This is a genomic window from Acinetobacter sp. YH01018 (assembly GCF_013420295.1).
Classification (GTDB): domain Bacteria; phylum Pseudomonadota; class Gammaproteobacteria; order Pseudomonadales; family Moraxellaceae; genus Acinetobacter.
The window spans coordinates 1-57,671 of record NZ_VOYL01000013.1; the positions used below are offsets into that span (position 1 = coordinate 1).

Sequence of the window (57,671 nt, forward strand, 5' to 3'; positions counted from 1 at the left end):
CCATCAATCAATGAAAATAATTTCGATCAACCAACCAGTAAAAATCCACACAAGTTGTTCTTCATAATCTCTTAATGATCTTCTTACTGGTTCGTCACCAGCAAGCTAGGTCGGCTATATTACACTAAATATCCTTAGTGTCAATCAGTAATTCAAATTATTTTAAACTTTCTTTCTAAAACCTAATCTTAACACTTCGTGCTAAGTTGCTGTTTTATCAGAAGTTTTAATCTTCATCACCGCCGATGGATGTGCATTCTACAGCATTTTAATGTGCTTGCAACTCCTTTTTAAAAGCAGTTGAATCGGGTGTCTATTTTATAAACCAGAAAATAAATAAGTATATGTTTTATATAATTAAATTATTTAAATAAAAATATTCATTATTTTATTTAGAAATGTAACTTCAACCTAAAACCATGAAAAATATAAATTTTATAAAATAAAAAACCAAAAAAGCAGGAGAATACTCCTGCTTTTTGCCTAATTTAAAGACAAATTAGAACTTCATACTCACCCGTGCCCAATAGTTACGTCCAATATTGTTAAACTGTTCATCACTATCAAAACCAAAGCCAGCACTGCCAGCTTTATTTAGATGCTCGGTATAGGTTTTATCAAGCACGTTATCAATACCGACTGACAAATCAACACCATCTCGTAAATGATAAGTTCCATTTAGGGATAAAGTGGCAAAACCTGCGCTTTCCTTAAAGTCCTTACCAACAATATTGCCTTGATTCTGGCTGACACGGCTTTGATCATCCACTATTCTCCATAATGCACCCAGAGTATAGTTGTCTTGAATATAACGTAAGTTGATACGTGCCTCTAAAGGTGCTATCTGTGGTAACGGTGTATTGTCTGTGGTATTTTCACCCCACGCATACATCGCACTCACATCCGCCTGAATTGCATCGGTAAACTGATAACCAATACCCGCTTCTGCACCGGCAATGGTTGCATCCACATTACGTGAATCTGCTGCATTGGCCATCATACTGGTCATCTTGGTTGGATCATAAGTCATCAAGATAAAATCATTGATTAGCCCGGCATAAGCTGAAGCCCAAGTATTTAATGCACCATGCTGATGCTGATAACCTAAGTCCAATTGTAAGGTTTTTTCAGTATCTAAGCGTTTGAAGGTATGCATCGTACCTTCATAATCAGTTCTAAAAAGTTCCCAATAATCCGGCATGCGTTCAACATAGCCAAGACCAAGATAGCTTTTGGCATTATGATCTGGATGCTGGCTTTCTAAGCGTAAAAAGGCACTTGGTATGGTCTCAGTCCGCTTCACCCCTTTTGCAAGTTTTTCCACACTAACATCATCAACGCGTGCACCACCGACCAACTTATGTTGTTCAGTCATCTGATAGCTTAGTTCACCAAATGCCCCATAGGAATTAAACTTCATATCTGTCTTCACTGGCATAGTCATCATGGCAGAGCTCATCCCACCAGCATGATGGTTTTGCTGTGAATCCACACCTGATACGAGTTGAAACTTGTCCCATTCACTGGTCATTGCAAGACGGGTATTCAGCGTACGGCGCGTAACATTCATGGATTTATCAGCAGCAGGAACGTCTCGTAAGCTATAGTTATCCATGACATGATCGTTAAAGTTGTAATTGATTTGCCCTTCAACTTTTTTAATCACATCATTGATATTCTTTTTCTCAAATCGCAAGCCTAGACTTTCCCTGGCAAATTTAGAGCCATCCATATCACGTCCTGCATACACCACTTCACCGTCGGCTTTTCCCCCACTCAGTTCGATCCATGTATTTTCGTCCGGTGTCCAACCCAATGCGACATCGGCATTCCAGCGTTCCCAGTCCGATGGAACAGTGGTACCATCACCATCTTTATAACTATCCGACACAGAACGATTGGTATTCAGGCGGATATATTTTTTTTCATCGCCGATTGCCGTTTCCACATTCTGATCCAGACGACCATAAGAACCGAGCAGCACACTGGCCTGACCACGATAATTTTTTTCAGCCGTTAATTCAGTTTCCGGACCACGCTCAAAAATAACCGTCGCAGCCGAACCGGTATTGGCATATTGCACCGTTTGTGGCCCTTTGATCACCGAAATCCGGTCATAACTTTCTGGGGAAATATAAGATGTCGGTGAATCCATACGACTTGGACATGCCCCGAGGTTTTCCGTACCATCGGTCAAAATTTTAATCCGTGAACCAAACATACCACGGAAGGTCACATCCCCATTGGTTCCGGCACCGCTATTGACTGAACTAAAACCGACAATACTTTGCAGATAATCTGCACCATCTGTCGCCGGAATCGGCTGGATCGGCTGTTTGGGATCGGCATGCACAATCAAACCATTGGCATCATTGCCCTGATGAGCAGTTACCACAATCGGCGCTAAGGTTTGAACAGTAGTCGTTTGTTGCTCGGCAAATACAGCCGCTGAATAACCGGCAACACAAATCGCAGCCGCAAGTGGCTGTAAAAAGAATTTTGGCTGAGCCATTTTCAATCTCACTAATACATAAATATGAGCTGCGGTTGAAGCAGCGCAAGGGCTAGAGTCAGTCAAGACCCGAAAATACCTTTTGATTTATGCAAATAGTGGTGGGGCTCGCCCTTGGGGCAGAAGAAAGAGTCGCTGTAAAACAAACCAGACATGACTAAAAGTCTTCTGGAATGCCAATAAGCGTACTTGAATACGGTCTAAAACTTCTTTGACCTCCAGTTCAGGAGGCAAAACCAAATTACCGTAGACAGTACAATACTGACATTGATGATCGGCATCTTGATGGCTATGTTCTACAGACTGCTGTTGATGATCTTGATGCAACTGATGATGTGCATGTGTGGATGCGGAAATGTACGGTAAAGCAGGTTTTTGCAATAATGCACGCGTAATGGTTTCACAGACCGGAGCAATCTGATATTGCTTCGGCAGCAAAGGCTGTAAAAACACAGCAATCTGTAAAAATACGGCTATACAAGATAGCAGTAGACCACTACGAAAAAGCACAGGCAAATCCTAAAATTTGTCGGCGGCCAGTATAACAAAGCCCAATTTAAATTGGGCTTTTTTTTAAACTATTTAATCCGGAAGTTGTATGGATTAGCGTTTCACCGCGACTTTTTCTTTTTGGCGCTGACGCACTACTTTTTCCACTTTTTCACGTGCACGTTGACGTTTTAAAGGCGATAAATAATCAACAAATAATTTACCATTTAAGTGATCCATTTCATGTTGAATACAAACAGCGAGAAGTTCGTCTGCTTCCAGCTCAAATGATTGACCCTCAAGGTTAATTGCCTCGATTTTTACACGTGACGGACGCTCAACTTTATCGTATATTTGGGGCACTGACAGACAGCCTTCTTCATAAGGCTGAGTTTCTTCAGTTAATGGCGTAACTTTGGGATTAATAAAGACCATGGGTTGATCTTTATTTTCAGATAAATCCATGACTATCAGCTGAATATGACGATCCACCTGTGTAGCAGCCAAACCGATACCTGGGGCTTCATACATGGTTTCAAGCATATCGGCTACGAGCTGACGAATTTCATCAGTAACTTCTTCGACTGGTTTAGCAATGGTACGCAGACGGGGATCCGGGAAACTTAAAATAGGTAATAAGGCCATACGGTGTCCTCACTTATGCCATTGATCAAAAAACAAAATGAAGGAATGCTTCATCAAAAAAATGTGTGTAATATCGTTATTATAACGCAACTACATACATAATTTTAGGAATTATGATAATGAAAAAGGTTTTGAAGGGCATGCCAACTTTTAGTGCCTTGGGGTTTAAAAAACAATTGTTGGCACTTGCCGTATGTGTAAGTGTTGGGGCCGGCATGGTCAGCATTGCTGAAGCAGCACCTGCTCGTAATATCAATCCACCTGCATTAAAAGCCGGAGCACCACAAGTTTATGTGGTGAAAAAAGGCGATACTTTATGGGATATTTCCAAAAGATTTTTGAAGAATCCAGTACGTTGGCCTGAAATCTGGGCCAGCAATAAACATGTGAAAAACCCACACTGGATTTTCCCGGGCGACCGCCTGCTCATGTGTACCTATAACGGCAAACCAATTATTGGTAAAGATGAAGGTGATGGCTGTGAAGGGATTATCCGTCGTTATACCGGTGGCACCAAGTTACAACCTCAGGTTCGGGTAGAATCATTAAACAATGCCATTCCAGTCATTCCGCTGGAACACATCAAGCAGTGGTTAGAACGCAGCACCATTGTTGCACCTGAATCCATCACAGGTACGCCATACATTTTAGGCACGGCGGACCAACGTGTTCTGGCGGCTCAAGGTCAAACAGTATATGCGCGCGGTAATGGTCTGGAAGTGGGCCAACGCTATGCCGTTTACCGTGAAGGTGAACCGTATATGTTTACCGATGCAAAAGGCAAAAAATACAATGCCGGTCTTGAATTGATTCAGGTGGCATCTGGCATTGCCATCCGTGGTGAAAATGACATTACTACGCTTGAACTGACAGATACCTATAATGCTGAAGTTCGTCGTGGCGACCGTGTATTGCCTGAATACGATCCAATGCTTCCAACCTTATTCTACCCAACCAATGCTGAAGATGTGGTTGCCGGTGGCCAAGTGGTTCGCGTGATGGGATCAATTGGCACTGCTGCGAAACACAGTGTAGTGACGATTGACCGTGGTAGTTTGCAAGGCGTTCAAGCTGGACAGGTATTGACGGTGAGCCAGAAAGGCGAAGTCGTGACTGACCCGAAAACCAAAGAGCGTATTCAACTCCCTGGACAGCACATTGGTAACATCATGGTATTCAAGAGCTTTGATAACCTGAGTTATGCCTATGTACTGGATAGCGAATTGCCAATTAAAGTCGGTGCTGGCATCCAGCCACCACTAATGGATGAATAATCCTTCAATCAAAATAAAATAAGGCTGAGATTCAGCCTTATTTTTTAAACAATAATTTAAACAATAAAAAGAAGATATCTTTAAAGGTCTCGTTATGCTCAATTCCTTAAGCGCCTTGCAGCTGGATTACATTCGTTTATGGTTTCTGGTACAGCACTCTCTGCCCAGCTTTTATAAAATCCAGGAATACTATACCCATCTGGCCGAAGCAACACAGCCTGACCAAATTGAAACATGGCAAAAACTTGGCATTCACAAAAATCATATTCAGCGGCTGCGAGATTTTCATCTTCCTGAATCACAGCGGCAATTTCAGCATTGTATTGATCTGATTCAAAAACAGAGTGATTTTGTACTGTTGCAGGATGATGCACACTACCCGCAGCAACTACTGCCCTATGCCGATAAGCCGCCGATCCTGTTTGGCCAGGGCAATGTCCAAACCCTGTTACAAGCACAAATTGCCATTGTCGGTAGCCGTAAACCCAGCAATCACGGACGCCAGGTGGCCTATGACTTTGCTTATTATCTCAGTGAAAAAGGCTTTTATATCAGCAGTGGCTTGGCACAAGGCATTGATGAAGCCGCCCATCAGGGTGCTTTGCAGCACAATCGCACCATTGCCGTGATGGGTACAGGCCTAGACCTGACCTATCCCAGTCAAAATCAGCCGTTGCGACAGCAGATTCTTGCTCAGGCCGGTACGGTAATCACCGAGTTCTTACCCGGAACCCCTCCTTTACAGCAGCATTTTCCGCGGCGCAACCGCATTGTCAGTGCCTTAAGCCTCGGCGTGATTGTGGCAGAAGCTGCACTGAAAAGTGGTTCTTTAATCACGGCGAAATGGGCAGCGGAACAAGGCAAATTGATCTTTGCCATTCCAGGACATATTTATAGCGAGCATCATCAAGGCTGCCATCAACTGATTCGTGAAGGTGCCATTTTAGTGGATCATCCTGAACAGGTGATTGAAGATCTGGCCCTGCCGACACAATGGCATACGCAACAGCACAGCGAACAGGCCAGCAAACTTGCCCCTTTGGATACCCAACCCGAACTGCCAGCGCATTTAAGCGTTTTGTACAATCAGCTAGACTGGATCGGACAACATCTGGATGAACTGGTCATTCAACTGCAGTTAGACATTGCCACCCTGACCAGTCAATTGATGGAACTGGAATTACTTGGCTTGTGCACCCAACAAGCTGGCATGTATCTACGTTGTCGTCCAGGCAAATAAGGTTCACAATAGCGCTTTAATCAATTTGAAGAGAAAGGTCTGATGATTAGCACCTCTGTTGCCGAAGCTGCTCAATGTTTAAAACAGGGACATGTTTTAGCATATCCCACAGAGGCAGTTTGGGGCTTAGGCTGTGATCCTTTTAACGAACAAGCGTTCCTGGAAATTCTACGTTTAAAGCAACGTCCCATTGAAAAAGGGGTAATTCTCCTGGCAGCACAAATTGCACAGGTAGAACATCTGTTAAAACCGCTGACTGCAGAAATGCGCCAACAGGTCATTGATTCATGGAGTCATCGCTCTCCGACCGAACGCGCAACCACCTGGCTGTTACCCGCAGGCAACCATATTCCGGCATGGATTAAAGGCAACCATGCCAAAGTAGCGGTGCGGGTCACTACCCACCCCTTATGTGTTGCACTGTGCAATGCCTTTAACGGTTTTATTGTCTCGACCAGTGCCAATCCTGCAGGAGAAAACCCTGCCCGCTCCCTTCAGGAAGCCAGCCAATATTTTTCCAGCCAGGTAGATTATTTAAATGGCGATTTAGGTTTAAGCAAAGAACCTAGCCGTATTGTGGATGCTGAAACAGGTGAAGTGATCCGCGCTTAATGCGGATCATTTTGATATAATACGGGCTGAATATTATTTTCAGGCAAAAAAAAGCTCAACCATATAGGGATGGTTGAGCATAAAAAGGATGTGCATAAATCACATCCAGAGGGTATGTAAATCTGGTTGCGAAAGTTTAAAGATTGTTAAGAATAACTTAAACATTCACGATATAAATATTATGTAATAATTAATTTCTTTATACAAATATATTATTTATCTTAAAAGACAGCTAAAAACTATCAAATATTTATCACTTTTTATTAATAATTTAAATTATCTCACTATTTTTTAATTATCTTTTAGCTAAATATCCATTTTAAATACTTTTTTAAAACCACGACTCAGACTTTATTTCCATAAAAATTAATGATAAAACCAGTTTATTTGTCTGTTTTTTAATCTGTTGTTTTTACATTTATGCATTTAATTTTGCTGTTGTTACCACCCGATCTTTCTTTTGAGCCAATAAAATACCCAATAAAATGATCAGACCACCGATGCTGTGATACATGGTCCATGCTTCACCTAACCACAGATTGGCAATAATGGCCGTACAGACTGGCATTAAATTCATAAAAATACTGGTTCGATTCGGTCCGATCATCTGTACCGCCAGCATCCAGACCAAGGGTGCAATCAAAGAGGGAAAAATACCGGCATACAGCACACTGCTTACATTGTTTTGATCAATTGCATCCAGCCCCAAATATAAAACGAAGGGAAAATGGTAAAGCAAGGCAAAAATAATCTGAACATAAAGACTGATCAGCAAGGGAATCTGCAGTTGCCATTTTTTCAGGAAAACGCCATAAAACGCATAAAAAAATACCGCCAGTACCATCATGATATCGCCCGGATGTCCACCAGATTGCAGCAGATGGGTAAAATTTCCCTGAGCCATGACATAAAGCAAACCGGCAAAAGACAGCATGCTGCCTACAACGGCAAAACGGTTAGGCATATCCTTCAGCATGAGCATGGACACAAAAATGGTAAATACCGGAATAAAGGCATTGATAATGCCCATGTTAGTCGCAGTGGTATAATGCGCTGCGCTATAGCCCAACCCTTGATACAGCACCATACCAAAAGCACCAAGAACGGCGAGCTGCTTCCAGTGTGTCAAAACCAGCTGATGTTCACGCCAGACCTTGCCCAGCATAAACGGGGTTAAGACGATAAAAGCTACCAGCCAGCGATAGAAACTGATGCTAACCGGAGAAATATAGTCCGCCACATAACGGGTTACAGTAATGTTCATCGACCAGATTAAAACTGCAAGTAATGGCAAAACAAATGCCCACCAGACTGTTTTGTGTTGCTGTGTCATGCCCTGTACCCTGCTTGAATGTTCAGTTTTTATTTTTACTGAAGTCTGAAATAATTAGAATATCGAATTTCAGACATTAATACTGCGCTCAGGACACTGAAGCATTGGGTTGTGACGATTGAAATGACACCCAAGATCTTTCAGGCATGAATAGACGCAGACATAAAAATCAAGGATATTCACATGCTCCAGCAGATTCAAAACTATATAGAAGTGGATGAATTCTTTTATCAGAAAGATGAAATTATTGCGCCACACAGTTCATTATGGGGTGATTTCAATTTTAGTCTGAATGGTATTTTGGAATATGAAATTGAAGGACAAATTTATCTGTCGCCACCGAATTATGGTCTCTGGCTCCCTCCACACACAGCACATACCTCTATCGCACTAGATGAACAAATCACCCACTATATCTGTATTCGAGTACATCCTTGCTTATGTCAGCATTTTGCAGCTTGTACCAAAACCTTAAGTATTCGCCCCTTTCTTCGGCATTTGGTACATGAAATCTTAGAGCAAAAACAACAGGGTAGAACCACACTACATTATCAGCATTTATTACTGGTACTGATGGATCAACTAAAAACTGCAGCGGCATATGATCACTATTTACCGCAAACCAACCATGTTTTGCTTAAGCCGCTATTACAGCAATTGGCCAATCCACAGCTATTTCACAAGAGCTTGCAGCAACTTCTCAGCGGCTCGCCTATGAGCGAACGACATTTACTGCGCTTGAGCCAGCAAGAATTACAATTGAGCTTATCCGAATGGCGCAATCGGGCCAAAATTTTATATGCGATTGCTCAAATTCGCCAAGGCAAGACAGTGAAAAAATTGGCCTATGAGCTGGGTTATCAACACAGTTCCAGCTTTATTGAGTTTTTTAAACGCTATACCGAACAAACACCTGCACAACTGCGTGATATCTAATACTTACATGAACTTAAATAACTGCTTTGCAATTTGCAGCAGCTTAACAACAAAAATGTCCTAGTTACGGGCTAAAGTCCTATGCCATTTTGATGGCAGCACTCTATTAAAGGGAGTCTCTAGCATATATTTCTTAACGTCTTTAATGTTTTAGGTCTGATGTTGTCATTGGATCTATAAGGATGCGATATGAAAACACTATTACTGGCTTCACTCTGTGTTGCAGCTCTGGCATTAACAGCCTGTGATAAAAAACCCAATGAAGCACCCACATCGTCAGCAGCTACAAGCGCTTCCCCTGCAAGTACACAACCTGCAACCGCAGTGCTAAGTACAAACAATATCAAAGATATTAAAAATGATTTAATTGAAATCCAGACCCTCTCCCAAAATCGCTCCAAAGAGGCTTTAGACTTGCAAAATAAAGCTAATCAGGCTGCGCAAAAAAATGATAAAGTCGCACTAAATACGATCGTTGCAGAAATGAAGACCTATATTGCGAACTTTAACCGGGATCTGGATGCTTTAGCCCTGAAAAGTACCGAGCTAGACAAAGTACGTAGCAAAATTAAAGAATCCAATAATCTGGGTATCGAACTTTCTGAAGAAAGTATTGCCGAAAAACCGGATATGAAAAAAATTGCTGAACTGCGAGACCGGGCAACGCAATTGCAAAAAGAACTGGTCGCCGACATGCAGGCTCTGGAAAACAAAGTCAAAACTGCACAATAAGGTATTGCATGATAAAAACAGGTCGATTGGCCTGTTTTTATTTACCCTGCATGAAAGATTACCATCCAGATCTCAATAAAGACTTGTCGATCGACACAATAAGCTTTAAAACAAAGCAGTCATTCAAATTCAAATATTCAAGGACTTTCTCATGAGCCAATCTGTTTATGATATTCCGGTCAAGACCATTGCCGGACAGGACATCACCTTAAATCAATATGCAGGCAAAGTATTGCTGTTGGTGAATGTCGCCTCTAAATGCGGTTTAACCCCGCAATATGAAGGCTTAGAAAAACTGTATAAAGAAAAGAAAGACCAAGGGCTGGAAATTTTAGGTTTTCCTGCCAATAATTTCCTGGCTCAGGAACCGGGTTCTGATGCAGAAATCCAGGAATTTTGTTCTTTGAATTATCAGGTGGATTTTCCGCTATTTTCTAAAATTTCCGTAGCAGGTGAAGATAAGCATCCACTTTATCAAACCCTGACTCAGGCCATTCTTGAACGTATTGGCGAAGGACCTTGGTGGAAAGATCTGGTCGATTATGGCCTGACTCCAAATGAGCCGCCTGAAGTGTTATGGAACTTTGAAAAATTCCTGATTAATAAAAAAGGGGAAGTGGTAGCCCGCTTTGCACCAGACATCACAGCGGATGATCAACGTATTGTCGATGCGATTAATGCTGAACTTGCCAAATAAAAGTATGCTCTAAACCGGCCGGCTCAACTTGTTTAATTCAGGCTGAAGTCGGCTTTATTTTTCTCTAATCATTTTAACTTTCAAAAAACTGTCCAGACATAAGTCTGTTGAACATGACCCAAAACTGAACGAACATCAGGCTATTTCTATCAGCAATTTTTATCATCATATCGGTGAAATAACCTGCCGCATGAATGAGATGCCAGGCAAAATCATCACCAGACAGAACACGCTACTGACGAATAATGAAAGCCGATTGCCCTAGCACTTTGAAAAATTTCCGATCAGCCAGCAAAGGGACATCGGAGCTGGTTGTCCCCAGAAATTAGCAGATTCAAATCAAGGAAGGAATTCAGAGAGTTGCATGCCATTCATGCTTCAGAGCAGGCAGCAAATTACATTTATACAATAGATTATTCACGTTTTCTCTTTAACTTAAAGGTGAAATAAAAATATTGGCTGACAGCTATTTTAAGCGTAGGTAAACCCATGAAAAAACTAGTACATGCTGGACTCTTTGCTTTAACCACTACCGTGCTGGCAGCACCTGCAGCAATCGCTGCGCCACCTGCTCATGCCCATGAAAATAACAACCATGCCCAAAATATGCATCCGGGTGACGCACATGGCCAACAGCACGCTGAACAGCGTCATCATGAAGTCATACAAAATCGGGTTTTAAAACCATCCCGCGACTGGAAGGCCGGTCAAGCCCTGCCTTCACATTATTATGGTAAAGGCTATGCAATTGATCATAAGCGTTATAAAAATCTGAGTAAACCGGGCAAAAACCAGCGCTGGATTCGCGTCAATGGCGACTATGTACTGATTAACACGCTCAATCACAGTATTGTGAAAATTATGACAAATTGAGCTTAGTCATTTATGTAAAGTTAAGAGCGCTGCAGCGCTCTTTTTAATAACTCAAGCGCTTATATTCAAAATATTCGTTATGACTTTGCAACAATTAGTTTTTTCTCCACATTCTGTCCCTATATTGTGAGGTATTGATTGAAGCTAAAATGAAAGAGATATGAAAAAATTCATCCAAAATGCGGTTTCTCCTTTTGTGATGTTTAGTGCGGGCCTTTTGCTGATTGGTTGTGAACAAGCCAGTACACCGGATTCAACAGAAAAAGAAACATCCAGCGAAGTATCCGAACAGGTCTCTACCCCGTCAGCTACAGAAGCCTCAATTAAAACCGAACTGAAAAGCGGAAACATGTTTTATATTGTCCGCGATGTTGCCGATATACAATTGAAAACCGGTGACTATATTGAACAGCTCAAACAGAGCCAATCGGATTTAGAAGCGGCTGTTTCCAATCATGATCAGCAGCAATTACAAAGCACTGCAGAATCCTTAAAAGCCCAGTTAAAAGGTTTTGATCAGGCACTCAGCAGCTTGAACCTGAAAAGTCAGGAAATTGATTCGATTCGTCAAAATGTGATGCAGGCCAATCAGCAAGTGCTAGCCACCCCGTTTTTAAATGGCGAGATCGACTTGACTCAGGTCGATTTCAAGAAAATTGAACAACAAATGGGTACGATCCAGACGGAAATGATTAAACTGGCCGGCATGATGATTCCTGAAGGTCAGCATGATTCAGGTCCAAGTAAATCCGATCAAGAAAGTTAATCCCCCTGTAGATAAAGCCTCTAAAAATAAAGACCAATTCAGCATCCTGCAGAATTGGTCTGTTTAAATTGAAGATTAAAGTCTCATATCAATCACGATACGGCCATCAATTTTACCCTGCTCCATACGCTCAAAAATATCGTTAATATTCTCAAGCGGTTCTACATGGATATGCGCCTTGACCTTGCCGCGCGCTGCAATATCCAGTGCTTCTTTCAAGTCCAGACGCGTTCCGACAATCGAGCCGCGCACGGTAATCCCTTCCAGCACCATATTAAAAATCGACAAGTCAAAGGTTCCCGCTGGCAAACCATTTAAAACCATAGTGCCACCACGACGAACAATCGCCACAGCCTGTTCAAATGCCTTTGGCGATACCGCGGTCACCAAAACACCGTGACAACCCTCACCCGTGGCTTTCATAACTTCTTCCTTGACATCCACTTTCAGGGCATTAATGGTCACATCAGCACCCAAGTTTTTGGCCAATTCCAGTTTAGAATCATCCACATCAATTGCCACCACATTAAAGCCCATGGTCTTGGCATACTGAATTGCCACATGACCTAGACCACCAATCCCAGAAATGGCGACCCAGTCCCCGGTTTTGGCTTCGGTCATTTTCAAACCTTTATAGACGGTCACGCCAGCACACAAAATCGGGGCAATTTCCAGCAAATTGACACCTTCAGGAATCACGCCGACGTAGTCACCATCTGCCAGGCAATATTCAGCAAAACTGCCATTCACTGAATAACCCGAATTTTGCTGTTTCTTGCACAAGGTTTCCCAGCCAGCATAGCAATGATCGCAATGACCACATGCAGAATACAGCCACGGAACACCGACAATATCACCCACCTTTAAATGCTCTACCCCCTCACCGACCTCAATGACTTCACCCACGCCTTCATGTCCGGGAACAAAAGGTAAAGTTGGTTTTACCGGCCAATCCCCATGCATGGCATGCAGATCGGTATGACAAACACCTGTTGCAATAATTTTCACCAGTACTTTACCCGGACTGATTTTCGGAATTTCCAGCTCTTGTATTTGCAGCGGCTGGTTAAATGCCTTAACCACCGCGGCTTTCATTGTATTCGCCATATTGATGTTCTCCATATTACGCATACTGAGAAGACTCTTGTTAGAGGAGCCACAGCTCTACTATATCGAACAATAAATCATCAAAATGAGTGGATTTGTATCGGATTTGATCACTTTAGATGTGCTTGCCGTTCAGCAGTACAAGAGGTGCCGGCTCTAAAATGATTGTTTCTTATTTTGAAGCTTGAAGCTGATTTGAAAAAAATCCCTGGTAAGACTATAAATAACAGCAAGGCATAGCCGATCTTGCTTGCTAAAGCCAGGATTCGGGCAACTGATAAGAACTAGAAATGTCGCGTTTAACTCAGATTTTTAATGAGATTTATAGAGAGTAAACATAATTATTAAGAGTAATTTTTCCATCTTAGCAACGAGGTTCATTCTTACCAACTCATGGATTTTACTGTACACGCCATTGTTTAAAAGCAGCCTGCATCGCTTGTTTTTCTTTAGATGAGGATAAACGGCTTTCCATAGCAGAAAAATCACCCTTATATGCAGAAGCAACCATGGATTTTGCCAGTTCCTCAATACTCTTCCGACCGTACTGTTTATAAGCCAGGATTTCATCTTGCGTTAAAAACAAGTCCCAGCAGGATACGACCGAACTCATATCCACTGCAATGCTGAGATAATAATGCTCAAAGTCTTGGTAAAGTTCCCAAAAGTGCGGTTCATGTTCGATAAGGTTCATCTAAAACTATAAGCGTTCAAAGTAGATACTTTTAATCTATACCCAATACCTGCTTATAAGATATGCAACTTTAGATATTATTTTTGCACTGTTGAAATGAAATAGAAATTGTTTGGCTTGAAATAACCCGGCAAAAGCCAATTTTCCTAAAGTAAAACATGGGCATGGGTAATCTAAAAAGGTAGAGATATAAGCTGGAAGTAAGATCGAATGAAATTTTAAGTTAAAAATAGAACTGCGCTCTGTGTTCTATTTTCCCTCTATACAATTGATGTTTTTATAAAAAAACATTATCCACTTCTCATTTTTCCTATAATATGTACAAATAGCAAACACACAAAATATTTTATAATATGAAAAAAATGATTCTTGTGGTGGTCTGTTTAGCAATCATGGCGTATGGCATGTTGCATTTCATCATGCCTGAAAAAGCTATGCCACGCTTAAATCAATTTTTTTCTCACCCTATAAAAGATGTTCAACTGATTCAAGACTGGCTCAAACATAATCAACAACAGCAGTTGTTATTGGTTGATGTCATCCAACCGGTCAGCCCAAAGCAAACTGGTCCTTATGTTGAATACATCAAACAACGAATTGAATTGAATCAACAAAATATTCAGCGTATTAAACTCAGTCACTACAAAAGCAAAGCATTTAAAGAAATTCAACAATTGGAAATTCATGCCTTGCAACAATGGAATAATCTCTATCAAAGCAATATTGTTGATGCTTTTGAACAGCAACAACGTTTTTTAGACTTGCCCATGAAAGAATTGCAACAACTGGAAACTGAAGCACGTTACGCACTTCAACAACAAGAAATGAGCGTATTGCAACGGCTACAACAATTGGTCCAACAGAACAGCGATTATGTTGCAAATATTGACCATAACCTGCTTGGTGACTGGCTTGACTACCATTTGATGCAACATGAAATTCACCCGATCATTGTCGAAGGGCAAAATCCCTCCTCCACTGACCCAGATGATCGTTTAGAATCATTACAAGATTTGCAACTGTATAAACGTTTTCAGCCAGATACGGATGAATATAAATACATCATGGCGCTTTCAACTCAGCTTTGGCATGTTGAATATCCCGCTTCATCCAATCTAGCCACAGCAAACCCGCGACCTATTTCATATGCTGACCAATCCGGAGAAGAAATTATCGTTCCGGAAGATATACCCAAAGCTGAAAAATTAAAGCAACTGATTAAGACACAAGATGACAAAGTGAGTGATATGTTGTTCGGTCAACTCAGACAGGCTTTCTTTAAAGAAAAATAGAATTAAATATAGAAAATTCACTCTGCTTTTTAAGCAGGAATAATCTCTTGGGGAAGTAAAAAGAATTTAAAAATAAAAAAACCACCCTTTCGGGTGGTTTTTCAATCTCGAACCGTGTCTTATTGAGCGCGGTTTTTGATTTTGCGGATGGTTTCCAGCTGAGCAGCAGTTTCTGCAAGAGCAGCAAGCGCAGCAGCAGAGTCCAAGTCGCTCTTTTGATTTGCTAGCAATTGTTCAGCTTGTTTACGAGCTTCAATAATTGCGGCTTCATCAAGGTTGTCAGCACGGACTGCAGTGTCTGCAAGTACAGTAACAACGTGCGGTTGAACTTCAAGTACACCACCAGATACATAGATTAACTCTTCTGTACCATTTTCAAGCAGAACGCGGATTGCACCCGGCTTGAGTAAAGTTACCAGCGGAGCATGGCCAGGCATAATACCCAACTCACCACCAGCACCTTTAGCAATTAGCATAGTTACAGTGCCTGAGTACAAAGACTCTTTAACACTTACAACGTCACATTGCATAGTCGCCATGAGAATCTCCTAAATTAGGTAGCTAATTAAAGTTTCTCGGCTTTAGCAATCACTTCGTCAATACCACCAACCATATAGAACGCTTGTTCTGGGATGTGATCGTATTCACCAGCTAGAAGACCTTTAAAGCCACGAATTGTTTCTTTAAGCGGTACAAGTTTACCAGGAGCACCAGTAAACACTTCAGCTACGTGGAACGGTTGAGAGAAGAAACGTTGGATCTTACGTGCACGGTATACAGTAAGTTTGTCTTCTTCAGCCAATTCGTCCATACCAAGAATCGCGATGATGTCTTTCAATTCTTTATAACGTTGAAGAACGTTTTGAACTGAACGAGCAATTTCGTAATGCTCAGCACCTACAACTAATGGATCTAACTGACGTGAAGTAGAGTCAAGTGGATCGATCGCTGGGTAAATACCAGAAGATGCGATATCACGACTCAATACTACAGTTGCGTCCAAGTGAGCGAAGGTAGTAGCAGGCGATGGATCTGTTAAGTCATCGGCAGGTACGTATACCGCTTGGATTGACGTAATAGAACCAGACTTAGTCGATGTAATACGTTCTTGAAGAACACCCATCTCTTCTGCAAGAGTCGGTTGGTAACCTACTGCAGATGGCATACGACCTAGAAGTGCTGATACTTCAGTACCTGCCAGTGTATAACGGTAGATGTTGTCTACGAACAATAGTACGTCACGGCCTTTACCGTTTTCGTCTTTCTCGTCACGGAAATACTCAGCCATAGTCAAACCAGTCAACGCTACGCGTAAACGGTTACCCGGTGGCTCGTTCATCTGACCGTAAACCATCGCTACTTTGTCAAGTACGTTAGAGTCTTTCATCTCGTGATAGAAGTCGTTACCTTCACGAGTACGCTCACCAACACCAGCAAACACAGATAAACCTGAGTGCGCTTTAGCGATGTTGTTGATCAACTCCATCATGTTTACAGTTTTACCAACACCGGCACCACCGAACAGACCAACTTTACCACCTTTAGCGAACGGGCAAAGTAAGTCGATGACTTTAATACCAGTTTCTAAAAGGTCAGTAGATGCTGCTTGTTCAGCATAAGAAGGTGCTTGACGGTGAATCGGCAAACGTTCTTCAGTGGCAACTGGACCAGCTTCGTCGATAGGGCGACCAAGAACGTCCATGATACGACCTAAACATGCAGTACCTACAGGTACAGAGATAGGCGCGCCAGTGTTAGTTACGTTCAAACCACGCTTAAGTCCTTCAGTAGAACCCATTGCAATAGTACGAACTACGCCATCACCAAGTTGTTGCTGAACTTCTAATGTAGTTTCAGTGCCATCAACGTGGAGAGCGTCATAGATCTTAGGAACGCTGTTACGTTCAAACTCGACGTCGATAACCGCGCCGATGATCTGAATGATACGACCGCTACTCATTGCTGTCTCCTCAATTCAAACTAATAATGTTAAACGGCAGCGGCACCACCAACGATCTCAGAAATTTCCTGAGTAATCGCGGCTTGACGCAGCTTGTTATAAATAAGTTGTAGGCTCTTGATCAGCTCACCCGCGTTATCAGTTGCAGCTTTCATTGCAACCATACGTGCAGACTGTTCACACGCGATGTTTTCAATCACGCCTTGATAAACCATAGACTCGATGTAACGAACCAATAAACCATTTAAAAGCTCTTCAGCTTCTGGTTCATAGATATAGTCCCAACCGTATTGACGGTTCAGACCTTCGCTTTCTTCAGCAGCTGCTAAAGGAACGAGCTGTTCGATTTTTTGGTTTTGAGTCATGGCATTGACAAAGCCGTTTGACACCAGATAAATACGATCTAACTCGCCTTTATCGTAAGCGTCCAACATCACCTGTACAGAACCAGTTAACTGTTCAAGACTTGGCGCATCACCTACGTTTGTAGTTGCACCAAGCACTTTACCGCCGTAGTTTTTAAAAAACGAAACCGCTTTTTGACCAATTAAAGCAAATTGAACTTCAATTGACTGCTCTTGTTGCTGTTGGACGTGTTTTACCACTTTCTTGAACAAGTTAATGTTCAAGCCACCAGCAAGGCCGCGATCTGATGACACAATGATATAGCCAACGCGCTTAACTGGGCGTTCAACCATATAACGGTGTTTGTATTCAGGATTCGCTTGGACCAAGTGAGCAATTACACGGTGCATATTTTCGGCATACGGACGGCCTTGAGCCATGCGCTCTTGCGCACGACGCATCTTAGAAGCTGCTACCATCTGCATCGCGCGAGTAATTTTCTGCGTGCTTTTGATACTAGCTACTTTGGCGCGAATTTCTTTTAAATTTGCCATACGCTTAACCTAGTATTCGAAGGCTCTTTCGAGCCCTCGAAGGTTGATTCCGTGAACCAAACCAACACTAATCTAGCAAGTTGCTAAATTAGTAAGTTTGAGTCGCTTTGAACTTTTCAATACCAGCTTTGAATTCAGCTTCGATATCTTTGTCCCAAGCACCAGTCTCGTCAATTTTTTGCATTACTGCAGCGTGTTCTGAACGGAAGTAAGCAATTAACGCAGCATCAAATGCAACGATTTTTTTCACTTCAACGTCAGCCATGTAGCCTTCGTTAGATGCATAAATTGAAACAGCCTGGTCAGCAATTGAGTAAGGAGCATATTGTTTTTGCTTCATTAACTCAGTTACACGTTGACCATGTTCAAGTTGCTTACGAGTTGCTTCGTCAAGGTCAGAAGCGAACTGAGCAAACGCTGCCAATTCACGATATTGCGCCAAAGCGGTACGGATACCACCAGACAATTTCTTGATGATCTTGGTTTGAGCAGAACCACCAACACGAGATACAGAGATACCCGCGTTCACAGCAGGACGGATACCTGCGTTGAACAATGATGTTTCAAGGAAGATCTGACCATCAGTAATCGAAATTACGTTGGTTGGTACGAATGCAGATACGTCACCGGCTTGAGTTTCAATAATCGGCAATGCAGTTAATGAACCAGTTTGGCCTTTAACTTCACCGTTAGTGAATTTCTCAACGTAGTCAGCAGATACACGAGAAGCACGTTCAAGTAAACGGCTGTGTAAATAGAATACGTCACCAGGATATGCTTCACGACCTGGTGGACGACGTAAAAGCAATGAAATTTGACGGTAAGCAACAGCTTGTTTAGACAAGTCATCATAAATGATAAGCGCGTCTTCACCGCGGTCACGGAAGTACTCACCCATTGTACAGCCAGCATAAGGAGCTAGATACTGCATTGCTGCAGGATCAGCTGCAGCTGCAGCTACAACAGTTGTGTACGCCATAGCGCCAGTTTCTTCAAGCTTGCGTACTACGTTAGCAATAGTCGATTGTTTTTGACCAATAGCTACGTATACACATTTAATGCCAGAGTTTTTCTGAGCGATGATCGCATCGATCGCCATTGCTGTTTTACCAGTTTGACGGTCACCAATGATCAACTCACGTTGACCACGGCCTACAGGGATCATTGTATCTACTGATTTATAACCAGTTTGTACAGGTTCATCCACTGATTGACGCCAAATTACACCTGGTGCTACTTTTTCAACAGCATCAGTAAGTTTTGCATCAATAGGGCCTTTACCATCAATCGGGTTACCCAGAGCATCTACTACACGGCCTAAAAGTTCTGGACCAACCGGAACTTCTAATACACGACCTGTGCAACGCGCTTTTTGACCTTCTTGAAGGCTTAAGTAGTTACCTAAGACAACGGCACCCACTGAATCCTGTTCTAGGTTCAGTGCCATACCAAATAAGCCGCCGTCGAATTCGATCATTTCACCGTACATTGCATCAGCAAGGCCGTGAATACGCACAATACCGTCGGAAACCATAACAATGGTCCCTTCGTTCTTAGCGGTCGCGCTGGTGTCCAGATCGCCGATACGCTGTTTAATGAGCGCACTGATCTCGGATGGATTCAGTTGTTGCATTGCGCTATACCTCAATCTTTTTAAAGTTCAGTCTTCTTTTACGCAGTAATTTTTTATAAATAATTACGCAAGAAGACGAGTCCGCATTTTTTCAAGCTTGTTAAGCGCAGAATCATCTATCACTTGGTCGCCTGCACGAATAACTACACCAGCAATTAATTCTGGTTTAACTTCTACAGAAACATTTACCGCAGCGTTAAAGCGTTTTTTCAACGCATCTGCAAGTAGCTGTTCTTGTGTAGAAGACAATGGGAATGCTGATTCAATCACAACATCCACAGTGTTGTTATTCTGTGATTTGAGCTGTTCGTATTCTGTTTCAATTTCAGGAAGAAGAGTCAAACGGTCATTTTCAGCAAGCAATGTCAAAAAGTTTGACACTGCTGCAGTTTGATCTTCACCTAAAACTTTAGCAAAAACGCTTACCTGCTCTGCAGGAGTAAGCTCAGGGCGATTTAAGTAAGCTGAAAATGCTTCATCTTGCACCGCAGCACTGAGCAAAGTTAATGCATTTGACCAAGCGTCAGTTGCACCTTGCTCAGAAGCGTAAGCAAATGCTGCTTTAGCGTATGGGCGTGCCAACGTCAAGAGTTCAGCCATAATCCGCCTCTCTTAAAGTTTAGCAGCCAGCTGAGTCAGCATGGCATTGTGAGCTTCTGCGTCAACTTGCTGGGTCAGAATTTTTTCTGCACCAATCACTGCAAGAGCAGCAACTTGTTGACGTAATTCTTCGCGAGCAGCATTGATTTCAGTATCAACAGCTTCTTTCGCTTGTTGACGAATACGCTCACCTTCAGCAGCTGCTTGAGTACGCGCTTCTTCTACCAATTGCGCACCGCGACGGTTCGCTTGTTCGATCAATTGAGCCGCTTGTGCTTTAGCTGCGTCTAATTCGGCTTTCACTTGAGCTTGCGCATCGGCAAGGTCAGCTTTCGCTTTTTCAGCAGCATTTAAGCCATCAGCGATTTTACGCTGACGCTCACTAATCGCATTGATTAGTGGTGGCCATACAAACTTCATGCAGAATGCGACGAAAATCGCAAATGCAATCGCTTGGCCAATCAATGTGAGGTTGATATTCATTGCTATTCCTCAATGGTTTAATTTAGGAATTAAGCTGATTAACCTACAAATGGATTAGCGAAGATGAAGAACAAGCCAATACCAACACCGATCATAGGCACAGCATCAAGAAGACCCGCGATTAAGAACATACGAGTTTGAAGTTGTGGAGCCAATTCTGGTTGACGAGCTACAGCTTCAAGGAAACGGCCGCCTAAAAGACCAAAACCAATCGCAGTACCTAAAGCACCAAAAGCGATCAAGATAGCAGATGCAATTGCAACTAGACCTAAAGTGAGTTCCATGATAATTCCTCAGAGGTTAGGTATATACCAAATTAAAGTAAAAAATTAAGCCCAACCATCCTTTGACAGTCAGGCAATACCATTAATGTTTTTCGCTAGCCATACTCAAGTATACGATAGTCAGCATCATGAAAATGAATGCTTGTAACGTAATAACAAGAATGTGGAAGATCGCCCAAGGCACAGACAACGCCCACTGGATCCAGAACGGTAATAATGCGATGAGGATAAAGATTAACTCACCTGCATACATGTTACCGAAAAGTCGTAGAGCCAATGAAACTGGACGTGCAAGGAATGTTACGAGTTCCAGAATCAAGTTCACTGGAATGAGCAACGCTTTTGCAACTGGGTTACTTGGGTTAAATGGGTTGAGTGCTAACTCGCCGACGAAACCGCCGATGCCCTTTTCACGAATGCTATAGAACAAGATAAGCACAAATACCGACAATGACATACCAAGGGTAACGTTAGGGTCAGTAGATGGAACAATCTTGAAGTAAACGTGATGCGGGTCCATACCAAATACGTTTGAACCAATAATTCCTGCAAGATGCGGGATGAAATCTACTGGAAGTAAATCCATCGCATTCATCAGGAAAATCCACACAAAAATTGTGAGGGCTAAAGGCGCAATTAAGCGTGATTTGCCATGGAAAGTGTCGCGGACACTTGAGTCAACAAACTCGATGATCATTTCGATTGCAGACTGGAACTTGGTAGGAACACCAGCGTTTGCAGCTTTCGCTACTAACCAGAACAACAAACAGAAAACCACACCGAGAGTGATAGACCAACCCATTGAATCCAAGTGAATAGCAGTGAACCCCATCTGTTGAGCTTCATCAGCAGTCTCAGCCAATTTCCAAGAACCATCAGGCATTTTGCCATAGGTTAAATTGGTCAAGTGATGCTTGATGTACTCGGTCGAAGTAAGGGCATGTTCTTCAGCAGCCATAAATCACACCTGGTCAATGTCAAATACTAAATAGAGGGAACGAACATCGCGTGCTGCCTGATATCTCGTTCATCTCCTAAAAAACTTTTCAATTTTTTGTTGTGTTTAAACTTATTTCCGGAGTCGTGACGCCCAAAAAGGTGCGACCCACGTCATCGTCTGAACAAGTATAAATCCACAAAACAATGCCACCGCTGACAACGGTTTGACAGTGCTTAAAATTAAAATGAAACCAACAATCACAATTGCAAACTTGCCCATCAAGCCTCTATACATGTTCGAAAGAACCTGTTTTGAAGCTCGCGCACCTGCGGCTCGAAACGATTGCCAAGAAAAATAACAACTTGCAAGCCAACACACCAACGCACCAAGTGCGGCACTGTAAGCTGCAGTTGAGTCTTTCACGACCCACGCTATCAAGGCTGAAACAGGAATCATGCATGCTTGTAAAATGACTAAAGCTTTCGCTAATCGTCGGTCAATCATGCGACTAGTTCGGCTCATTATTTATTCACTCACAGCAATCATGCTTGACAAGTTTAGCTGATGATCGTTTTTAATCGCAGGCATTATAGAGTTACACCCCTGAACATGCAATCTTTTCCCGACCTAAGTCGGATTTTTTAATTACATAAATCGCTTTTGAACTCATCCATTACTGTTTAATTTTTGCATTATTTTCGTGCATTTTGTACACACTTATGGGTTTGTTCGGCAAGTTTTTTCCATGCCAGCACAAAGTCCCCTTCCCTGCCCATACTTTCATCGACCGCCTGGAAGGTCACCGGATTCAACTTCTGGTACTGGTTCTTGCTGGCATGCCCTTCTGCCAGGAGGCACATATTACGAGCTGGACGGCTATCATTTAAATACTTGATTTGGGCAATGGTCGGTGCAACATGTGGATCATCGGTCAATGCACCGGAAAATTTCAGGTTTAAAGCACGTTCCAGATACTGATAGGCATCATGATATGCCCAATAAGGTTTCACTGTTGTATTGCTATTATATTGCTGTGCACTCAGCAACATCTCTTGAGCAAAGCGTTTGGCATTGGCCCAGTAGGCTTCTTTATGCTCCGGTAATTGCTGTGAACGCAGGGCTGCAATAAAAAAGCCGATTCGTACAGCATTGTTGGGATCTAGCCACACATGCGTATCGACCGTATTGTTCAACGCCACACCACGAGTAGTACGCTGCGGCAGGGTCTGCACAATACCGGAATCTAAAATCGAAATCGCTTTGGGATTATCAGACAACAGCTTATTCAATGGAGCTTCATGTGCCTTACCCAGCCAGATCACCAGTGAGGCATCCAGAATGGCTTTGCGATGCGCTGGCGTCAGGGTAATGTCATGTCCAGACTGATCCCCCAGCAAGAGCACAGGCTTCTCCACGCCCTGAGTCACTTCCTGAGCAATAAGATAAATGGGATGCGTAGAAACCACCAGACTCTGTGTCCAACCAAAGCTACTGAAGAGGGCCAGTGCACAAAATGCAAAGAAACGGGACATGAAGAAAATCACCAAATACTCAATAAGTGTTATAATATAACAAATCGACAAAAATACCTATGTTTATCGAAACAGGTATCGCTTCATGTTAAGATTTAATGTCCTTTGATTTTTATAAATTTCGCACTTGAGGTTGGCTATGAGCTTATGTTCGCACGAACATCACAATGCATTACATGGCGTACATGACCATCATAATATAGCAACTCGTCTTGCTGAAGCAGAAAGTCTCTGTGCAACGACTGGCGCACGCTTAACCCCATTACGTAAAGAAGTGCTGGAACTGATTTTAAATGCCAGCGGTCCCATGGGTGCCTATGACTTGCTGGCTAAAATCAAGAGTGAATCTGACCGTCCTGCTGCACCACCAACGGTATATCGTACTTTGGACTTTTTACTGGAAAAAGGTTTAATCCATCGTTTAACTTCGATTAATGCCTACATTCCATGTTGTCATCCGCGCGAAGGACATCAGGCAGCATTTTTAATTTGTACCGAATGCAAAAATGTTACAGAGGCCTCTGCTCAGGGGCTATTAAAACAATTGGATGAACTTTCAGCATCAGATCAATTTACTGCACATCACAGTATTATTGAAATTTCCGGGATATGTCAGCAGTGTCGCAACAAACAGTAACAGTCAATCCCCTAATTGCCCTGGATAAAATCAGTGTGCGGATTGATGACCGTGACATTTTGAAAAATGTGGATTTCGCTTTACACGAGCGAGAAATTGTCACCCTGATCGGTCCAAATGGTGCGGGAAAATCTACCCTGATTAAAGTGCTTTTAGGCATTGTAAAAGCCAATTCAGGAAAAATTCATAGCCATAAAAAACTCAAATTTTCCTATGTGCCGCAAAAGTTTAGTCCATCGCATAGCCTGCCTTTGCGGGTGCGGGATTTATTGGCTTTAGAACACTGCGATGCAGATATCAAGGCAGAAATTATTCGTGATACCGGCATTACCAAATTACAGGATTGTAAGGTTCAGCAACTTTCAGGTGGTGAACGGCAACGGGTATTACTGGCACGGGCTTTACTGCGTTTGCCCGAGGTACTGGTACTAGATGAACCGATGCAAGGTCTGGATATTCAGTCCGAGGCTGAACTGTATGAATATGTCAGAAGCCTGCCGATCAAATATGGCTGTGCCGTGTTGATGGTCTCACACGACCTGCAATGGGTCATGCAAGGTACGCATCGGGTCGTGTGTTTAAATAAACATATCTGCTGTAGCGGCTTGCCGGAAAATGTGCAGCAGCACCCCGAATATCAGGCCATTTTCGGTACCAACCGTGTGTTCTATCAACATCATCATGACCACTGTGCGCATGGTGACAGTGCGACTCCGTGTCAGCATGATCCTCGTCCACATATTCACCCTGAACCGGAAGCTTAAGCCATGATGGAATGGTTACAACTCTTGTTACCTGCATGGACCATGGGAACCCTGTTGGTGTTTCTAACGGCTCCGCTGGGCTGTCTGATGTTATGGCGACGGATGTCTTTTTTTGCCGACACCATGGCACATGGCACTTTATTGGGCGTGGCGATTGCAGGTGCTTTGAGCCTACCTTTATGGTTGGGCGTGAGCTTTTTGGCTTTTCTATTGGTAGCCATTTTATGGGTACTGCATGATCCTCGCCTACCCAATGATGCCCTACTGGCACTTTGTTCAGCCACCCTGCTCTGCTCGGGCTTACTGTTTATTCAGCATATTCCTAGTTTAAGACCTGAACTGCTCAGCTATTTGTTTGGCGATCTGTTGCAAATTTCCTGGTCAGACTTGCCGATGTTTGCTCTAGTCATTATTGCGGCTTTAGCTGTGTTGTATAAAAACTGGCAAGCACAGATTCAGATTGCGATTGATCCCGATATGGCAGTGAGTGAAGGCGTGAATGCCAAATGGCAACGTCTGGTGTTTATGCTACTGCTGGCCCTGTTTACCGTATTGGCTTTGCGTGCGGTCGGTTCATTGTTGATGGGCGCTTTACTGGTGATTCCGGCATTAACCGCACGTTTGCTGGCAAACTCGCCGAAACAGATGGTGGTTTGGGCTTTTGTGATTGCACAAATCGGGATTAGTGTCGGACTATGGTCCAGCGCAGGACTCGATACCTCTACCGGCCTGACCATTGTCCTGACTATGGCAATTTTATTTGCGGTGATTTTTACAGTACAAAAGTTCAAGAAGCTGAGCTAAGATGATGACCGGCAAGCGATACTTTATTAGTGCTTGTCTGCTTGGACAAAAAGTTCGTTACGATGGACAAGATTGTTTAGTCCGGGAATTAGTTTCAGATTTAATACCTGATCAATATGTGAGTTTATGTCCTGAGATCAGTGGCGGACTGCCTACCCCTCGCCCGCCTGCTGAAATTCAGAATGCATCAGGTAGAGATGTTCTGAACAATCATGCGACTGTAATAGATCGAGAAGGCATGAATGTTTCTGATGCCTTTATTCAAGGGGCTTACTCAGCCTTAGCCTTGGCGCAAGAACATCAGGTTACTCATGCCATCCTCAAAGCAAATAGTCCATCCTGTGGCAGTGACTTGATTTATGATGGAACATTTACAGGACATAAAATTCAGGGTGAAGGCGTAACCGCCGCGCTGTTTAGGAAACAGGGTATTGTGGTATTAACTGAACATGAATTCCTTCAGGCTTTAAAACTGACTGAACGCTGATACATTTCAACTTTATCCAGGCAATAGTTTTATTCTAGCCAAAGCTTCAAATGACTTTTATACTATTCAGATAAAAAACAAAATAAGCTTCCCAATGAATATTCACACCTTCAAACTATGGGCGCGTTATCATCTTTGGGCCACCCATCGCTTAAGCATATCTCTACACACTGTTTCTGATGAAGATTTTGCGAAAGATTGTGGTCTGTTCTTCAAAAGTATTTTGGGTACACTGAACCACTTGCTTCTTGCTGAACATGAACTTTGGTTTTCTCGTTTTTCTAAAGGGGAATCACCCGCTATCGCCTTAAACAGTGTGATTGAGACCGACCGTCATCGATTATTAGAACGGCTTCTTCAAAGTGCTGGGCAGTGGCAGAGTTTCATAAAAGAGCTAAACCAGGAAGCTTTAGATGGCGTGCTGCATTACCGGAATACACGGGGCCAAGACTTGAGCCTACCTTATGCAGCAACACTAATGCATGTGTTCAATCATGCTACCCATCATCGCGGACAAATCACGGCTGCAATGACGGCTTTGGATTATGCATCACCGGAACTGGATATGTTATTTATGCTGATGGAAGAACAACAGGCTGTGACTTTATCCATTCTCATTTTATTGATGTACCAAACTTAATAACGTTGCTGCACAGGCAAACAATACCGCAAAGGTCCGGTTCATATATTTCTGCTGTTCCGGCGATTTTAAAAGTCTCAGCACTTTGGCGGCCAATCCTGTATAACCCGCCATCACGATCAGATCAATCGTCACCATGGTGACCGCCATAATCAGATACTGAATCCATTGCGGTTTAGATAAATCCAGAAACTGTGGCAACACGGCTAGTAAAAACACAATGGCTTTTGGATTACTCATATTAACCAGAAAACCATATAAGACCAATTTAGGAATCGATTTAGTCGGTTGTTCCTGTTGAATCTCAATGGCCTGTGCAGGTGCTGTCCATTGCAGGTATGCCAAATACAAGAGATAAGCCACGCCAAACCATTTCACCACCCAAAAAGCCCAAGGTGTCGTGGCAAATAGTACCCCTACACCAGCTGCAACAATCCCGATTTGCACTAAAAGTGCCAGCTGTAAACCTAAAGCATTCCAGTATCCACGTCGAAAACCATAATTTAAACCGCTCGACATCGAAGCAATTGCACCTGCTCCAGGAGAAATACTGATGACCCAGCATGCCAGCATATAGGCAAGCCAAACTTGGTAAGACATAAAATATAAGGAGATAAAAAAGTGAAACTATTATATGACTTTTCATCTTTTAAAGGGCTTAAAAATCGAAGTGCAAACTCAAGCCTTGGGCTATTCACTCAAGCAGTGATGAGGCACAATAAAGCCAGACACGTATTTTATAAAAATTGTTAGGAGCCCTGTATGACTGCCCAATCTGTAATTTTACCGTTACCTTCAGATCATGCCCGGTTTATTGTTTTACGTTTAAAAGACTTAACGATTGAAGAGTTAAAAGAAAAACTTGCAGATTTATTTAGTACCCGTGACCGTTTAATCACCCAGCATCCGAATGCACAGATTAAAACAGGCGTCGCTTTTGGTCCGGAGCTTTGGGCAAAACTTTATCATCAAACTCCTGCCGGCTTTAAGCAGTTACAACCAATTCAAGGTACATTCCAGATGCCTGTGGTTCCTGCTGATCTGCTCATTCATATTGCCAGTGCTCGCGCCGACATCTGCTTTGCCTTAAGCCAGTCTTTCTTTGAAGGTATTCAAGACAAAGTTGAAGTACTGGATGAACGGGTATGTTTCCGCTATTTCGATGGACGTGACATGACTGGTTTCATCGATGGCACTGAAAATCCGCAATTCCCCGATGATCGTGCCGAAGTCGCTTTACTCGATGAAGATGCTGGAATTTTTGCTGATGGCTCTTTTGTCTTTGCGCAGCGATATGCACATAACCTGGAAAAATGGAAAAAGTTAAAAGTCGATGCACAAGAAAATGTGATGGGTCGAACCAAGTTAGAGTCGATTGAACTGGATGATGAGGTGAAGCCTAAAGATGCCCACATTGCCCGTGTGGTAATTGAGGATGAGAAAGGCGAAGAAATGGAAATTTTACGTCACTCTCTTCCTTATGGAGAAGGTCGAGGTGACCAGGGTTTATTCTTTATTGCTTATACCAAAAACTTAAGCATTATCGATCATATGCTAGGACATATGTTTGGTACAGTTGGCGATGGTATTCATGACCGCTTACTCCACTTCGTCACTCCTATGGATGGAGCATATTATTTTGCACCGAGTGAAGAATTGCTGGAAGAAGTTGTAGCATGATAATAAAATGAGAAATATCTTATTAAGCTATTTCTCATTTTTGGGTGACACAGGCAATGGAGCTTGGCGCAGAAAGAATCATTAAAGCCTGTTTAAAGGCATTTGCTTTAGCTTCATCTCTGTGTTCCATCTGCTCTAGAAAATGCTTTAAATTGTCTAAAACAGTGAGTGAATCCGCTTGCTGATTTTGCGCTATGTCATTGAGTGCTTTTGAATGATTGAAACTATTTTCAAGCTGACGTTTGGCCTGATTCACATCCAAATGATGACCTGCTGCGCTATCTTGTTTATATGTGGAAATGAGCAAACCTTCACCCGCCCGGACAGCGCCCCATTGATCTGTTCTTAATTCAAAGCCCTCACCACGTCCTTCACTGGTTGCTTGATCTTTGGGATGACTCAAATTCCCCAGGTTCAACTGACTGCTACCATGGCTACTCTGTAACTGGCTGCTGATCTGTCCAGAGGTATCATCAAAACGCAATTGGTTAAAACCCGAACTACCAACTTCCTGCGAGCGGATACCACTGAGCTTTTTGGTCTCCGGTAACTGCCCTTTGCCATCAAACATGGTCTGATGGCGTTCCGCTTCATGAATCCGCCCCACCACAAAAGGCCGGTCCACATCCCCCTCAAAGAAGTCAATTACCACAATTTCACCAATCCGTGGATGAAAACGCACACCATAACCTTCACCTGCCCACGGGGTCAGGACATCCACCCAGGCTGAATCGCTATCATTGTCATTGCTGCCGGCTCCGCCATCATGTCCATGATCCTCGTCACGGGTAAACAAAAAGCGGACTTTTATTCGCCCCCACTGATCGACATAAATACTTTCCCCTTCCGGACCGACTACTCTGGCACGTTGCGGATACGCTACAGGTCGGTGATTTAGGGGATGAAATTCAGGCACTACGGCAATATTGCGGCGGACCAGATACAGCTCATTCCCCTGTCGTTCCTCACCCTGCTGCTGCCAACGGCTTAAACTCAACAAGCTATCGACTTGCCGATGGATGTCTTTCGGCAAATTATTCTGATTATAAAAAGACTCGCCTAAAATCAGGAATTCTTTATCTGAACCTGAATGCTGGTCAATTTCAGGATGGCCGAGCAATTCAAACCAGTAGCCGACATGAGCATCACGTACACTGCTCTGGGCAGTAAAATATTTGGCCTGCAAGTCTTGGTACTGGCTCAGTTGCCTGTTCAGTTTTTCCAATTGCTGGTTGTTTGAGACAGTACTTTGATCCGTACCCGTTAAGTCAGGTGTCCATGCGGGGCTAATGCTCCATGCCTGTTCCAGACTTAAACTTGCATTGTCCTGTACATCACTATGCTGATGCTTGCTCAACTGGGAATAGGGTTGCTCCTGAGACAGCAGACTGGCTTGCCAGCGCTGAGCCTGAACGGCGGTCGATTGCAAAGCGCGTTTGGCAATAAAACTGGTGATGCTGTCAAACGCTTCTGCGGCATGGCTGCGATGAAAGCGCACCGATCTTCTTTTTAAGGCATTAAACTGATGATTCTCATCAATCAAACATAATTTTTGCGCCTGAATACCTGCTGCCGAGCTGGCAACGACATGCTCGGCTTCATCAATCAGCCAATTGATGCCTTCGCTGCGCCACAGTCGGGTGAGAAATTCATAATCGGTTTCATTAGCCTGCATCACAAAAGGACGCACATCATATTCTTTGCTCAGGCCTTGCATATTTAAACTGAGACTGGCTGCAAACAGGTCACTTTTGCTTTGCCATTCCTTAAACAGGATTTCGCTAATCTCACGCACGCTTTTGTTCATAAACACGCGGCTGTTACGGCGCTTGTGCCACAGTGCCGTTGCATCTTCAAAGGTCAGTTTATACAGGGTCAGTGCACCATCGCTTTGCCCCTGACTGGCAGCAGTAATTACCCCAGTCATCCGGGACAACTCGCCTGCATCGGTCACCTGATCAACCGCTACTAGTCCGCCAATAAATTGTTTTAAGGGAATATAAGCATGCGTCGACAGACATATCAGTTCAGCTTTTAGGCCCTGATTGATGCGGTGCTGCCCTTCAATACGTTGAATAAAGACCTGAGAATTTAGCAATTCATTGGAAAACTGGATGTGCAGGGCGCGCTTTTGCAAACTCAAGCCCATACTGTCCATCAGCGTATGGATATTTTTAAACATCATGATTTATTATTTTTATAGGATTATTTTAATTTGAGACGCATTCTAGAAAATGTTGTTTTTTTAGTCCAGTAGGTTTTTTGTTAATTTTATCCATTGGCGTAATTCAGTTAAATGGATGAAATTAGATAAAAATGTGCAGAGCTTAAGTCCATCCTTTTATTCTGCTGTGCTGCGCTTGCTGCTACACTGAACAGCATAAGAATATTGAAGAGTTCGGGTCATGCTTGAGATTCATTCCAAACTACCGGCACAGGGTGTCACCATTTTCAGCGTGATGACCGCGATGGCACATCGCCTGAATGCCTTAAATCTTTCCCAAGGTTTTCCCGACTTTGCCGCGCCACCCGCGCTACTCAAAGCCTTAAGCCAGGCGACTCTAGATGGTTTTAACCAATATGCTCCCAGTGATGGTCTGATTTCACTGCGTGAACAGGTAGCCCAGCAATTTTTAAAACGCGATCAATTGGTAATTGATCCACTGACTGAAATCACCATTACGCCCGGAGCCACGATTGCCATTTTTGTTGCCATTCAAGCACTGATTCATGCCGGTGATGAAGTGATTATTTTTGACCCCTGCTATGACAGTTATGGACCCAGCGTTAAACTGGTGGGAGCTAAAGCTGTTCACATTCCCCTGACCGCTCCACAATTTTCAGTGGACTGGGATCGGGTGAAAGATGCCATTAATGACAAGACCCGGATGATCATTGTGAATACCCCGCATAATCCGAGCGGCGCCATTTGGTCAGGTCAGGACTGGTTAAATTTAATTGAACTGATTCGCGATAAAAATATTATTGTCCTATCCGACGAAGTTTATGAGCACCTGATTTATGACGGTCAAAAGCATTATTCAGCCTTGTCTTTTCCGGAGCTTCGCGACCGCAGCATAGTGATCGGTTCTTTTGGTAAAACTTTCCATGTCACCGGCTGGAAAACCGGATATTGCATTGCCTCACCTGAACTGATGAAAATATTCAGACAGGTCTATCAGTTCGCCAGTTTCTGCGGGGTAACACCAGTACAAATGGCACTGACCACTTTTATGCAGCAGCATCCTGAACATATTGAAGGGCTTGCAGATTTTTATCAGGAAAAGCGTGACCTGTTTAATTCAGGGCTGCGTAATTCACGTTTTCATTTTACCCCTTCACAGGGCACCTATTTTCAAAACCTGAATTACAGTGCTATCCGTCCCGATCTGGATGATGTCGAGATGTGTAAATTTCTGGCGGAACAGCATGGCATTGTTGCCATTCCGGTTTCGGTTTTTTATCAACAGTCCCCGGAAAATTTACGTTTAATCCGCTTCTGTTTTGCCAAAAAAGATGAAACCCTGGAACAGGCCTCGGCTATTTTATCGGCTGTTTAAATTCGTCATTTCCGATCAAATTCGGCCTTGGTTACGGAAAAACTAAGGCTTGTTTAAGTTAACTCAGGTAGGGTTAGCAATGATAATCAAAAGATAAAAAATAGTTACAGGACGTTCCATGCCTCCTCATCATCACTCCTTGTTTAACCAGCAAAAACTGTGGAAAACATTTCTGATTTTTCTATGGCCGTTAATTGCGACCAATATTCTGCAAAACCTGTCCGGAACCATAAATACCATTTTTGTCGGACAAATGATGGGGGTCAATGCCATTGCAGCGGTGGCGGTGTTCTTCCCGATTTTATTCTGCCTACTGGCTTTTGTGATTGGACTTTCCGCAGGTGCTACGGTATTGGTTGGACAGGCATGGGGGGCGCAAAACATTGAAAAAGTACGCTATGTGGTGGGTTCTACCCTGTTCATGACCCTCATTGGAGGTAGTATCATTGCCCTGCTGGGGGTGTTTTTTGCCGAAAACATTCTGTTGGCCCTAGGTACCGCCCCAGAGGTGATGCCCCTGTCGCTGCCTTATGTACAGTGGATGCTGGCCGGCAGTCCTTTACTGTTTGTTTATATTATCTATAGCTCGATTTTGCGCGGAGTCGGTGACAGTACCACACCGCTGATTGCCTCCGCTATGACTATTCTGATCGGGGTCCTGATCACACCGGTGCTGATTGGCGGATATTTTGGTTTTCCGAAAATGGGCATTATTGCTCCAGCGATTGCGACCGCTATCGGTTACTTGGCAGTCCTGATCTTTTTGTACATTTACCTGAATAAAAAAGGTCACCCGTTGAAGCCTGACCGTCATTTACTCAGCCATATTCGCCATCACCCGGAAATGAGTATAATTATTCTACGTTTAGGCATTCCTACTGGTGTACAAATGGTCACCACCTCAGTTGCCGGACTGGTGATTGTCGGGCTGGTCAACCGTTATGGTTCACATGCCACTGCAGCCTATGGCGCAGTCAATCAGGTCTTGAATTACATCCAGTTTCCCGCCCTATCTATTTCCATTGCCGCCTCGATTTTTGCAGCACAGGCAATTGGTGCAGAAAAATCGGATCTGCTCAATAAAGTGACCCATACTGCACTCGCTATGAATATCACCATTACCGGTGGATTGGTGGCTTTGGCTTATCTGTTCTCGAAATATCTGATGGCCTTATTTATTACTGATCCAACGGTGGTGGTACTGGGACAGCAACTGTTATTTATTGTGTTGTGGTCTATCCTGTTTTTTGGCGCCAGTGCAATTTTTGCTTCCATCATGCGTGCCAGCGGTACCGTGACCTTACCGATGCTGATTAATATTGCTGCGATTTTATTGATTGAAGTGCCCTGTGCCTATCTGTTCAGTCGATGGTGGGGCTTGCAAGGGATCTGGTATGCTTATGCATTGGCCTTTGTCATCTTGTGCATCATGCAGGGGCTGTATTACCAATTGGTGTGGAAGAAAAAGACCATTAAGGCACTGGTGTAATATTCAGCCTTTAACAGCGAAATAAATCCAAGCAAAAAACTTGTGATTGGCGTATTTCCTGCTTAATCCATATTTTTTATATGGATTTAATTTTATCGTATTTTTAAGCCTGAAAATTCCTTGTTATAACCAGCTGACAACATAAAAAACACAAGGTTTTTCTCATGGCTGAACGTAAAATCCGTCTTGGTGCTTTTATTCCAACCACTTCTCAGCATGCTGCCGGCTGGCGTCATCCGGACTCACGTCCGCAGAATCATTTAAATATTGACTATGCCATTGAGCTGGTCAAAACGGCAGAACGTGGTTTATTTGATGCCTACTTTTTGGCGGACACTTTAGCTGTACGCGGCGACTGGGGTTCCGCCACCAGCAAAGGCTGGGGTCTGGGCGATAAAGATACTGGCTTTGAACCAGTCACCCTATTCGCTGCCCTGTCTGCAGTGACGAAAAATATTGGTTTTGTCGCTACTGCATCGACCACCTATGAGCACCCATATACGCTGGCACGCAAATACGCCTCACTGGATCATATTTCCAAAGGACGTGCGGCATGGAATGTAGTCACCACAGCCTCTAAACAAGTCGCGCGCAATTTTGGCCTGTCCGAACATCCAGATGCAAAAAGCCGCTATGCACGTGCACATGAATTTATTGAGGTTGCACAGAAACTCTGGGATTCTTGGGAAGATGATGCCTTTGTATATGACAAAGTCTCTGGACAGTTTTTCCAGCCAGAAAAATTTCATGAACCTCAGCACAAGGGCAAATATTTTGAAGTGCAAGGAGCATTAAACGTAGCGCGCCCGCCACAGGGCTATCCGGTAATTGTACAGGCAGGTCAGTCGGAAGATGGCCGTGAGCTGGCTGGAAAATATGCCGAAGTGATTTTTACTGCCCAGCAGAATTTAGCCGATGCACAGGAATTTTACCGTGATGTGAAAGGTCGTTTAGCTAAATATGGCCGTCATCCGGATGACCTGAAAATCATGCCGGGTGTTTCGATTTTTGTGGCAAAAACGGCAGAAGAAGCACAGGAAAAATACGATCTGTTAAACAGTCTTATTCATCCACAAGTCGGTCTGGGTCTGCTTTCCGGTTTGGCCGGCGGAATCGATCTGGAACAATATGACATCGATGAGCCTTTCCCTGAACTGGATAAAAGCTTGATCAATTTTGGCAGTCGCCAGCAGATGATGATTGATATTGCCCGCAAGCATAACTTTACCATCCGCCAACTGTATGAATATGTAGCCTCTGCACGTGGCCACTGGACGCTGGTGGGTACTCCTGAGCAGATTGTGAACCAGCTACAAGAATGGTTTGAAAATGAAGCTGCAGATGGCTTTAATATTCTGCCACCAAGTACTCCAGCAGGCCTGAACGATTTTGTTGAGCTGATTGTGCCAGAACTGCAGCGTCGCGGTCTGTTCCGTACTGAATATGAAGGTAGCACCCTTCGTGAAAACTTGGGACTGAAACGTCCGGAAAATCAGTATGTACTGGCGCAAAAACAAGCGCAGGCCTCTTAATTCAAGAACTACCCAAATGCCCTTCGGGGCATTTTTTATGTATTTTGAAATTCACCTCATTTTAATCTTTCTCATCACTACTTTGCCCCAAAGTATTCTTTTTTGAAGATCGACCTTATTTCATATAAGTACTGCATTTTTTCTACTGTTGCATTTGCAACAAAGCAACTTTTTTACTGCTGAACATTAAACACATAAAAATATTATGTATTTTATATTATTGTTTTAATTATATTTTTAAAATGGCATGCATCTTGAAATAGACACTATTGAGAAAAATACACTTCATAGGATAGAACAATGTCTAAGCGTCAAATTAAACTCGGTGCCTTTATTCCCACAACATCGCAACATGCTGCCGGCTGGCGTCATCCTGAATCGCGTCCGCAAGATCATTTAAATATTGATTATGCAATTGAACTGGCACGAACAGCAGAAAAAGGCTTATTTGACGCCTATTTCCTTGCCGATGGTTTATCGGTCAGTTGGGGTAATGCAAAAGAAGGCCAACGCGGTTTAGGCGACAAAGCGGTCGGTTTTGAACCGGTGACCTTATTTGCAGCCCTTTCAGCAGTGACCCAAAATATCGGTTTTATTGCCACCGCATCGACCACTTATGAAGATCCCTACATTTTGGCGCGTAAATATGCCTCGCTGGATCATATTTCCAAAGGTCGGGCTGCCTGGAATGTCGTAACCACAGCTTCAGCTGATACCGCACGTAACTTCGGACTGGAACAGCATCCTGATCCGAAAACACGCTATGAACGTGCTGATGAATTCATTGAAGTGACACAAAAACTCTGGGATTCCTGGGAGGATGATGCCTTCCTTTACAATAAGGAAAGCGGCCAATTTTTTGATGTCAGCAAATTCCACGAACCCAAACATCAAGGAAAATACTTTAAAGTTGAGGGTGCCTTAAATATCTCTCGTCCACCACAAGGCTACCCGGTGATTGTACAGGCAGGTCAATCGGAAAATGGCCGTGAACTGGCAGGTAAATATGCCGAAGTGATTTTCACCGCGCAACAAAACCTGGCCGATGCACAGGAATTTTACCGCGATGTAAAAAGCCGTCTGTTGAAATATGGCCGTCATGCCGATGACTTGAAAATCATGCCGGGTGTATCCATTTTTGTTGCGAAAACTGAACAGGAAGCACAGGAAAAATACCAGTTATTAAACAGCCTGATTCATCCCAAAGTTGGCTTAAGTTTACTGTCAGGTTTATCCGGTGGAATTAACCTGGAGAAATATGACCTGGATGCCCCCTTCCCTAAACTGGAAGATGCCGATATTAATTTCTCCAGCCGCCAGCAGATGATGATTGATATTGCGCGTAAGCACAATTTCAGCATTCGCCAGCTGTATGAATATATTGCCTCGGCACGTGGGCACTGGACGCTGGTGGGTACACCGGAACAGGTGGTCGATCAGCTACAGAACTGGTTTGAAAATGAAGCGGCGGATGGTTTTAATATTTTGCCACCGACCACCCCTGCCGGTCTGAATGACTTTGTGGAATTTATTGTGCCGGAATTACAACGCCGTGGCTTATTCCGTACCGAATATGAAGGCAAAACCTTACGCGAAAACTTAGGTTTAAAACGTCCTGAAAACCAGTATGTTGTGGCAGGTCAGCAAGTCAAAGCATCTTGATTGAAAAGCAGTTGAATATCCCTCACCCGTGAGGGATTTTTTATTTCTGGCTGTTTTAAGCAGACATTAAAAAAACCTACTTTACGCAGGCTTTTGGATAAAATAGAAGATAGGATTACCAAGCAAATTGATAATCTGAAAATTTCGCTGCCGGTTTATTATGGTGTAACTGGTCTTTTAACGGATCGCTAAAATCCGTCAAAATGTCATTTTTAATATTGTGCAAACGTACATCTTCACGTTTACGCGGATGGGCAACCGGGACATCAACAATACGTTTAATCCGGCCCGGATGGGGTTGCATCACTACTACGCGATCACCTAAAAATACCGCTTCTTCAACGTCATGGGTCACAATCACCATAGTAATTTTTTCTGCCTGCCAAATCCGCTGTAATTCGTCTTGCAGGTTCTGACGGGTTAAGGCATCCAGTGCACCAAAAGGCTCATCCAGAAATAAAATTTCCGGGCGGTTCACCAGACTGCGGGCAATCGCCACACGCTGGTTCATGCCGCCTGAAAGCTGGGATGGATAGGCATTGGCAAAATTGGTCAGATTAACCAATTGCAGATGTTCATCAATCAGCTTGTCTTCTTCAGCCCGTGTCAGCTTACTCTGATGCAGTGCTATACGCACATTTTCACGCACGCTTAACCACGGAAAAAGACGGTGGTCTTGAAACACGATCCCACGCTGTAAACTGGTGCCAAAAATCTTTTTGCCATCCACCTGAATCTGGCCTTGATAGCTATTTTCCAGTCCCACCAATAAGCGTAACAGTGTGGACTTGCCGCAGCCACTGCTGCCGACAATACTGATAAATTCACCCGGCTGGATGTCTAAATTAATATCGTCCAGCACAGTTAAAGCGTCATTGTTTTGTGTCGGATAGGTTTTGCTGAGCTGCTGAATAGATACATGGCCTGTTGCTTGCTGTGTCATCTCTCAATTCTCCTGTAAAGCTTGAGGCACTGGCGAATTAAAGCTTCGCCAGGGACACTTCCGTCGATTTGATCAACACCACAACTTCAGAACCGACTTTAAGGTCTAGGTCTTTGACTGAACGGGTACTGATAATTGAAGTAAACAGACCGGCTTTGGTTTCCACATTTATTTCTGAAACAACGTCACCTTCTAATACTTCTTGAATAATGCCTTTAAACTGGTTACGTACATTTACTGAAGTAATTGCCATTTTAATTCTGCCTTTTGTTATTTAGAGATCTCTAATATAAAACAGATTATTGATTTGCTTTATCTTGATTTATCCTTTAGTTATCCCTATTTTTTTTATCTTTTAAACAGATAAAGAATCCCAGCTTTAATTTATATCTGAAAGCGATAATCAAATACCGATATATTATTTATCATTCCATTTTAAATATTTCATGATGATTAACATTTTCAACAAGTATAAGAATCTCATGTCTATTTTAACCCACCCCAATGTACCCTCTGCCCTGAAGCATAAGCGTGCAACGGCGACGGTATTTGAAGATCCTTTATCACAGGCGCTGCTTGCCCGTATTGAACAGATTGCGCCAAGTGAAGCCAATGCGTTGATTATTGGCGACACCGGTACGGGCAAAGAACTGGTCGCCCGGCAGATTCATCAGCTCAGCCATCGTGCCAAAGGCCCGTTTGTGGCGGTGAACTGTGGCGCTTTCACCGAATCATTAGTCGAAAGTGAACTTTTTGGACACGAAAAAGGGGCTTTTACCGGTGCAATCCATACCCGTGTGGGCTGGTTTGAAGCAGCCCATAATGGCACTTTATTTTTAGATGAAATTGGCGATTTATCCCTGTCGATGCAAGTCAAATTATTACGAATTTTACAGGAACGCGAAATCGTGCGTGTCGGTTCGCTCAGGCCGATTCCAATCAATGTTCGCATTATTGCCGCGACCAATGTCGATCTGGAAAAAGCCGTACAGGACGGACGTTTCAGGGAAGATTTATTCTATCGTCTACATGTGGCTTTACTCAGAATTCCAAAGCTTGCAGAGCGTCGTGATGACATTCTGCCGCTGGCAAAACACTTTATTCAAGTCTACCAGACCGACCCGCATGCGACCCCATTGCGCCTCAGTCAACTGGCGCTCAAAAAGCTGACTTTGCACCCTTGGCCCGGCAATATCCGCGAGTTGGAAAATACCATTCACCATGCCGTTTTAGTCAGTAAAAATGGCGTGATTGAACCGGAAGATATTACTTTCTCCAGTATTCAATCGATTGCCCAGAAAACTGAACCTTTTAGCTTTGCTTCAACTGCTTCAGTGAATGGAACAATTAAGGATCTTCAGGATGCAGGACAACTTTTGGAACAGACATTTCAGCGTATTTTTCAGTCTTCGGAACAGTTTAAACAGACCAATATCAATGAGCTGATTGAAGAAAAATTTATTCGTAGTGCCTATCAATACTGCCAGTACAACCAGGTACATACGGCCAAATTATTAGGCGTGACCCGTAATGTCATTCGTACCCGGTTAATTAAATATGGTTTATTATAAATATCCTCTCATTTATTTTATTATGCTTTTATTTTACTATTTAAATTTTAACCTGATAATAAAAAACCTCGATTTATCTATCGAGGTTTTTTATTAGTCTTCTTTTATAAATTCCTTTTTATTTCTCCCTATGGGAGAAAAATAAAGAGGGTGTGAATAATTATGAAAAAAGTCTATTTTAATGTTTTTTATTATTCGACTGGATTACGTTTCCAGGCCGTAAAGTATTTTTCCAGGCCAATCAAAATATAATTAAATGATAATCCGACTAAGGTAATCACTAAAATTCCCACGAACATTTGTGGAATTTCAAAACTGAACTGTGAATACATAATCAGATAACCCAGTCCTGCTTTGGCACCAAACATTTCTACTGCCACCAAAGCCAGGATCGAGATCGCACCGGCCAGACGGATACCGACAAATATGGTCGGGACAGAAGCGGGTAAAATCACTTTACGGAACAGTTGATAGGGTTTTAAGCCCATGGTCCGTGCGGATTTAATCAGTAGTGGATCAACCGTTTGTACGCCGGTAATGGTATTTAAAAGAATTGGCCAGGTGCAGGCATAGACCAGTAAACTGATTTTAGAGGCTTCGCCAATGCCTAAAAATAAAATAAACAACGGCATTAAGGCCAACGCCGTGGTGTTACGAAACAGTTCCAACAATGGGTTTAAAGTTTCTGCAACCAGTTTGTACCAACCAATCACCAAACCCAGTGGAATGGCAATCGCTAAGGCCAAAACAAAACCAATAATCGAGCGCTGAATACTGGCAAAGAAATGCGTACCCAATTGACCACTTTGATAGAGCTGCCATGCCGTATCCAGGACGACTGACAACGGTGGTAAAAATGCGGGACTGACCACACCTAAGCGTGGCAAACTTTCCCAAAGTAATAAAAATAAAATGATGGCAATACTGCGTTTAAAAATGGTGTTCAGCCAGCTTAGTTCCAGGCGTGGTTTGGACGGGCTAAAGGTCGGGCTATGCGGAATCGCCTGTTGAGTCGATGACATGATGAATAATCCTCAATTTTATTTATGCGTGAGCAAGCTGTTTGTCTTTTTCGAGTGCTTGCGCCTTAATCACTTCTTCGCTGAGCTGTGACCAGATTTGATGACGAATTTTGCCGTATTCGGCCGTGGAGCGAATGTCCTCACCTTTGGCTTTCAGGCTGACTGGAATGTCGATGACTTCCTTAATCCGTCCCGGTCTAGAGGTCATAATGGCCACGCGCTGACTCAGGAAAATTGCTTCATCAATACTATGAGTAATGAAAACAATGGTTTTTTTCGAGCTTTGCCAGATTTTAATCAGTTCTTCTTGCAGGGTTTCACGGGTTTGTGCATCCAGTGCAGCAAAGGGTTCATCCATCAATAAAATTTCAGGTTCATAGGCGAGGCTGCGTGCAATTGCGACACGCTGTTTCATGCCGCCTGAAAGTTCGTTCGGATAATGTTTTTCAAAACCGGACAGCCCGACCAGTTGCAGGTAATACAAAGCTTTTTCACGGCGAGTTTTTTTATCTACACCTTTGGCTTCCAGACCAAATTCAATATTTTCTAAAGCGGTCAGCCAGGGATACAGCGCATATTGCTGAAACACAATGCCACGATCCAGACCGGGTTGGCTAATCTGTTTGCCACTGAGTAAGATCTGTCCCGAAGAAGGTTTGGTCAGTCCGGCAATCAGGTCAAGTAAAGTTGATTTACCGCAGCCGCTAGGACCCACGATGGAAACAAATTCACCTTGCTGAATATCTAAAGTGACATCTTCAACCGCCACGAATTCAGGTTTGTAGTTTTTGCTATTGGGATGATTTTGTGCGGGAAAAACCTTACGCACATGATCTAAATTTAAAGCACTGGTCATGGTTATATTCCTTTTTTAATCTTAATTTTTTTGTGCTGCATAAGGATTAAATTCATTGCTGTACAACGTGCTGACATTGAGCTGATGCGGCTTTAATTTCTGCTCTTGTACCAAAGCCTTGACCCAAGGCGCGAAGTCTTGATCTTTTTGCACCCCACCCACTGCATGTACACCGGTTCCGGTATAAAACGGGATCAGGACTTTGGTTTCGTTGCGCTGACGTTTATCAATAATGCTTTCCATACGCGCAATAATTTGTTCTTTTGGTGTGTTGTGTAGCCACTCTTGTGCACGTGCCACACCATTGACAAAGGTTTTGGCCAGCTCCGGGTTTTGCTCAATAAAGTCACGGCGCATTGAATAACTGCCGGCAGTAAATGGTCCGTATAACTCAATATCTTTAAACACCGGACGTACACCGCCGCTCTTTAATGCGCGTTTTTCCAAAATGCCCGAGAACACGGCAATATCAATTTGCCCATTGCGTAAGGCTTGCTCGGCACTGATTGGCGGCAAGACAATCAGCTCCACCTCACGAATTTCTTTTTCGGTTAAACCATGACGCAGTAAATAATCTTTCACGATAAATTCATAATGTGCGCCAAAGGCATTTACCGCGACTTTTTTGCCAATAAAATCGCGTGCGCTACGAATCGGGCTATTTTCCAGTACATAGAAACCCACATTCATTTCCGCATCACTGCCATAAGAGGCAACAACCGGTACAACATCCAGACCTGCAGCAATCACTTTGACCACCGCCCCATTAAAGGCCGAGGCAAAGTCGACATCGCCTGCAACCAGCGTGAGTAGGTCTTGTGGACCACCCTGTACCGTGCCGACATAATCCAGTTTAATTTTGCCCAGGTAACCCAAGTCTTGTGCAAGTTCAGGCAAGGACACCAGACCGGGATAACTTTGGTAACGCAAATTCGTCACTGCTGCGGCAGGATTTTTTACCAACTGTTCTGTGCTACAGCCTACAACGACACTTGCACCGATCACGGCAGCCAAGACCGCTTTTTGCCAAAATTTTGGGAGTATTTTCATTGTTATTTCTCCTAGCTACGCTGCTGCCAGCGCAGTACTTTTCGTTCTATCCGCGCAAGAATGCTGTTTAAGATCACCCCGACAATACCAATGCTCAGCATGCCTAAAATAATCAGCGACACATTAAATTGCTCACGGCCACGGATGACCAGATTACCCAGCCCAACGCCATAATTTGCCAGTAAAAATTCTGAACCCACGGTTGCCAGCCAGGCAAAAATCAAACCCAGTTGCAGACCGACAAAAATCTGTGGACTGGCTGCCGGTAGAATGAGTTTGCGATAGGTGTAGTGTTTGGGAAATTGATAGACTCTTGCGACTTCGCTGTATTTGGCGCTAATGCTGCTCACGCCTTCAAGACTATGCAGTGCCACGGGATAGAATACCGAAAGGCTGATAAACAGGATTTTTGCACCGTTGCCATAACCTAAAAAGGTCGAGATCAACGGCAACCATGCAAACAGTGACACCTGACGTAATACGTTAAAACCGGGTGCAAATAACCAGTTGATCCAGCGTGTAGTCCCTAAAGCCACACCAAAGGTCACGCCCAGACTTGCGCCAATTGCATAGCCGACAAAATTACGACTTAAGCTCGCCACAAAACCCTGCCAAAATTCGGCTTGGCTAAAGCTCTGGATTGCTCCGTTGAATACCGTCAAGGGTGATGGAATCAGTTTGGCATCCAGCCACTGTAAGGCTGAAGCCACGGTCCAGAGTGCAATAAAGGCGAGGGGTAAAATCAAGGCTTGCAGCACTTTAATACTTTTTTCCACAGCTGAATTTACACGGATGGCTGATTTTTCAAGACTGAGTTCTGACATGATTAACCCCCTACCCGTGTTGCATAAAAACGAGCAAGACGTTCAAAAGCAGCCAAACCACTGTCCAGAACAAAACCCGTGATGCCAATTAAAATAATGCCCATGAAAATAATATCCATCTGCATCAATTGACGTCCCCAGACCATGAGGAAGCCAATGCCTTCACTGCTTGCCAGTAATTCCACAAACACTAGAGCCAGCCACGCCTGCATCACGCCTTGGCGTAAACCGCTAATAATCGCAGGGAGGCTTGCCGGTAAAATCACCTTGGAAAAAGTCTGGAATTTAGAAAACTGGTAAACCAGTGCCACTTCAATTAAACGGTTTGGTACTTGCTGAATGCCTTTAAAGGTTGCGATCAGCACCGGTGAAACCACGGCTAATGAGATCGCGACAATCTTCAAGGCTTCATCAATACCCAAGAAAATCATCAGCAGTGGAATCCAGCCAATAATTGGAAACTGGGTCAGGAGCTGAATCGTTGGCAAGACAAAACGCTGCGCACGCTGTGATAATGCAAACCAGATCCCCAAACTTAAGCCTACGCTCACCCCTAAAGCCACGCTCCAGAAAATACGTTTGGCACTGGTGGCAAAGTGGAATTGCAAATCGCCAGACTGCCAAAGTTCAACAGTGGTCGTCCACACCAATTGTGGCGCTGGCAAAATTTGCTCTGGCAACCACTGCTGCACGGTTGCCACATGCCACACCGCCAAAAACAACACCGGTAGCAGCAGACCACAAGCCAATTGCAAGGTTACTTTCAGGTATTTCTTAAAAAATTCAAATGCACTACGGTAACTTTGCCACTGTACCGAATGTGTGCTTACATTCGTAAGGCTCATGATTCTTGTCCTTCTGCTGGTTGTTGTGAATCATCAGGCTTTAAAAAAGAGATAAATGCCTGATCACGAGAGATCAATAAAATCAGTCCGATAAAGGCCAGACCAATCGGGAAAAACAGGTTTTGTAAGCCTACACTGGCACCCAATGCAGCCCCTAAAAAGCCGCCAAACAAGCCACCGGCTGGGCCAACCAGCGCTACAATCGGTGAAATTTTTGCCATTGCGGTTTGTTCGCCCACCCTGGCAAATGCCATAAGGTTGGCAATGTGCAGCATGCCCAAACCAAGACCCAGCATCAGCGATGCCGGCCACATCCAGAATGTAATCGGCGTGATGGCTAAAATCAGTAAGGCACTGCCCATTAAGCTCAGTCCGATCCAGTAAAATTTCGGATAGCCAATCAGTTCGGCCCAACCGCCCAGGGTAAATAAGGAACCGACAAAAACCAGGCCTTGGGTCGTCAACAACATGACTGCCGCCGATTCAGCCATGGAGAAGCTTTGAATGGCGATGACGACAATGAAAAAACCAAAAAAGTTATTGGCCAGACTGCTTAAAAACTCTAAAGCGCAGACCATACGCAAGGCAGCATGGGCTTTCAGTAATGCCAGTGGGGCAACTACATCTCGCCATTGAAAATGCGGTGCATTGGCTGCAGCCTGATGTACTTGCTGAAAGCAAAACGGGGCAAAAAATAGCGTGGCCAGAAACATTAAGGCCACACAGTAAAAACTGCTGCTATAACCAAAGTGCTGAATCAGCAAGACGGTTAAAGCCGGGGCGATCAGGAAAAATCCCATCATGTGTGAACCCCTGAACCAGCCTGCTTTGGCTGGCCCAAGACGCTTTAAATTGCTCAGGAAAACGGTATTAATCGAGACAAAGCGCATCGGCAAGACAAAGCTCACCAAGGCTGTCAATGCCAGTAAATACCAGGCACTTTCCTGCAGTGGGGTGAGCGCATACAAAGCTGCACCCATCACACTACCCAGACTAAAAACTTTCAGTGAACCGAGACGCTGCACCATGACCCCAATCGGCAGCGCCATCAGCAGAATGCCTGCACTTTGCGCTGCTGCAATCAGTCCCAACTGAAGCTCTGTTGCTTCGAGCTGCACGGCGTACAATGAAATCAAAATACGGGCAACACCGACGCCTAAACCGGCAATAATGGTCAAAAGTACAAAACTGCCCATGAATTTTGCGCTCAGGGGGCTAAGGACAACATTGCTTTCAATCGGATTCATAACCACATTCCTGAATTATTTCGGCTGACCATTGGCATTAAATGCACGCCAATAGTTCTGTAAATTCAGTTCTTTCAAGGCATTGTTTAAGTACTTCGGCTCATACCAGGTTTTGGTATCGACATCGCGGCGGATGAGTTTTGCGTCTTTGGCAATTTTTAATGCGCTGTCAATTTGTGCACGATGAAACTCGTCCAGTAATGGCGAAGTACGGTCTTTCAAGTTCCAGCCATCCCAAGTTTTTTGGTAATCGACCAGTGGTATACCGCTTTGTGACCACAGCTTATACTGGGTGACACGGTTGGCTTCTTCCGAGCTCCACTTTGCCTGTTTGATCAGCGTGGTAACGACTCGCTGCGTCACTTCTGGATATTGTTTTTCAAAACTTTCAGTTACCCAGAAATGCGCCAGTGGGGCAACTTTTGGATCTTTAATTTCAATAAGCTTCTTGGCGACCCCACGTGAAACCAGACTAAAGGGTGAAGTAATCGCAGCATCAATATCCCCGGTGGCCAGTGCGGTACGCGCAGAGTAAGCGTCTTGTGAAATGACACGTAAGTCACGTTCAGTAAAGCCATATTTAGCCAGGACACGGTTAAAAACGATCTGTTGATTTGTCCCTTTAAAGATTGAAAACTTCTTGCCCTTTAAGTCTGCAAATGACTTGGCATTTGAACTCGCAGGCACTACTACATAGGTTGGGCCAAAGCGGCCAGTTGAAAATAGCACCTTGGTTTTAAGGCCCGTTGAACGACCCACCAATGACGGCAAGTCGCCATGTAAAGCAAAATCGACTTTACCGTTGGCTAAGGCTTCATTGGTGGCAGGTCCTGCACCCGGAAAGAATAACCATTTCACTGCAATGCCATCTTTCTTAAATTCCTGTTCCAACACACCACGTAAATGCGCTGAAGCAACAAAGCTCCCGCCTGTTTTTGGCTTACCGCCTTCACCGGCACCCGACATAGAAATGCGGATTTCTTTCGGGTTGGCGGCATGGATGTGTAAACTTAAACCGAATGCGGAGAGGGCTAGAAATGTTGCCGCAATTTTTTTAGAAAAAAGTTTCATTAAATCTGTTCCTTAACAATCAAAATTAAAAGGTGTACTGGAATTGCGCCTGCAATTCGTTAGTGTCTTTTTGGGTGGCAGTCTCAATGTCATAAATGTAGTGATTGAGCTGTAACTGGAATTTGGTGGTCTGGGCAAAAAACAGGTTGAGACCCAGTGAATGAATGTCATATTCACCTATACGGCCACTTGCACTATCGAGATAATCTTTCTGATTTTTATTCGGGTTATAGCTGTCGTAACGGTAGTAACCCTGAACTGATTTCGGCCAGAAATCATCAAACTTGGCATTGGATTTAATGCTGTTATAGAACTGGTCACCCAAGGTATAAAATGCAGTGACGGTATGGCCTTCTGCTTTGGCTTCTTTTATGGCTGGTACAGTCGTATCGATATAATTTGTCTTGCCCTGCAGATATTCATAGGTCACGCCAAAGGGTGCATGGTTGTAATACACGTCAAAACCAAGGCGATCACGTTTGGCTTTGTTGTCGCTAATGCCTGAGCCGGATAATTTTGCTTCGCCTTTAATATAGGACGCACCGAATTTCAGCTCGCGAAGCCAGCTGGCATAATCCACAGGTAAGGTAAATGCCACGCGACCAATATAATCTTTGCTATTGTTGTCATCGGTTTTATTACTGCCATTACCGTTGGTCACCCCAAGCGCGTATTCAAATAGTGGGGCACGATAGTTCGCACCATAGTCCACAAATGGCTTGACATCGCCACGCACAATCAAGCCATTTTGACGGGTAAATAAACCTAGATACGTGGGTGCGGTTGCAGTGCTGATAGTGGGGCGTAAATCTTCCGGAGATTGCACATCCAAGCCGAATGGCAAGAGTTGTTGACCCAAAGTCAGGTTCAGCTTGGGAACTTCTGCACCGCCATTGGTGGAAAATACGTGATAGCGCAGATAAGCATCCAGCAAGTTAAAGTTACTGTTGTTGCTGCCATCATTACGTTTTGAATAGCCGAATGAGGCTTGGTAATCGAGGTTTTTGCCTTCGTTATAATCTTTAAACAAGTTACCGCGCACGCCCAGCAATGCCGTACCCACATCAAAGCTCGATTTAGGCGTATTGGGCGCAGTGTTATTGTCCTGCACATTGGCACGCAGTTGCACCGTACCGAATAAAGTCGTATCGCGGGTCGACTTCACGGTTTGACGTTCATACTGACGAGACTGGTCATATTTATAGTTTTCGATATCGGCACGTAAACCTTCAATATCGTCGGATGTTGCAGGGGTCGCTTCAGCCGTTACGACTTCTTCGCCAGTTTCGCTGTCTTGAGCGGTCAGTTCTTCGCTGTTATCCGCATTCACAGTGGCTGGAACAACTGCTTTTTTTGTGGATGTCGAACTTTGCACTTCCACTGCATTTAAACGCTGTTGTAAAACTTCAATCTGCTTTTTGAGTCCCTCCAATTGCTTGTTGAGAGTGGCATCCTGGGCAAAACTAAAACTCGATGTCGTCGTCAGAATAAATCCAATCGCAACAGTTAAACTCGTCTTTCTCATTGTTACATTCACTTCATCTATTGTTTTAAATACAAAATTTCCCCTACCCCATGCCAAAGGCATGAGGTTGTTTCAATTTTCCAAATAGTTAGGTTTAAGCGGCCTGATTGTTTTTCAGTTTGTGTTCAACTTGCGTTCCCTTGAAGAAATCAGGATTATTCTCGGTATAGAATTGGTATGGATTGGTGAATACCAGGGCCTTGAAGTCTTCTGCCGTAATCGCGCCTTCTTGAACCAGATCCCAAGTTTCTGCCAACGGCTCAGTTAATTCAGGCACATCCCAATGGCCTGAATCTGATGAATAGAGCGCATTAATTTTCTGACCAAATGGATTACCTTTAGGATTCAATGCACCGACAATCGTGCGATCGTCTGCTTCATTGCCAAAATAGAAGTTCGGTACCCAGCGATCCCAAATGTCTTGTTTGTTTTGTATTTTGGCCAAGGCAAAATCATTTATTTCAGCTGGATTTTGCGTCTGGAAACGTGAAGTTGAAGCCACGCCAAATAAACTCTCGATAATCTCAGCTTCATTCAGTTCACGACCCTGGTACAAGGTATGTCCATATTGACGATAGAGCTCTAGCGCCAATTCACGGTTTAGCCGCTCAGGGTTGTACTGTTGCACATGTTCATTACCGCGTTTTTCAAAACGGTCAACCAGATGAGTTAACACATTTTGTCCCCAGGCAGCCCCTGCTTCCAAAAGTGCAATACGAAGCTGTGGAATACGTTCAGTGACACCGCCAAAAAACAAGGCTTTGGCCAATGCTTCAGAGGCATCGGCAAAATGGTTAATGTGGTTAAACATATAATTGCTTGGTGAATTACGTGCCACCCAGCTTTGACTGCCCGAGTGCGTCGACAGGTTAATCCCCAAATCCACACTCTTTTGCCAGAACGGGTCGTAGTCATATTCACTGTCAATACCGAAGAAATCTAACCAGTAAGCATAACGACGCAGGTCTGTATCTTCAGGATATTTCTCTGCAACAGCCTGAATTGGACGACGTACTGCACCCGGAATCAGGGCAGCTTTTAATCCCAACTTTTGTGCAAACTCGAGTTCCTCAATCCCTTCTTGCGGCGTATTCAGCGGAATCGCAGCCACTGGCGTCAGACGGTCGGCATAAGGCTTATAGATGTCGGCATGGAAATGGTTAATTGCACGGGTTAAGGACAGACGCAGGTCATCATTGGATGAATTAATTGGAAATAAAGACAGATTCGGATAGAGCACAGCATAGTCCGTACCGAGTTCTTCCAGACGCTCATACAATAAGCCCGGTAAGGCAACCGTTGCCAAGTCATAAGTATTTTCTGAAGGGAGTGCCCAAAATGGCGGACGGAATAGACGACGGTTTTTACGTTCTTCCGGGCTGGCGTTGTACCACTCTGCCGCTAATGCGTTTAAACCATTACTTTTTAAATGGCTACGAAATACATCGACCACACGTGAACCCCCATACTGCGCAATATAATCCTCCAGAGCCGGACTATAGGCATTGGTATGGATATCCGTATCAATCACCGGATAATCAAGTTGAGAACGTACTTGAGCAGCACGCGATTGTTTTGCCTTTAAATCTTTTAAAATTGTCATGAGATTTACCTAATTTCTTATCATTACACCTCCCTGTTATTACAACAAGCATGCCAACATTTTAAGTTATTGTTTTAATTAAATTTATTACAATTATCCCAACCAGAAATGTTGGTTTTAACGCGATATGTGTGTTGATATTCCAACACTTGCTTATTTAAATTCAGCTGGTTTTTTTATTTTTATTTCTTATTTTTAGATATCAAATTATTTCTGAGTCTCTCCTATCACTTTAATTGACGGGTTAAAACTTAAAAAAGCATACTTTGGAGAGGATTTGAAAAGCTGCATTTCAGCACATAAAAAAACCCGCAATTTGCGGGTTTTTTAAAAGCCGTATTTTTAAGCCGATTTTTTGTTTTTATTGCTTAACTTGGTGGCAAATGCTGTGACACGCTGATAACCGGTCGGCAAAATACGCTGGATTAAATCCAGGGTTTTGGCGTCGTTGCCAATCAGCAGACGGCGCTTGTCTTTTTGCACTGCTTCCAAAATTTGGCGGGCTGCTTCTTCAGGCGGACAACGTAATAATTTATTAAAAGACCTGGCTGATTTTTCCGGATGCATGCCTAAAGACCGGATACTGTCATTCATTTTTGCTGCATTGGCAATATTGGTCCGAATACCGCCAGGATGTACACACAGCGCGCTAACACCGCAGTTTTCAATATCCAGTTCCTGCCGCAAGGATTCGGTAAAACCACGCACAGCAAACTTGGTCGCGTTATAGGCAGACTGGGTCGGCTGTGCGGTTAGGCCAAACAGGCTGGAAATATTGATGATATGCCCTTCACCCGATTGTTTGATTAAAGGCAAGAACTCTTTGGTGCCATACACCACGCCCCAGAAATTAATATTCACAATCCATTCCAGTTCTTCGTAACTCGCCCCTTCCACGGTTGAGCCCAATGCCACACCGGCATTGTTAAAAATCATGTTGACGGAACCATGATCCTGAACAGTTTCAGCAGCCCACGCGCGCACTTCTTCCAGTTTGGCCACATTGACTTTTTTTATCGTCACACGGACATGACTGTCTTTGACCAGTTCAACTGTTTTCACCAAACCCTGTTCATTGACATCACTTAAAGACAAATGGCAGCCTTGCTTGGCCAAAAGTACGGCCAATTGCTGCCCAATACCCGACCCTGCACCAGTAATGGCTGCGACTTTATTTTTAAAATTTTTCATGAGCTATCCTTATTCAGCTTGCTGCCTCATCCATCTAAACATTTCGATTGTTTTTCTGTCTGGAAGATTGCAGTTCATCCATCCAATATAATTTTGACAATAACAATTGTCAATATAATATATGGTCTATTCCTCCCTGTACTGGAAAAGCTGCTGCTTTGTTTTAAACATAGGTCTAAAGATAAATTATTGTTAATATAAGGCAAAACCTCGATTTCATTCGGCACACCACATCTATGACTGAACAGCACAAAAATTTCGAAGAAAATCAAAATAAACCGGCAAAAACCAAAGAACGTCAATTTAAAGGGATGTCTTTAAGCGAACGTAAACAGGCACGTCGAGAAAAACTGATTGAAGCCGGAATTGAAGCCTATGGTACACATGGTTTTTTTGCAGTCACAGTCAAAGATATTTGTACGGAAGCCAAACTGACTGAACGCTATTTCTATGAATCCTTTAAGAAAAGTGATGAACTGTTTCAGACCATCTTTTTAAAGCTGATTGATCAGTTACAGCACAATGTCACGCAGGCGATTATGCAGGCCTCGACCGATCCGCGGAAAATGATCGAAGCCGGTTTAACCGCCCTGCTCACCACCTTGAAAGACAATCCGGGTATGGCACGGATTATTTATATTGATGCCATGCTGGTTCAGGAGCTGCATAACCAGGCCACCATCCATGAAACCATGTCACGTTTTGACCGTATGATTCATGCCTTTGTGATGCTGATGATGCCGAACATTAACCGCTCTGAACGTGAAATTTCGATGATTTCGACCGGTTTAAATGGCTATGTCACGCAAATCGCCATCCGCTGGGTGGTCAGTGGTTTCAAGCTCTCCATAGAGGATGTACTGTCTTCTTGCAGTATCGTTTTTTTATCACTGCTTGAGACTTTTTCGAAAAAAGAAAAAATATGATTCCGGCACAGCCCTGGCCACCAAACTATCAAAAAATACTCAACACCTTGAATTTAATATATTTATCTAACTGATTTATTTTAAATTCTTGATTGTATCTTATTTTAAATTGTGACAATTTTTTTGCTAAATTCAGTCGAACTACCTATTCTGCAATGATACTGTCATAATTAATCTTTGTAATAAGCCTGTCATAAATATAAAACGGTCCACCGTTTACGTGAAATAGGGTATTGCGCTGTGAAAGATGACTATATATTAATCGTCGATGATGAGCTCCCGATCCGGGAAATGATCCATACCTCGCTGGATATGGCGGGCTTCCAATGCCTACAGGCTGAAGATGCCAAACAGGCCCATCAAATGATTGTGGATCAACGCCCTGTGCTTATTCTACTCGACTGGATGTTACCGGGTGGTGTCAGCGGTGTAGATCTGTGCCGCCGTCTGAAACGCGATGAAACCCTATCAGAAATTCCCGTGATCATGCTCACTGCCCGCGCTGAAGAAGACCATAAAGTACAAGGTCTGGATGCCGGTGCAGATGACTATATGACCAAACCGTTTTCCACCCGTGAACTGGTTTCCCGCATTAAGGCCGTGTTACGCCGTGCCAATGCCCTAAACGGTGAAAAAACTATTGATGCTAATGGTCTGGTACTCGACCCTGTCAGCCAGCGGGTCAGTCATGGTCATAATATTTTAGAAATGGGACCCACAGAATACCGTTTATTGGCCTTTTTTATGACGCATCCGGAACGTGCCTATACCCGTGCTCAATTGCTGGATCAGGTCTGGGGTGGTAACGTATATATTGAAGATCGTACCATTGACGTACATATCCGTCGTTTGCGTAAAGTGCTGGAACCGTTTGGTGCAGACCGTTATGTACAAACGGTTCGTGGTACAGGTTACCGTTTTTCTACCCGTGCAGATGTCGCTTTAGGTTAGTCGTCATTTAGGTCAACTATATTTTATGTATGAACCCTACCCCGTCCCGGAACTTGCGCGAGAACATAAACAGTTTCGTTACAGCAGTTTATGGACTTTTGCCAAGCAAGATTTACGTCTGCTGGCCTTTTTATTGCTGATCGCAGGTTTAATCGGTTTAGGGATTGGGTATTTCTGGATTTTTATTCTCATCGCCCTTACGGTGTTTTTTGCCTTGCAATTGCGTTCACTGTATCTGGTCAATGAATGGATTTCCAACCGTCCTTATGATGTGCCACCCAGTTTAAATGGCATCTGGGGAGCCTTGCTGTTTAATGTCTATCGTTCGCAGCGTCAGGAGCGTATTGTTCAGGCAGAAATGGTCGGCCTGATTGATCGGGCGCAATCTTCACTGGTGGCGCTGGCTGAAGCGGTGGTACTAATTGATGATCTGCACCAGATTGAATGGTGGAATCCGGCCGCAGAAAAACTCCTGGGTATTCAACCGCTAGATCGCGGTCGCAATATTTTAACCATTCTGCGCCAGCCCAGTTTTATTGAATATTTTAACCATATTGACGAAGCACCCGATGGCCTGAAAATGAAATCTTCGGCCTTTGAAGACCATTATGTACAAGTCAAAATGACCCGCTTTGGTGGGGAAAGCCGCTTACTGGTGGCTTATGACGTGACCCGCATGCATAATCTGGAACAGATGCGCACAGACTTTGTCGACAATATTTCCCATGAATTACGTACCCCGCTTACCGTACTCAGCGGTTATATTGAAACCTTTACCGATCAGGAAGATTTAAACCCGCGCTGGAAACGTGCCTTCGACCAGATGCAGGCGCAAACCAAGCGAATGAATGCCTTGGTGAATGATCTATTGCTATTGTCGCGTTTAGAAAATGACAAAAAAATCGCGAAAAACCAGATTATTGAAATGCCAAGTCTGATGAACCAGCTGTTTGATGACGCACAAGCCTATAATGTCGACTATCACCATGCGCTCAATCTCAACATTGACAGCCATTGCGACCTGATCGGTTCCGAGACCGAGCTGGCCAGTGCCTTTAGCAACCTGATTACCAATGCCATTAAATACACCCCTAAAGGTGGAACCATTACCATGGGCTGGCATGATGACGGTGAACACGGTATCTTTACCGTTCAAGATACCGGCATCGGGATTGATCCCAAACATTTGCCACGTTTAACCGAACGTTTCTATCGTGTGGATAGTGCGCGTAGCCGTCAAACCGGTGGCACTGGCTTAGGTCTGGCCATTGTCAAACATGTGCTGATGCAACACGGCGCACATCTGGAAATTGAATCCAAAGAGAATGAAGGCTCGACTTTTAAAGTCATTTTCCCTAAAGAACGCTTGTACAAACTCTGCTAGACCTGCCTGTTTTAAGTTAGGCTTTGTTCCTTAAACCTGGCTCGCTGAAAAGCAGGCCGTTCCTCAAGACGTTTCAGATATTTGGTTATATTGGGATATGAACCAGATGTTCTGGATTGAATGGCATCGAGTGGAAACCACATCTGAATATCGGCAAAAGAAAATGTTCCAGCAAAATATTCATGCTTGGACAAGTAATCTTCCAGATAAGCAATATGATCTTTTAAACGCGGATGAATAAATCCCGCCTTCACGCCGGAAGTAATTTTATGTGCCACTGGCTTAATCAGCCAGGGTACACGTTTCGGTACATTGTTCATCACCAGTTGCATCAGCAATAACGGCATTAAGGAGCCTTCGGCATAGTGCATCCAGTAACGGTATTGTTGCTGATCTTTTTTAGCCTTCGGTTTAAATTTCTGCGCTGTATCATAACTTTCTTGCAAATGCTGCAAAATCACTGCCGATTCAACAATCGTCTGGTCCTCATCAGTCAAGATCGGTGCTTTAGCCAAAGGATGAACCAGTTTTAATTCAGGCGGTGCAGCAAATGTTGGTAAACGTTTATAAAACTTGACCTGATAATCTTGAGCCAGCTCTTCTAGAGCCCATAAAATTCGAAAAGAACGCGATTGATCTAAATGGTGCAGTGTAATCATTATTTTTTGACCTCTATTTTTATATTTTGATCATGACCGATCGGCTGGAAAAATGACATTCTGCTTTGCACACAATGTCATGGCTATCGGATCATGGATTTAAAGCAGAACCGTGTTAATGTCCAGACTGCGTAACAGCGTCTTGGTGACCGGTGTTTTACTGCTAATGTCTAAAATTTTTTGTTTCAGTTCATCCGATAATGGCTGGGCAAAAGACAAACGACGTTCAATCCACTCTTTACCTTCTTTATTGCTATTAAAATCGGCTTCTACGGAAAATTGACCGAGCTCCATACCTTTGTGACTGGCATACATGCGCAAGGTCATCATGGTACAGGAAACCAGACCGGAACAAATAAAATCATAAGGAGCAGGACCCCGATCCTGCCCACCCAAGGATTCAGGTTTATCCGTCATAAACTGGTGTTTGCCACTTTTCACCTCGCCTGACCAAGGTTCATCCAGGCTCTGTACTTCTGCATTTGCAATAATGACCATATTCAAACATCCTGAATTTTATTGTTATTTTGAGGATCGCATTTTATTGGGGAATGCAGGTGCTTCCAGGCGAGGTCCCGGATAGTCAGGAATGGTGCCAAAACGGTCATCCTGATTCATCCAGTGGTCACGGGCTTGGCACAGCTCTTCCTGAGTCCGCCCGACAAAGTTCCACCACAGTAATATTGGTGACTCGAAAGGTTCGCCACCCAATAGCAGTACTCGACTGCCTTTATGTAACCGGATTTCAATTTCAGTCATACCTGGTTCCAGCACGACCATGTTGTCGTCTGTCAGCTCATGACCGTTGACTTCAGCAGCCCCCTCCAGCGCCATAAAGCCATATTCAAATTCCGGATTCAATGGAATTCTGGTAGTGGTGGATTCCTGTGCAGTTAAATCCACACCCAGCAATTCGCTATGCACTGCAACCGGGGACCGGGTTTGCAAGAACTCCCCTACCAGTACGGTAAATTCAACCTGATCTTTTTCCACCATAGGCAATTCCGGATAATGATCAAAACGCGGCGCCATATTAATCTTGTCATCCGGCAAGGCAATCCAGAGCTGCGCAGCGTGCATATGGGTTTCGGTTTCCGGTGCCACTTCAGTATGGGAAATGCCATATCCTGCGGTCATTAAATTGACCTGTTTGGGACGAATCAGCTGTTTGCTACCCAAGCTGTCGGTATGCATCATGGTACCTTCAATCATCCAGGTAAAAGTCTGCAAGCCAATATGCGGATGTGGTCCGACATCCAGACCATCACCTTGAGGAAAAGTCACGGGACCAGCATGATCCAGAAAGCACCAGGCTCCAATTAAACGCTTATGGCGACTGGGCAAGGCGCGCTTAATCACGGTGCCCTGTCCAATTTCCGCACTACGCAAAGGAAATTCCTGAATAAAGCGGTTTACGTATTTTTCACAATCGTCCGAATTGGAAAGCTCTGTATAGCTGCTATTGGTCATATGACTATCCTGAATTTCATGAACACGACTGTTCTTGTAAGTCCTACCTATTGTTATCAATCATATAGACTCTTCATCATTCAGCCTATAGTTAAAGTTAATACGCTGAATACCATGGACAGGCCAATATTATTTTTGAAATTTTCTTCATAAAACAAGGCCTAAACGCGATAAATGATTGACTATTTTTACCCTATTCATATGAATTTTATAGGAAAAAAATTTTTTGTCACAATTATAGCGATGACTTACCCAGTCTTCTGTATACAGATATTTTTCCTCAGCATACTATTTCTCCCTGACCAATCTGCTATAGAAGAGGATAATCATGTCCCAAGGACAGCAGGAAAATTTTCATTACTCTGAAAATCAAGAATATAATCATATCGGGAACAATGAAGATAAATATTCAAATATCGGAACTGCCATTTTACCCAAGCAGCTGTGTACGCTCGCCAATCAAAAACAGATAGAACACCAACTAGAACATCCTAGCACCCGTATTCCGGAACAATTTCAACAATACTATCTGGATTATCAAAATAAGCACCAACGACAGTTTTTAAAATGCGTCAATTTTATTGGTCAGCTGACTTTTTTAAGCTATTTCTTTGTCGATTGGGTTTTATTACCGGACATTGGCATGCTGTCTGGTATTGCACGGCTCAGTCTTGTCATCTTGGCACTGTCGGTCAACTGGCTGGCTTTCCGCTACTGCAAGAATATTAAAATTCTGGATAGCCTGCTGCCAGCCTCTGTTGCAGCTGCAGCAGCAATATGGCTTGAACTGCTGTATTTATCACATAGTCCCGTTGTGAATACGTATCTCTACGCCAGCATCATTTTTATTTTATTGGGCAATTTATGCATACAGGTATCTTTTCGTAATTCCATTTTTAGTTCCCTGCTGATTAGTGCGGTGATTTTTAATGGCGTATTCAGGTTGGTCAGCGTCCAGGAACTGATTTTATTTTCACTCATTTACGCGCCGGTTTTATTGCTCAGCATGTATATCAGCTGGAATAACACATTAAATTCAAAACGTAATTTTTTGCGGGTGTTACTCAATGACTGGAACTATTACACCTTAACTGAAATGGCGCATACGGATGAACTGACCCAGCTATATAACCGCCGACAATTTTTACAACTGGCCGAACAGAGCATACAGCAATGGCCCAAATATAATTTAACCTGTCTATTGATGTTTGATATCGACTTTTTTAAGAATATTAATGATACCTATGGCCATGATGTGGGAGATGAAGTGCTGCGGGTACTGGCTGATATTACTCGCCGGGAAATGCGTCATAGCGATGTACTGGCCCGTTTTGGGGGGGAAGAATTTATTGCTTTGCTACCCGATACCACACTGGAAGATGCGATGAATATTGCCAACCGCTTATGCCGAAAAATTGAAAGCCATCAAATTTGTGTTAAAGATAAGTGCTTTTTTAATTTCAGTGTGTCGATTGGGGTATCTCAACTGCAGCCAAATCAAAGTGATTTAAACCTGCTGATTAAAAATGCCGATATTGCACTCTACCAAGCCAAGAAAAATGGACGCAATCAGGTAGCGATTTATACCCATGAATAATTAGAAATTATCCTCATCGAAACGGTCTTGGTCTATTTTATAAATATGAAAACTCCGCTCGACTTGCATACTCAAGCCGAATTTAGTGGCTCAAAATATTTATTCCTATTCTTCAAAGATTAATTTTTTAAAATATAAAAAAAGAGCG

57 protein-coding genes and 1 pseudogene are annotated in these 57,671 nt (G+C 43.5%); 24 read left to right on the top strand and 34 right to left on the bottom strand.

What is annotated here, in order from left to right; translation table 11 throughout:
* Positions 1–499 precede the first annotated feature (499 nt).
* From FTT83_RS06400 to def, 3 genes are all read right to left on the bottom strand, one after another.
* On the bottom strand, positions 500–2,512 hold the full coding sequence (locus tag FTT83_RS06400; protein WP_180082085.1) for a TonB-dependent copper receptor: 2,013 nt from the start codon (positions 2,510–2,512) through the stop codon (positions 500–502).
* A gap of 87 nt (positions 2,513–2,599) precedes the next feature.
* A complete protein-coding gene (locus FTT83_RS06405; RefSeq protein ID WP_180042920.1) occupies positions 2,600–3,022 on the bottom strand; it encodes a DUF2946 family protein in 423 nt (140 codons plus the stop codon).
* A 93-nt stretch (positions 3,023–3,115) separates the two neighbouring features.
* The gene (gene def / locus FTT83_RS06410; protein WP_086196623.1) at positions 3,116–3,646 is read right to left on the bottom strand and encodes a peptide deformylase; all 531 of its coding nucleotides are present in this window, start codon (positions 3,644–3,646) and stop codon (positions 3,116–3,118) included.
* A gap of 119 nt (positions 3,647–3,765) precedes the next feature.
* Between def and FTT83_RS06415 the strand changes: the two genes are divergently transcribed.
* The 3 genes from FTT83_RS06415 (at position 3,766) to FTT83_RS06425 (ending at position 6,772) form a co-directional block, all read left to right on the top strand.
* Positions 3,766–4,920: a LysM peptidoglycan-binding domain-containing protein gene (locus tag FTT83_RS06415; RefSeq protein ID WP_180042919.1), complete on the top strand. Its 1,155-nt coding sequence runs from the start codon at positions 3,766–3,768 to the stop codon at positions 4,918–4,920.
* A 94-nt stretch (positions 4,921–5,014) separates the two neighbouring features.
* Positions 5,015–6,160: a DNA-processing protein DprA gene (dprA, locus tag FTT83_RS06420; RefSeq protein ID WP_180042918.1), complete on the top strand. Its 1,146-nt coding sequence runs from the start codon at positions 5,015–5,017 to the stop codon at positions 6,158–6,160.
* A 42-nt stretch (positions 6,161–6,202) separates the two neighbouring features.
* A complete protein-coding gene (locus FTT83_RS06425) occupies positions 6,203–6,772 on the top strand; it encodes an L-threonylcarbamoyladenylate synthase (protein WP_180042917.1) in 570 nt (189 codons plus the stop codon).
* A 418-nt stretch (positions 6,773–7,190) separates the two neighbouring features.
* On the opposite strand, the gene FTT83_RS06430 is transcribed toward FTT83_RS06425, so the two are convergent.
* Entirely contained in the window at positions 7,191–8,105 is a 915-nt protein-coding gene (locus tag FTT83_RS06430; RefSeq protein WP_180042916.1) for a DMT family transporter, read from the bottom strand.
* A gap of 183 nt (positions 8,106–8,288) precedes the next feature.
* On the opposite strand from FTT83_RS06430, the gene FTT83_RS06435 reads away from it, so the two are divergent.
* From FTT83_RS06435 to FTT83_RS06455, 5 genes are all read left to right on the top strand, one after another.
* Entirely contained in the window at positions 8,289–9,041 is a 753-nt protein-coding gene (locus FTT83_RS06435) for a helix-turn-helix transcriptional regulator (RefSeq protein ID WP_180176443.1), read from the top strand.
* 189 nt (positions 9,042–9,230) lie between these two features.
* Positions 9,231–9,773 (top strand): hypothetical protein, encoded by a 543-nt coding sequence (locus FTT83_RS06440; RefSeq protein WP_180042914.1) that lies wholly within the window; start codon positions 9,231–9,233, stop codon positions 9,771–9,773.
* Positions 9,774–9,924: 151 nt separating this feature from the next.
* Complete coding sequence (locus FTT83_RS06445) at positions 9,925–10,470, top strand: glutathione peroxidase (RefSeq protein ID WP_180176444.1); 546 nt, start codon at positions 9,925–9,927, stop codon at positions 10,468–10,470.
* A gap of 489 nt (positions 10,471–10,959) precedes the next feature.
* Complete coding sequence (locus FTT83_RS06450; protein WP_180176445.1) at positions 10,960–11,343, top strand: RcnB family protein; 384 nt, start codon at positions 10,960–10,962, stop codon at positions 11,341–11,343.
* A gap of 160 nt (positions 11,344–11,503) precedes the next feature.
* Entirely contained in the window at positions 11,504–12,109 is a 606-nt protein-coding gene (locus tag FTT83_RS06455) for a hypothetical protein (protein WP_180176446.1), read from the top strand.
* 75 nt (positions 12,110–12,184) lie between these two features.
* On the opposite strand, the gene adhP is transcribed toward FTT83_RS06455, so the two are convergent.
* Positions 12,185–13,216 (bottom strand): alcohol dehydrogenase AdhP, encoded by a 1,032-nt coding sequence (gene adhP / locus FTT83_RS06460; RefSeq protein ID WP_180176447.1) that lies wholly within the window; start codon positions 13,214–13,216, stop codon positions 12,185–12,187.
* A 400-nt stretch (positions 13,217–13,616) separates the two neighbouring features.
* Positions 13,617–13,910 (bottom strand): hypothetical protein, encoded by a 294-nt coding sequence (locus tag FTT83_RS06465; RefSeq protein ID WP_180176448.1) that lies wholly within the window; start codon positions 13,908–13,910, stop codon positions 13,617–13,619.
* Between the two features lie 353 nt (positions 13,911–14,263).
* On the opposite strand from FTT83_RS06465, the gene FTT83_RS06470 reads away from it, so the two are divergent.
* On the top strand, positions 14,264–15,202 hold the full coding sequence (locus FTT83_RS06470; RefSeq protein ID WP_180174581.1) for a hypothetical protein: 939 nt from the start codon (positions 14,264–14,266) through the stop codon (positions 15,200–15,202).
* A 119-nt stretch (positions 15,203–15,321) separates the two neighbouring features.
* Here the strand turns inward: FTT83_RS06470 and FTT83_RS06475 are convergent, their stop codons facing one another.
* The 10 genes from FTT83_RS06475 to FTT83_RS06520 form a co-directional block, all read right to left on the bottom strand.
* Entirely contained in the window at positions 15,322–15,741 is a 420-nt protein-coding gene (locus tag FTT83_RS06475; protein WP_086196636.1) for a F0F1 ATP synthase subunit epsilon, read from the bottom strand.
* A gap of 26 nt (positions 15,742–15,767) precedes the next feature.
* Positions 15,768–17,162 (bottom strand): F0F1 ATP synthase subunit beta, encoded by a 1,395-nt coding sequence (gene atpD, locus FTT83_RS06480; RefSeq protein WP_086196637.1) that lies wholly within the window; start codon positions 17,160–17,162, stop codon positions 15,768–15,770.
* A 29-nt stretch (positions 17,163–17,191) separates the two neighbouring features.
* Positions 17,192–18,061 carry a F0F1 ATP synthase subunit gamma gene (gene atpG, locus FTT83_RS06485; protein WP_086196638.1) on the bottom strand — a complete coding sequence of 290 codons (870 nt, stop codon included), beginning with the start codon at positions 18,059–18,061 and terminating at the stop codon, positions 17,192–17,194.
* Positions 18,062–18,149: 88 nt separating this feature from the next.
* Positions 18,150–19,694 (bottom strand): F0F1 ATP synthase subunit alpha, encoded by a 1,545-nt coding sequence (gene atpA / locus FTT83_RS06490; RefSeq protein WP_086196639.1) that lies wholly within the window; start codon positions 19,692–19,694, stop codon positions 18,150–18,152.
* A 63-nt stretch (positions 19,695–19,757) separates the two neighbouring features.
* Positions 19,758–20,294: a F0F1 ATP synthase subunit delta gene (locus FTT83_RS06495; RefSeq protein ID WP_166171993.1), complete on the bottom strand. Its 537-nt coding sequence runs from the start codon at positions 20,292–20,294 to the stop codon at positions 19,758–19,760.
* Between the two features lie 12 nt (positions 20,295–20,306).
* Positions 20,307–20,777 carry a F0F1 ATP synthase subunit B gene (locus tag FTT83_RS06500; RefSeq protein WP_086196641.1) on the bottom strand — a complete coding sequence of 157 codons (471 nt, stop codon included), beginning with the start codon at positions 20,775–20,777 and terminating at the stop codon, positions 20,307–20,309.
* A gap of 38 nt (positions 20,778–20,815) precedes the next feature.
* Positions 20,816–21,061, bottom strand: a complete 246-nt coding sequence (gene atpE / locus FTT83_RS06505; RefSeq protein ID WP_000424060.1) for a F0F1 ATP synthase subunit C — start codon at positions 21,059–21,061, stop codon at positions 20,816–20,818.
* Positions 21,062–21,143: 82 nt separating this feature from the next.
* Complete coding sequence (gene atpB, locus FTT83_RS06510; RefSeq protein WP_086176476.1) at positions 21,144–22,019, bottom strand: F0F1 ATP synthase subunit A; 876 nt, start codon at positions 22,017–22,019, stop codon at positions 21,144–21,146.
* A gap of 111 nt (positions 22,020–22,130) precedes the next feature.
* Positions 22,131–22,523, bottom strand: coding sequence for an ATP synthase subunit I (locus FTT83_RS06515; RefSeq protein WP_092820019.1), 393 nt, complete (start codon positions 22,521–22,523; stop codon positions 22,131–22,133).
* Positions 22,524–22,693: 170 nt separating this feature from the next.
* Positions 22,694–23,533, bottom strand: a complete 840-nt coding sequence (locus tag FTT83_RS06520; RefSeq protein WP_180174582.1) for a metal ABC transporter solute-binding protein, Zn/Mn family — start codon at positions 23,531–23,533, stop codon at positions 22,694–22,696.
* A 139-nt stretch (positions 23,534–23,672) separates the two neighbouring features.
* On the opposite strand from FTT83_RS06520, the gene FTT83_RS06525 reads away from it, so the two are divergent.
* From FTT83_RS06525 to FTT83_RS06545, 5 genes are all read left to right on the top strand, one after another.
* The gene (locus FTT83_RS06525; protein ID WP_180174583.1) at positions 23,673–24,170 is read left to right on the top strand and encodes a transcriptional repressor; all 498 of its coding nucleotides are present in this window, start codon (positions 23,673–23,675) and stop codon (positions 24,168–24,170) included.
* Positions 24,143–24,934, top strand: coding sequence for a zinc ABC transporter ATP-binding protein ZnuC (gene znuC, locus FTT83_RS06530; protein ID WP_180174584.1), 792 nt, complete (start codon positions 24,143–24,145; stop codon positions 24,932–24,934). The genes FTT83_RS06525 and znuC overlap by 28 nt, the downstream gene beginning before the upstream one ends.
* A 3-nt stretch (positions 24,935–24,937) precedes the next feature.
* The gene (znuB, locus tag FTT83_RS06535; protein ID WP_086196646.1) at positions 24,938–25,738 is read left to right on the top strand and encodes a zinc ABC transporter permease subunit ZnuB; all 801 of its coding nucleotides are present in this window, start codon (positions 24,938–24,940) and stop codon (positions 25,736–25,738) included.
* Positions 25,739–25,742: 4 nt separating this feature from the next.
* The gene (locus FTT83_RS06540) at positions 25,743–26,225 is read left to right on the top strand and encodes a DUF523 domain-containing protein (protein WP_180176466.1); all 483 of its coding nucleotides are present in this window, start codon (positions 25,743–25,745) and stop codon (positions 26,223–26,225) included.
* Positions 26,226–26,319: 94 nt separating this feature from the next.
* Positions 26,320–26,865: a DinB family protein gene (locus tag FTT83_RS06545; protein WP_180176449.1), complete on the top strand. Its 546-nt coding sequence runs from the start codon at positions 26,320–26,322 to the stop codon at positions 26,863–26,865.
* Here the strand turns inward: FTT83_RS06545 and FTT83_RS06550 are convergent.
* On the bottom strand, positions 26,845–27,465 hold the full coding sequence (locus FTT83_RS06550) for a LysE family transporter (protein WP_180176450.1): 621 nt from the start codon (positions 27,463–27,465) through the stop codon (positions 26,845–26,847). The two genes, FTT83_RS06545 and FTT83_RS06550, sit on opposite strands and share 21 nt — an antisense overlap.
* Before the next feature lie 162 nt (positions 27,466–27,627).
* On the opposite strand from FTT83_RS06550, the gene FTT83_RS06555 reads away from it, so the two are divergent.
* Positions 27,628–28,545, top strand: a complete 918-nt coding sequence (locus FTT83_RS06555; RefSeq protein ID WP_180176451.1) for a Dyp-type peroxidase — start codon at positions 27,628–27,630, stop codon at positions 28,543–28,545.
* Between the two features lie 34 nt (positions 28,546–28,579).
* On the opposite strand, the gene FTT83_RS06560 is transcribed toward FTT83_RS06555, so the two are convergent.
* Positions 28,580–30,727 (bottom strand): type VI secretion system Vgr family protein, encoded by a 2,148-nt coding sequence (locus FTT83_RS06560; protein WP_180176467.1) that lies wholly within the window; start codon positions 30,725–30,727, stop codon positions 28,580–28,582.
* Positions 30,728–30,950: 223 nt separating this feature from the next.
* Here FTT83_RS06560 and FTT83_RS06565 point away from each other — a divergent pair, with 223 nt between their 5' ends.
* From FTT83_RS06565 to FTT83_RS06580, 4 genes are all read left to right on the top strand, one after another.
* Positions 30,951–32,105 (top strand): methionine aminotransferase, encoded by a 1,155-nt coding sequence (locus tag FTT83_RS06565; RefSeq protein WP_180080933.1) that lies wholly within the window; start codon positions 30,951–30,953, stop codon positions 32,103–32,105.
* A gap of 118 nt (positions 32,106–32,223) precedes the next feature.
* Positions 32,224–33,594 (top strand): MATE family efflux transporter, encoded by a 1,371-nt coding sequence (locus tag FTT83_RS06570; protein ID WP_180080935.1) that lies wholly within the window; start codon positions 32,224–32,226, stop codon positions 33,592–33,594.
* Between the two features lie 164 nt (positions 33,595–33,758).
* Entirely contained in the window at positions 33,759–35,126 is a 1,368-nt protein-coding gene (locus FTT83_RS06575) for an LLM class flavin-dependent oxidoreductase (protein WP_180176452.1), read from the top strand.
* Between the two features lie 300 nt (positions 35,127–35,426).
* Entirely contained in the window at positions 35,427–36,788 is a 1,362-nt protein-coding gene (locus FTT83_RS06580) for an LLM class flavin-dependent oxidoreductase (protein WP_180042903.1), read from the top strand.
* 115 nt (positions 36,789–36,903) lie between these two features.
* On the opposite strand, the gene FTT83_RS06585 is transcribed toward FTT83_RS06580, so the two are convergent.
* Positions 36,904–37,731 (bottom strand): ABC transporter ATP-binding protein, encoded by an 828-nt coding sequence (locus FTT83_RS06585; RefSeq protein ID WP_180042902.1) that lies wholly within the window; start codon positions 37,729–37,731, stop codon positions 36,904–36,906.
* 37 nt (positions 37,732–37,768) lie between these two features.
* Complete coding sequence (locus FTT83_RS06590; RefSeq protein ID WP_086176493.1) at positions 37,769–37,984, bottom strand: molybdopterin-binding protein; 216 nt, start codon at positions 37,982–37,984, stop codon at positions 37,769–37,771.
* A 229-nt stretch (positions 37,985–38,213) separates the two neighbouring features.
* Between FTT83_RS06590 and FTT83_RS06595 the strand changes: the two genes are divergently transcribed.
* Positions 38,214–39,302, top strand: a complete 1,089-nt coding sequence (locus tag FTT83_RS06595) for a sigma-54-dependent Fis family transcriptional regulator (RefSeq protein WP_180080937.1) — start codon at positions 38,214–38,216, stop codon at positions 39,300–39,302.
* Positions 39,303–39,493: 191 nt separating this feature from the next.
* On the opposite strand, the gene FTT83_RS06600 is transcribed toward FTT83_RS06595, so the two are convergent.
* The 10 genes from FTT83_RS06600 to FTT83_RS06645 all read right to left on the bottom strand — a co-directional run bounded on the left by FTT83_RS06600 (position 39,494) and on the right by FTT83_RS06645 (position 50,536).
* Positions 39,494–40,324, bottom strand: a complete 831-nt coding sequence (locus FTT83_RS06600; RefSeq protein WP_180080939.1) for an ABC transporter permease — start codon at positions 40,322–40,324, stop codon at positions 39,494–39,496.
* Positions 40,325–40,346: 22 nt separating this feature from the next.
* Positions 40,347–41,180, bottom strand: coding sequence for an ABC transporter ATP-binding protein (locus tag FTT83_RS06605; protein WP_180080941.1), 834 nt, complete (start codon positions 41,178–41,180; stop codon positions 40,347–40,349).
* A gap of 21 nt (positions 41,181–41,201) precedes the next feature.
* Positions 41,202–42,230 carry an ABC transporter substrate-binding protein gene (locus FTT83_RS06610; RefSeq protein WP_180176453.1) on the bottom strand — a complete coding sequence of 343 codons (1,029 nt, stop codon included), beginning with the start codon at positions 42,228–42,230 and terminating at the stop codon, positions 41,202–41,204.
* An 11-nt stretch (positions 42,231–42,241) separates the two neighbouring features.
* A complete protein-coding gene (locus FTT83_RS06615) occupies positions 42,242–43,054 on the bottom strand; it encodes an ABC transporter permease (RefSeq protein ID WP_180176454.1) in 813 nt (270 codons plus the stop codon).
* Positions 43,055–43,056: 2 nt separating this feature from the next.
* Complete coding sequence (locus FTT83_RS06620; RefSeq protein ID WP_373456112.1) at positions 43,057–43,902, bottom strand: ABC transporter permease; 846 nt, start codon at positions 43,900–43,902, stop codon at positions 43,057–43,059.
* Positions 43,896–45,146 carry an MFS transporter gene (locus FTT83_RS06625; RefSeq protein ID WP_180174594.1) on the bottom strand — a complete coding sequence of 417 codons (1,251 nt, stop codon included), beginning with the start codon at positions 45,144–45,146 and terminating at the stop codon, positions 43,896–43,898. The genes FTT83_RS06620 and FTT83_RS06625 overlap by 7 nt, the downstream gene beginning before the upstream one ends.
* A gap of 15 nt (positions 45,147–45,161) precedes the next feature.
* Entirely contained in the window at positions 45,162–46,217 is a 1,056-nt protein-coding gene (locus FTT83_RS06630) for an ABC transporter substrate-binding protein (RefSeq protein ID WP_180080951.1), read from the bottom strand.
* A 25-nt stretch (positions 46,218–46,242) separates the two neighbouring features.
* Positions 46,243–47,742 carry a carbohydrate porin gene (locus FTT83_RS06635; protein ID WP_180080953.1) on the bottom strand — a complete coding sequence of 500 codons (1,500 nt, stop codon included), beginning with the start codon at positions 47,740–47,742 and terminating at the stop codon, positions 46,243–46,245.
* Positions 47,743–47,836: 94 nt separating this feature from the next.
* Positions 47,837–49,345 carry an amidohydrolase family protein gene (locus FTT83_RS06640; RefSeq protein ID WP_180080955.1) on the bottom strand — a complete coding sequence of 503 codons (1,509 nt, stop codon included), beginning with the start codon at positions 49,343–49,345 and terminating at the stop codon, positions 47,837–47,839.
* Positions 49,346–49,687: 342 nt separating this feature from the next.
* Positions 49,688–50,536: an SDR family oxidoreductase gene (locus tag FTT83_RS06645; RefSeq protein WP_180176455.1), complete on the bottom strand. Its 849-nt coding sequence runs from the start codon at positions 50,534–50,536 to the stop codon at positions 49,688–49,690.
* A gap of 236 nt (positions 50,537–50,772) precedes the next feature.
* Between FTT83_RS06645 and FTT83_RS06650 the strand changes: the two genes are divergently transcribed.
* The 3 genes from FTT83_RS06650 to phoR all read left to right on the top strand — a co-directional run bounded on the left by FTT83_RS06650 (position 50,773) and on the right by phoR (position 53,797).
* Positions 50,773–51,462: a TetR/AcrR family transcriptional regulator gene (locus FTT83_RS06650; protein ID WP_180080959.1), complete on the top strand. Its 690-nt coding sequence runs from the start codon at positions 50,773–50,775 to the stop codon at positions 51,460–51,462.
* A 240-nt stretch (positions 51,463–51,702) separates the two neighbouring features.
* Entirely contained in the window at positions 51,703–52,413 is a 711-nt protein-coding gene (gene phoB / locus FTT83_RS06655) for a phosphate regulon transcriptional regulator PhoB (RefSeq protein ID WP_180080961.1), read from the top strand.
* 25 nt (positions 52,414–52,438) lie between these two features.
* The gene (phoR, locus tag FTT83_RS06660) at positions 52,439–53,797 is read left to right on the top strand and encodes a phosphate regulon sensor histidine kinase PhoR (protein WP_086196671.1); all 1,359 of its coding nucleotides are present in this window, start codon (positions 52,439–52,441) and stop codon (positions 53,795–53,797) included.
* Between the two features lie 11 nt (positions 53,798–53,808).
* Here phoR and FTT83_RS06665 read toward each other — a convergent pair whose 3' ends face one another.
* The 3 genes from FTT83_RS06665 to FTT83_RS06675 form a co-directional block, all read right to left on the bottom strand.
* On the bottom strand, positions 53,809–54,456 hold the full coding sequence (locus FTT83_RS06665) for a glutathione S-transferase (protein ID WP_166169825.1): 648 nt from the start codon (positions 54,454–54,456) through the stop codon (positions 53,809–53,811).
* 99 nt (positions 54,457–54,555) lie between these two features.
* Complete coding sequence (locus FTT83_RS06670; protein WP_166169823.1) at positions 54,556–54,954, bottom strand: OsmC family protein; 399 nt, start codon at positions 54,952–54,954, stop codon at positions 54,556–54,558.
* A 24-nt stretch (positions 54,955–54,978) separates the two neighbouring features.
* Complete coding sequence (locus FTT83_RS06675; RefSeq protein ID WP_166169821.1) at positions 54,979–55,926, bottom strand: pirin family protein; 948 nt, start codon at positions 55,924–55,926, stop codon at positions 54,979–54,981.
* A gap of 328 nt (positions 55,927–56,254) precedes the next feature.
* Between FTT83_RS06675 and FTT83_RS06680 the strand changes: the two genes are divergently transcribed.
* Positions 56,255–57,523: a GGDEF domain-containing protein gene (locus FTT83_RS06680; RefSeq protein WP_180176456.1), complete on the top strand. Its 1,269-nt coding sequence runs from the start codon at positions 56,255–56,257 to the stop codon at positions 57,521–57,523.
* On the opposite strand, the pseudogene FTT83_RS16305 reads toward FTT83_RS06680, so the two are convergent.
* Positions 57,524–57,607 (bottom strand): annotated as a pseudogene (locus tag FTT83_RS16305) (restriction endonuclease); the annotation flags it as partial.
* Positions 57,608–57,671: the final 64 nt, after the last annotated feature.

Bases quoted from the DNA above. Each gene is read 5' to 3' on its own strand.
- FTT83_RS06525 (WP_180174583.1), top strand. From the start codon at position 23,673: ATGAGCTTATGTTCGCACGAACATCACAATGCATTACATGGCGTACAT.
- FTT83_RS06605 (WP_180080941.1), bottom strand. From the start codon at position 41,180: ATGACCAGTGCTTTAAATTTAGATCATGTGCGTAAGGTTTTTCCCGCA.
- FTT83_RS06610 (WP_180176453.1), bottom strand. From the start codon at position 42,230: ATGAAAATACTCCCAAAATTTTGGCAAAAAGCGGTCTTGGCTGCCGTG.
- FTT83_RS06635 (WP_180080953.1), bottom strand. From the start codon at position 47,742: ATGAGAAAGACGAGTTTAACTGTTGCGATTGGATTTATTCTGACGACG.
- FTT83_RS06595 (WP_180080937.1), top strand. From the start codon at position 38,214: ATGTCTATTTTAACCCACCCCAATGTACCCTCTGCCCTGAAGCATAAG.
- FTT83_RS06445 (WP_180176444.1), top strand. From the start codon at position 9,925: ATGAGCCAATCTGTTTATGATATTCCGGTCAAGACCATTGCCGGACAG.
- FTT83_RS06415 (WP_180042919.1), top strand. From the start codon at position 3,766: ATGAAAAAGGTTTTGAAGGGCATGCCAACTTTTAGTGCCTTGGGGTTT.
- FTT83_RS06675 (WP_166169821.1), bottom strand. From the start codon at position 55,926: ATGACCAATAGCAGCTATACAGAGCTTTCCAATTCGGACGATTGTGAA.
- adhP (WP_180176447.1), bottom strand. From the start codon at position 13,216: ATGGCGAATACAATGAAAGCCGCGGTGGTTAAGGCATTTAACCAGCCG.
- FTT83_RS06615 (WP_180176454.1), bottom strand. From the start codon at position 43,054: ATGTCAGAACTCAGTCTTGAAAAATCAGCCATCCGTGTAAATTCAGCT.
- FTT83_RS06515 (WP_092820019.1), bottom strand. From the start codon at position 22,523: ATGAGCCGAACTAGTCGCATGATTGACCGACGATTAGCGAAAGCTTTA.
- FTT83_RS06475 (WP_086196636.1), bottom strand. From the start codon at position 15,741: ATGGCGACTATGCAATGTGACGTTGTAAGTGTTAAAGAGTCTTTGTAC.
- FTT83_RS06465 (WP_180176448.1), bottom strand. From the start codon at position 13,910: ATGAACCTTATCGAACATGAACCGCACTTTTGGGAACTTTACCAAGAC.
- FTT83_RS06680 (WP_180176456.1), top strand. From the start codon at position 56,255: ATGTCCCAAGGACAGCAGGAAAATTTTCATTACTCTGAAAATCAAGAA.
- znuB (WP_086196646.1), top strand. From the start codon at position 24,938: ATGATGGAATGGTTACAACTCTTGTTACCTGCATGGACCATGGGAACC.
- FTT83_RS06585 (WP_180042902.1), bottom strand. From the start codon at position 37,731: ATGACACAGCAAGCAACAGGCCATGTATCTATTCAGCAGCTCAGCAAA.
- FTT83_RS06625 (WP_180174594.1), bottom strand. From the start codon at position 45,146: ATGAATCCGATTGAAAGCAATGTTGTCCTTAGCCCCCTGAGCGCAAAA.
- atpG (WP_086196638.1), bottom strand. From the start codon at position 18,061: ATGGCAAATTTAAAAGAAATTCGCGCCAAAGTAGCTAGTATCAAAAGC.
- FTT83_RS06470 (WP_180174581.1), top strand. From the start codon at position 14,264: ATGAAAAAAATGATTCTTGTGGTGGTCTGTTTAGCAATCATGGCGTAT.
- atpB (WP_086176476.1), bottom strand. From the start codon at position 22,019: ATGGCTGCTGAAGAACATGCCCTTACTTCGACCGAGTACATCAAGCAT.
- FTT83_RS06575 (WP_180176452.1), top strand. From the start codon at position 33,759: ATGGCTGAACGTAAAATCCGTCTTGGTGCTTTTATTCCAACCACTTCT.
- FTT83_RS06440 (WP_180042914.1), top strand. From the start codon at position 9,231: ATGAAAACACTATTACTGGCTTCACTCTGTGTTGCAGCTCTGGCATTA.
- FTT83_RS06600 (WP_180080939.1), bottom strand. From the start codon at position 40,324: ATGTCATCGACTCAACAGGCGATTCCGCATAGCCCGACCTTTAGCCCG.
- FTT83_RS06650 (WP_180080959.1), top strand. From the start codon at position 50,773: ATGACTGAACAGCACAAAAATTTCGAAGAAAATCAAAATAAACCGGCA.
- znuC (WP_180174584.1), top strand. From the start codon at position 24,143: ATGTCAGCAGTGTCGCAACAAACAGTAACAGTCAATCCCCTAATTGCC.
- FTT83_RS06565 (WP_180080933.1), top strand. From the start codon at position 30,951: ATGCTTGAGATTCATTCCAAACTACCGGCACAGGGTGTCACCATTTTC.
- FTT83_RS06590 (WP_086176493.1), bottom strand. From the start codon at position 37,984: ATGGCAATTACTTCAGTAAATGTACGTAACCAGTTTAAAGGCATTATT.
- FTT83_RS06450 (WP_180176445.1), top strand. From the start codon at position 10,960: ATGAAAAAACTAGTACATGCTGGACTCTTTGCTTTAACCACTACCGTG.
- FTT83_RS06555 (WP_180176451.1), top strand. From the start codon at position 27,628: ATGACTGCCCAATCTGTAATTTTACCGTTACCTTCAGATCATGCCCGG.
- dprA (WP_180042918.1), top strand. From the start codon at position 5,015: ATGCTCAATTCCTTAAGCGCCTTGCAGCTGGATTACATTCGTTTATGG.
- FTT83_RS06570 (WP_180080935.1), top strand. From the start codon at position 32,224: ATGCCTCCTCATCATCACTCCTTGTTTAACCAGCAAAAACTGTGGAAA.
- FTT83_RS06665 (WP_166169825.1), bottom strand. From the start codon at position 54,456: ATGATTACACTGCACCATTTAGATCAATCGCGTTCTTTTCGAATTTTA.
- FTT83_RS06645 (WP_180176455.1), bottom strand. From the start codon at position 50,536: ATGAAAAATTTTAAAAATAAAGTCGCAGCCATTACTGGTGCAGGGTCG.
- FTT83_RS06425 (WP_180042917.1), top strand. From the start codon at position 6,203: ATGATTAGCACCTCTGTTGCCGAAGCTGCTCAATGTTTAAAACAGGGA.
- FTT83_RS06520 (WP_180174582.1), bottom strand. From the start codon at position 23,533: ATGTCCCGTTTCTTTGCATTTTGTGCACTGGCCCTCTTCAGTAGCTTT.
- atpA (WP_086196639.1), bottom strand. From the start codon at position 19,694: ATGCAACAACTGAATCCATCCGAGATCAGTGCGCTCATTAAACAGCGT.
- atpD (WP_086196637.1), bottom strand. From the start codon at position 17,162: ATGAGTAGCGGTCGTATCATTCAGATCATCGGCGCGGTTATCGACGTC.
- FTT83_RS06560 (WP_180176467.1), bottom strand. From the start codon at position 30,727: ATGTTTAAAAATATCCATACGCTGATGGACAGTATGGGCTTGAGTTTG.
- FTT83_RS06495 (WP_166171993.1), bottom strand. From the start codon at position 20,294: ATGGCTGAACTCTTGACGTTGGCACGCCCATACGCTAAAGCAGCATTT.
- FTT83_RS06435 (WP_180176443.1), top strand. From the start codon at position 8,289: ATGCTCCAGCAGATTCAAAACTATATAGAAGTGGATGAATTCTTTTAT.
- atpE (WP_000424060.1), bottom strand. From the start codon at position 21,061: ATGGAACTCACTTTAGGTCTAGTTGCAATTGCATCTGCTATCTTGATC.
- FTT83_RS06670 (WP_166169823.1), bottom strand. From the start codon at position 54,954: ATGGTCATTATTGCAAATGCAGAAGTACAGAGCCTGGATGAACCTTGG.
- FTT83_RS06550 (WP_180176450.1), bottom strand. From the start codon at position 27,465: ATGTCTTACCAAGTTTGGCTTGCCTATATGCTGGCATGCTGGGTCATC.
- FTT83_RS06540 (WP_180176466.1), top strand. From the start codon at position 25,743: ATGACCGGCAAGCGATACTTTATTAGTGCTTGTCTGCTTGGACAAAAA.
- FTT83_RS06455 (WP_180176446.1), top strand. From the start codon at position 11,504: ATGAAAAAATTCATCCAAAATGCGGTTTCTCCTTTTGTGATGTTTAGT.
- FTT83_RS06500 (WP_086196641.1), bottom strand. From the start codon at position 20,777: ATGAATATCAACCTCACATTGATTGGCCAAGCGATTGCATTTGCGATT.
- FTT83_RS06580 (WP_180042903.1), top strand. From the start codon at position 35,427: ATGTCTAAGCGTCAAATTAAACTCGGTGCCTTTATTCCCACAACATCG.
- FTT83_RS06430 (WP_180042916.1), bottom strand. From the start codon at position 8,105: ATGACACAGCAACACAAAACAGTCTGGTGGGCATTTGTTTTGCCATTA.
- FTT83_RS06400 (WP_180082085.1), bottom strand. From the start codon at position 2,512: ATGGCTCAGCCAAAATTCTTTTTACAGCCACTTGCGGCTGCGATTTGT.
- FTT83_RS06640 (WP_180080955.1), bottom strand. From the start codon at position 49,345: ATGACAATTTTAAAAGATTTAAAGGCAAAACAATCGCGTGCTGCTCAA.
- FTT83_RS06545 (WP_180176449.1), top strand. From the start codon at position 26,320: ATGAATATTCACACCTTCAAACTATGGGCGCGTTATCATCTTTGGGCC.
- phoR (WP_086196671.1), top strand. From the start codon at position 52,439: ATGTATGAACCCTACCCCGTCCCGGAACTTGCGCGAGAACATAAACAG.
- def (WP_086196623.1), bottom strand. From the start codon at position 3,646: ATGGCCTTATTACCTATTTTAAGTTTCCCGGATCCCCGTCTGCGTACC.
- FTT83_RS06630 (WP_180080951.1), bottom strand. From the start codon at position 46,217: ATGAAACTTTTTTCTAAAAAAATTGCGGCAACATTTCTAGCCCTCTCC.